51 protein-coding genes (2 of these 51 cut by a window edge) are annotated in these 57,671 nt (G+C 37.6%); 34 read left to right on the plus strand and 17 right to left on the minus strand.

Annotation, left to right across the window (positions count from 1 at the left end; all coding sequences use genetic code 11):
* Window positions 1-324, minus strand: the beginning of a protein-coding gene (locus tag FJA49_RS08495; RefSeq protein WP_140000542.1) for a T9SS type A sorting domain-containing protein. 1,098 nt of this gene lie to the left of the window's left edge; only the first 324 of its 1,422 coding nucleotides appear in the window; its start codon is at window positions 322-324; its stop codon lies off the left edge, out of view.
* Between the two features lie 499 nt (window positions 325-823).
* On the opposite strand from FJA49_RS08495, the gene FJA49_RS08500 reads away from it, so the two are divergent.
* The 8 genes from FJA49_RS08500 (at window position 824) to FJA49_RS08535 (ending at window position 12,124) form a co-directional block, all read left to right on the plus strand.
* Entirely contained in the window at window positions 824-1,234 is a 411-nt protein-coding gene (locus tag FJA49_RS08500; protein ID WP_140000543.1) for a helix-turn-helix domain-containing protein, read from the plus strand.
* 12 nt (window positions 1,235-1,246) lie between these two features.
* Complete coding sequence (locus tag FJA49_RS08505) at window positions 1,247-1,732, plus strand: hypothetical protein (RefSeq protein ID WP_140000544.1); 486 nt, start codon at window positions 1,247-1,249, stop codon at window positions 1,730-1,732.
* A gap of 502 nt (window positions 1,733-2,234) precedes the next feature.
* Window positions 2,235-2,813, plus strand: coding sequence for a phage tail protein (locus FJA49_RS08510; protein ID WP_140000545.1), 579 nt, complete (start codon window positions 2,235-2,237; stop codon window positions 2,811-2,813).
* A 41-nt stretch (window positions 2,814-2,854) separates the two neighbouring features.
* Window positions 2,855-3,982: an ABC transporter substrate-binding protein gene (locus tag FJA49_RS08515; protein ID WP_158629468.1), complete on the plus strand. Its 1,128-nt coding sequence runs from the start codon at window positions 2,855-2,857 to the stop codon at window positions 3,980-3,982.
* A gap of 16 nt (window positions 3,983-3,998) precedes the next feature.
* Window positions 3,999-9,722 carry a T9SS type A sorting domain-containing protein gene (locus FJA49_RS08520; protein ID WP_140000547.1) on the plus strand — a complete coding sequence of 1,908 codons (5,724 nt, stop codon included), beginning with the start codon at window positions 3,999-4,001 and terminating at the stop codon, window positions 9,720-9,722.
* Between the two features lie 166 nt (window positions 9,723-9,888).
* Complete coding sequence (locus FJA49_RS08525; protein ID WP_140000548.1) at window positions 9,889-10,932, plus strand: NAD(P)-dependent alcohol dehydrogenase; 1,044 nt, start codon at window positions 9,889-9,891, stop codon at window positions 10,930-10,932.
* Between the two features lie 116 nt (window positions 10,933-11,048).
* Window positions 11,049-11,615, plus strand: coding sequence for a Crp/Fnr family transcriptional regulator (locus FJA49_RS08530; protein ID WP_140000549.1), 567 nt, complete (start codon window positions 11,049-11,051; stop codon window positions 11,613-11,615).
* A gap of 56 nt (window positions 11,616-11,671) precedes the next feature.
* Window positions 11,672-12,124: a DoxX family protein gene (locus FJA49_RS08535; RefSeq protein WP_140000550.1), complete on the plus strand. Its 453-nt coding sequence runs from the start codon at window positions 11,672-11,674 to the stop codon at window positions 12,122-12,124.
* 16 nt (window positions 12,125-12,140) lie between these two features.
* Here the strand turns inward: FJA49_RS08535 and FJA49_RS08540 are convergent, their stop codons facing one another.
* The 3 genes from FJA49_RS08540 to FJA49_RS08550 all read right to left on the minus strand — a co-directional run bounded on the left by FJA49_RS08540 (window position 12,141) and on the right by FJA49_RS08550 (window position 14,556).
* Complete coding sequence (locus tag FJA49_RS08540) at window positions 12,141-12,848, minus strand: DUF2461 domain-containing protein (RefSeq protein WP_140000551.1); 708 nt, start codon at window positions 12,846-12,848, stop codon at window positions 12,141-12,143.
* Window positions 12,849-13,081: 233 nt separating this feature from the next.
* Entirely contained in the window at window positions 13,082-14,152 is a 1,071-nt protein-coding gene (locus FJA49_RS08545; protein ID WP_140000552.1) for a hypothetical protein, read from the minus strand.
* Window positions 14,149-14,556: a hypothetical protein gene (locus FJA49_RS08550; protein WP_140000553.1), complete on the minus strand. Its 408-nt coding sequence runs from the start codon at window positions 14,554-14,556 to the stop codon at window positions 14,149-14,151. Before FJA49_RS08550 ends, FJA49_RS08545 begins: the two co-directional genes overlap by 4 nt.
* A gap of 322 nt (window positions 14,557-14,878) precedes the next feature.
* Between FJA49_RS08550 and FJA49_RS08555 the strand changes: the two genes are divergently transcribed.
* From FJA49_RS08555 to FJA49_RS08605, 11 genes are all read left to right on the plus strand, one after another.
* Window positions 14,879-15,523 carry a hypothetical protein gene (locus FJA49_RS08555; RefSeq protein WP_140000554.1) on the plus strand — a complete coding sequence of 215 codons (645 nt, stop codon included), beginning with the start codon at window positions 14,879-14,881 and terminating at the stop codon, window positions 15,521-15,523.
* A gap of 660 nt (window positions 15,524-16,183) precedes the next feature.
* The gene (locus tag FJA49_RS08560; RefSeq protein WP_140000555.1) at window positions 16,184-16,960 is read left to right on the plus strand and encodes a sensor histidine kinase; all 777 of its coding nucleotides are present in this window, start codon (window positions 16,184-16,186) and stop codon (window positions 16,958-16,960) included.
* 2 nt (window positions 16,961-16,962) lie between these two features.
* A complete protein-coding gene (locus tag FJA49_RS08565; protein WP_140000556.1) occupies window positions 16,963-17,622 on the plus strand; it encodes a response regulator transcription factor in 660 nt (219 codons plus the stop codon).
* Window positions 17,623-17,765: 143 nt separating this feature from the next.
* Complete coding sequence (locus FJA49_RS08570) at window positions 17,766-18,923, plus strand: 5-(carboxyamino)imidazole ribonucleotide synthase (RefSeq protein WP_140000557.1); 1,158 nt, start codon at window positions 17,766-17,768, stop codon at window positions 18,921-18,923.
* 28 nt (window positions 18,924-18,951) lie between these two features.
* Window positions 18,952-19,434, plus strand: coding sequence for a 5-(carboxyamino)imidazole ribonucleotide mutase (gene purE, locus FJA49_RS08575; RefSeq protein WP_140000558.1), 483 nt, complete (start codon window positions 18,952-18,954; stop codon window positions 19,432-19,434).
* A gap of 187 nt (window positions 19,435-19,621) precedes the next feature.
* Entirely contained in the window at window positions 19,622-21,649 is a 2,028-nt protein-coding gene (locus FJA49_RS08580) for a M3 family metallopeptidase (protein WP_140000559.1), read from the plus strand.
* A 152-nt stretch (window positions 21,650-21,801) separates the two neighbouring features.
* Window positions 21,802-25,566 (plus strand): gliding motility-associated C-terminal domain-containing protein, encoded by a 3,765-nt coding sequence (locus FJA49_RS08585; RefSeq protein ID WP_140000560.1) that lies wholly within the window; start codon window positions 21,802-21,804, stop codon window positions 25,564-25,566.
* Window positions 25,567-25,684: 118 nt separating this feature from the next.
* Window positions 25,685-26,188 (plus strand): GbsR/MarR family transcriptional regulator, encoded by a 504-nt coding sequence (locus FJA49_RS08590; protein WP_140000561.1) that lies wholly within the window; start codon window positions 25,685-25,687, stop codon window positions 26,186-26,188.
* Window positions 26,189-26,241: 53 nt separating this feature from the next.
* Window positions 26,242-26,559, plus strand: coding sequence for a hypothetical protein (locus FJA49_RS08595; protein ID WP_140000562.1), 318 nt, complete (start codon window positions 26,242-26,244; stop codon window positions 26,557-26,559).
* Between the two features lie 330 nt (window positions 26,560-26,889).
* Window positions 26,890-27,711, plus strand: a complete 822-nt coding sequence (locus FJA49_RS08600; RefSeq protein WP_140000563.1) for a DCC1-like thiol-disulfide oxidoreductase family protein — start codon at window positions 26,890-26,892, stop codon at window positions 27,709-27,711.
* 65 nt (window positions 27,712-27,776) lie between these two features.
* Entirely contained in the window at window positions 27,777-28,679 is a 903-nt protein-coding gene (locus tag FJA49_RS08605) for a TIGR01777 family oxidoreductase (protein WP_140000564.1), read from the plus strand.
* 47 nt (window positions 28,680-28,726) lie between these two features.
* Here the strand turns inward: FJA49_RS08605 and FJA49_RS08610 are convergent, their stop codons facing one another.
* On the minus strand, window positions 28,727-29,536 hold the full coding sequence (locus tag FJA49_RS08610; protein ID WP_140000565.1) for a UbiA prenyltransferase family protein: 810 nt from the start codon (window positions 29,534-29,536) through the stop codon (window positions 28,727-28,729).
* 137 nt (window positions 29,537-29,673) lie between these two features.
* On the opposite strand from FJA49_RS08610, the gene gcvP reads away from it, so the two are divergent.
* Window positions 29,674-32,523 (plus strand): aminomethyl-transferring glycine dehydrogenase, encoded by a 2,850-nt coding sequence (gene gcvP / locus FJA49_RS08615; protein ID WP_140000566.1) that lies wholly within the window; start codon window positions 29,674-29,676, stop codon window positions 32,521-32,523.
* 64 nt (window positions 32,524-32,587) lie between these two features.
* On the opposite strand, the gene FJA49_RS08620 is transcribed toward gcvP, so the two are convergent.
* Window positions 32,588-33,112: a hypothetical protein gene (locus FJA49_RS08620; RefSeq protein ID WP_140000567.1), complete on the minus strand. Its 525-nt coding sequence runs from the start codon at window positions 33,110-33,112 to the stop codon at window positions 32,588-32,590.
* A gap of 119 nt (window positions 33,113-33,231) precedes the next feature.
* Here FJA49_RS08620 and FJA49_RS08625 point away from each other — a divergent pair, with 119 nt between their 5' ends.
* The 6 genes from FJA49_RS08625 (at window position 33,232) to FJA49_RS08650 (ending at window position 37,860) form a co-directional block, all read left to right on the plus strand.
* On the plus strand, window positions 33,232-33,606 hold the full coding sequence (locus FJA49_RS08625) for a group III truncated hemoglobin (protein WP_140000568.1): 375 nt from the start codon (window positions 33,232-33,234) through the stop codon (window positions 33,604-33,606).
* A gap of 130 nt (window positions 33,607-33,736) precedes the next feature.
* Complete coding sequence (locus tag FJA49_RS08630; protein WP_140000569.1) at window positions 33,737-34,795, plus strand: 3-oxoacyl-ACP synthase III family protein; 1,059 nt, start codon at window positions 33,737-33,739, stop codon at window positions 34,793-34,795.
* Between the two features lie 51 nt (window positions 34,796-34,846).
* A complete protein-coding gene (locus tag FJA49_RS08635) occupies window positions 34,847-35,371 on the plus strand; it encodes a methyltransferase domain-containing protein (protein WP_140000570.1) in 525 nt (174 codons plus the stop codon).
* 11 nt (window positions 35,372-35,382) lie between these two features.
* Window positions 35,383-36,231, plus strand: a complete 849-nt coding sequence (locus FJA49_RS08640) for a glycosyltransferase (protein WP_140000571.1) — start codon at window positions 35,383-35,385, stop codon at window positions 36,229-36,231.
* A gap of 91 nt (window positions 36,232-36,322) precedes the next feature.
* Window positions 36,323-37,072 carry an MlaE family ABC transporter permease gene (locus tag FJA49_RS08645; protein WP_140000572.1) on the plus strand — a complete coding sequence of 250 codons (750 nt, stop codon included), beginning with the start codon at window positions 36,323-36,325 and terminating at the stop codon, window positions 37,070-37,072.
* Window positions 37,069-37,860 carry an ABC transporter ATP-binding protein gene (locus tag FJA49_RS08650; protein ID WP_140000573.1) on the plus strand — a complete coding sequence of 264 codons (792 nt, stop codon included), beginning with the start codon at window positions 37,069-37,071 and terminating at the stop codon, window positions 37,858-37,860. Before FJA49_RS08645 ends, FJA49_RS08650 begins: the two co-directional genes overlap by 4 nt.
* Before the next feature lie 78 nt (window positions 37,861-37,938).
* Here the strand turns inward: FJA49_RS08650 and FJA49_RS18490 are convergent, their stop codons facing one another.
* The 7 genes from FJA49_RS18490 to FJA49_RS08685 form a co-directional block, all read right to left on the minus strand.
* Window positions 37,939-39,453, minus strand: coding sequence for an alpha/beta fold hydrolase (locus FJA49_RS18490; RefSeq protein ID WP_199758371.1), 1,515 nt, complete (start codon window positions 39,451-39,453; stop codon window positions 37,939-37,941).
* Window positions 39,454-39,532: 79 nt separating this feature from the next.
* Entirely contained in the window at window positions 39,533-40,117 is a 585-nt protein-coding gene (locus FJA49_RS08660; RefSeq protein ID WP_140000574.1) for a Crp/Fnr family transcriptional regulator, read from the minus strand.
* Between the two features lie 171 nt (window positions 40,118-40,288).
* On the minus strand, window positions 40,289-40,756 hold the full coding sequence (locus FJA49_RS08665) for a GyrI-like domain-containing protein (RefSeq protein ID WP_199758372.1): 468 nt from the start codon (window positions 40,754-40,756) through the stop codon (window positions 40,289-40,291).
* 229 nt (window positions 40,757-40,985) lie between these two features.
* Window positions 40,986-41,465, minus strand: a complete 480-nt coding sequence (locus FJA49_RS08670; RefSeq protein ID WP_199758373.1) for an SRPBCC domain-containing protein — start codon at window positions 41,463-41,465, stop codon at window positions 40,986-40,988.
* Window positions 41,466-41,538: 73 nt separating this feature from the next.
* On the minus strand, window positions 41,539-42,111 hold the full coding sequence (locus FJA49_RS08675; RefSeq protein WP_199758374.1) for a Crp/Fnr family transcriptional regulator: 573 nt from the start codon (window positions 42,109-42,111) through the stop codon (window positions 41,539-41,541).
* Between the two features lie 134 nt (window positions 42,112-42,245).
* Window positions 42,246-43,304, minus strand: a complete 1,059-nt coding sequence (locus FJA49_RS08680) for a mannose-1-phosphate guanylyltransferase (RefSeq protein ID WP_140000576.1) — start codon at window positions 43,302-43,304, stop codon at window positions 42,246-42,248.
* 70 nt (window positions 43,305-43,374) lie between these two features.
* The gene (locus FJA49_RS08685) at window positions 43,375-43,986 is read right to left on the minus strand and encodes a SprT-like domain-containing protein (protein ID WP_140000577.1); all 612 of its coding nucleotides are present in this window, start codon (window positions 43,984-43,986) and stop codon (window positions 43,375-43,377) included.
* A 47-nt stretch (window positions 43,987-44,033) separates the two neighbouring features.
* On the opposite strand from FJA49_RS08685, the gene FJA49_RS08690 reads away from it, so the two are divergent.
* Window positions 44,034-44,714 carry a class I SAM-dependent methyltransferase gene (locus tag FJA49_RS08690; RefSeq protein WP_199758375.1) on the plus strand — a complete coding sequence of 227 codons (681 nt, stop codon included), beginning with the start codon at window positions 44,034-44,036 and terminating at the stop codon, window positions 44,712-44,714.
* Window positions 44,711-45,418 carry a VanW family protein gene (locus FJA49_RS08695; RefSeq protein ID WP_158629469.1) on the plus strand — a complete coding sequence of 236 codons (708 nt, stop codon included), beginning with the start codon at window positions 44,711-44,713 and terminating at the stop codon, window positions 45,416-45,418. The genes FJA49_RS08690 and FJA49_RS08695 overlap by 4 nt, the downstream gene beginning before the upstream one ends.
* Here the strand turns inward: FJA49_RS08695 and FJA49_RS08700 are convergent.
* Together FJA49_RS08700 and FJA49_RS08705 are read right to left on the minus strand one after the other, a co-directional pair.
* Complete coding sequence (locus tag FJA49_RS08700) at window positions 45,407-46,084, minus strand: SDR family NAD(P)-dependent oxidoreductase (RefSeq protein WP_140000579.1); 678 nt, start codon at window positions 46,082-46,084, stop codon at window positions 45,407-45,409. The two genes, FJA49_RS08695 and FJA49_RS08700, sit on opposite strands and share 12 nt — an antisense overlap.
* 286 nt (window positions 46,085-46,370) lie before the next feature.
* Complete coding sequence (locus FJA49_RS08705; protein WP_233590102.1) at window positions 46,371-47,330, minus strand: M28 family peptidase; 960 nt, start codon at window positions 47,328-47,330, stop codon at window positions 46,371-46,373.
* A gap of 483 nt (window positions 47,331-47,813) precedes the next feature.
* On the opposite strand from FJA49_RS08705, the gene FJA49_RS08710 reads away from it, so the two are divergent.
* Window positions 47,814-48,107, plus strand: a complete 294-nt coding sequence (locus tag FJA49_RS08710) for a hypothetical protein (protein ID WP_140000581.1) — start codon at window positions 47,814-47,816, stop codon at window positions 48,105-48,107.
* Between the two features lie 152 nt (window positions 48,108-48,259).
* Window positions 48,260-49,600 (plus strand): sigma-54-dependent transcriptional regulator, encoded by a 1,341-nt coding sequence (locus FJA49_RS08715; protein WP_140000582.1) that lies wholly within the window; start codon window positions 48,260-48,262, stop codon window positions 49,598-49,600.
* A 242-nt stretch (window positions 49,601-49,842) separates the two neighbouring features.
* Here the strand turns inward: FJA49_RS08715 and FJA49_RS08720 are convergent, their stop codons facing one another.
* Window positions 49,843-52,257: an ATP-binding protein gene (locus tag FJA49_RS08720; protein WP_140000583.1), complete on the minus strand. Its 2,415-nt coding sequence runs from the start codon at window positions 52,255-52,257 to the stop codon at window positions 49,843-49,845.
* 88 nt (window positions 52,258-52,345) lie between these two features.
* Entirely contained in the window at window positions 52,346-53,485 is a 1,140-nt protein-coding gene (locus FJA49_RS08725; protein ID WP_140000584.1) for an acyl-CoA dehydrogenase, read from the minus strand.
* A 98-nt stretch (window positions 53,486-53,583) separates the two neighbouring features.
* Between FJA49_RS08725 and FJA49_RS08730 the strand changes: the two genes are divergently transcribed.
* From FJA49_RS08730 to FJA49_RS08745, 4 genes are all read left to right on the plus strand, one after another.
* A complete protein-coding gene (locus tag FJA49_RS08730; protein WP_140000585.1) occupies window positions 53,584-54,651 on the plus strand; it encodes an anhydro-N-acetylmuramic acid kinase in 1,068 nt (355 codons plus the stop codon).
* Between the two features lie 86 nt (window positions 54,652-54,737).
* Window positions 54,738-55,964, plus strand: a complete 1,227-nt coding sequence (locus FJA49_RS08735) for a Glu/Leu/Phe/Val dehydrogenase dimerization domain-containing protein (protein WP_140000586.1) — start codon at window positions 54,738-54,740, stop codon at window positions 55,962-55,964.
* A 71-nt stretch (window positions 55,965-56,035) separates the two neighbouring features.
* Complete coding sequence (locus FJA49_RS18425) at window positions 56,036-56,914, plus strand: energy transducer TonB (protein ID WP_158629470.1); 879 nt, start codon at window positions 56,036-56,038, stop codon at window positions 56,912-56,914.
* Window positions 56,915-56,937: 23 nt separating this feature from the next.
* Window positions 56,938-57,671, plus strand: partial view of a bifunctional folylpolyglutamate synthase/dihydrofolate synthase gene (locus FJA49_RS08745; RefSeq protein WP_140000587.1) — the 5' portion only. Its footprint extends 487 nt past the window's final position; the window shows 734 of its 1,221 coding nt (coding positions 1-734); the start codon lies at window positions 56,938-56,940; its stop codon lies off the right edge, out of view.

Consider the following 57,671-nt stretch of genomic DNA (forward strand, 5'->3'; position numbering starts at 1 on the left):
GGAAATAATCAAATCGGGAAAATTATCGCCGTTGACATCGCCAAAAGCTGCCGCTCCTTCTCGGATTTTGAGAAAAGTATTTCCATCTGATAACGTAAAATTACCGCTGCCATCATTTTTGTATAATCTGGAAGTGAGTTCATAACTCGGGTTTGCTCCTGTTGCAAAAAAATCCAAGTCGCCATCGCCGTCAATATCTGCAAAGTCAATCGAGCTATATTGAACACCCATTATATCTGGCGTAGATTTTAATGTAAAATCTTGTGCTTTTACAGCAGCCGAAAGCACTAAAAAGACAAAAAAGCAACGTAAAGTTATCTTCATAAAACACTCATTTTAGGGTTAATACACCGCAATGTAAGAATTTTAATCAAGATAAGAATGACTTTTAAAGTCCACTTATTTAGCGTTATGATTTTAAGCCTGAATCTAAAAAACAACTATGAGAAATTCCCGAAAACAGGACGGTTGTTCATTTTGAAGAGTCTTTATTGGAAAAAATTCTGACCAGTTCTTTTATGACCAATATTCCCGCTATGGTAAACGCAATTAGTTTTACAGTTTCCATATCTGACATGATTTTAGTTTACTTACAGAAAATTTAGGGAGTATTTTTTTACTTTTTGCTCATGTGGTAGGTAAAAAAACAATAACTTTACGATTGTCTTTCGTGCAAAAAATGACATATTTATTAGATATGCCGTGCCATGACGACATATTTTTTTCTATATTCGTTGTTTGTTTTGTTACGTTTTGTTGTATTTCTACAATTTTATAAAACAAAGTAAACATTTTAATTTATAATAAACAAATTTATTTTTGTATGGACGGGAAAATTTTAAAAAAGAAATTGCAATCACTTGACATTCAAATGAATGAAATTGCAAAAAGATTAAACATTTCTCCCCAAAATCTTCAGAACCGATTCAAATCGAAAGAGATTACTTTGGATTTTCTTATTGAAGTCTCAAAAGCTGTAAATGTATCTGTTTACTATTTTATTAAAGACACTGTTTACGAAAATGAGTTTCTACAACCAGATAACGTGATATTGAAAGAACCGGACAGCGAATTTCATCCCAACAAGAATAATCTGGTTGATGCCAAAAACCAAACTATTGAAATTTTACAACGTGAAGTCCAAGACCTTAGAAATGATAAAGATTTTCTAAAAAAGATTATCGATTCGAACCTGGTCATTAAGAATTCCGACTTTGATTCTGAACAGGCATAAACATTTCCTGTTATGTCTACTATTCGTTATATTAAGGAACCTTTTTTAGCTAGAGCAATTTCTATTGTTTTTGTTTTTGCCAGTATTATCCTGTTATCTGAAAAACAAAAAGTATTTGGAGCCATTGCGCTTATAATTGGCCTTGGCCTGCTTTTTAGCAGCGCTATTAATACCGGAATAGAAATCAATACAGAAAAAAAGAGCTTTCGTAAACTATATTCTTTCTTGGGTATTGTATTTGGCGAATGGGAATCTTTCCCAAAAACAGAATATATTTCTGTTTATAAATCCCGGGAAACACTAAATAGTCCCGCTGCCAATTGGCCAACGCTCACAAGCAATTCCTACATTGTCAATTCTTTTTGGGAAGACAGGAGGCCTATTACATTATGTAAGGCCAATTCTAAAAAAGAAGCCCTTGCTATAGCTAGAGATATGGCAGATGTCTTAGGCATTAAAATTCTCGATTCTACAGAAGGAGAACAAAAGTGGGTTTGATTCTGAGGCTCTAAGCAGCTTAGGACCTTAGCACCTCAGAACCTTAGCACCTTACAACCCATAAACTCCCTAACATTTCTTTCATCAAGATGCGATTTTCTTACTTCGCTTCTTGTCACATAACATCCTATTTTTAATTTTTCTGGCATAAAAAGGCTATTACGGTATCACTAAATTTAGTGATAAAAAAATATACCAAAATTATGGTATTGTATGCGTTTTTGAAATATTGCAATTTTGAAAAGTCAAAAAAACATAATGTTTTAGAGACTTGCCCCAAAAACTAACCTGCTAAATATTTCGCTATGTATACAACTACTATTCAGAAAGTTGACAGCTTATTTCAAGCAAAAAAATCCAGCGTTATTCTTGCGGCTCAAACAGAAAATCTTTCGCATAATGCGAAAACGCCTTTTTGCGGCATACTCCTTCAGAAATTACACCTTCCTATAAGAATAAATAAATTCTATAATTCAACTATTAACTTAAACCTTAAAAACGTATGGAACCTTTTATTGGACAAATTCAAACATTTGGATTTAACTTCCCTCCTAGAGGATGGGCATTTTGTGATGGACAAATCATGTCAATTGCTCAAAACACTGCATTATTTTCGCTTTTAGGAACTACCTATGGTGGAAACGGACAAACAACATTCGCTCTTCCTGACTTGAGAGGAAGATCTGTTGTTCATCCTGGAAGCGGACCAGGATTAACCCCTGTTGCATGGGGAGAAGTTGGAGGAACTCAGAACGTGACTTTAACAATAAACAATATGCCTATGCACGCTCACAGTTTGGTTGAGGGTCAGGCACATGTTGCTACAACTATCCTTGCTACTAACAATAATAATGGAAGTAACACTACTGATAGCGGTAATAACGGATTTGGAGATTCAGGTAATATGCCGGAAATCTACAGAGAAAGCCCAACAGGAACGAATGTGGTAGGCGGTGTGAAATCTGTAATTAGCGGTACTACTGCTCTTGCAGGAGGAAGCACTCCTTTTTCAATACGTAATCCATACCTTGGAATCTATACAAGTATTGCTCTTGAAGGAATTTTCCCTTCTAGAAACTAATTAATATGGGGGAGTCACATCCCCCTTTATTTTATCTATTTATGACTTCTGAAATAAAAATCGGAATATTGTTGCCCCAATCGAAACAATACCCATCACTGGATCGGGATTTTATGCGAGGCATAAAATTAAACGACCTTGGTGTCAAGTTTTTTATTGAAAGTATTGGTATTGGCGCAGATGAAAAAGTAATCATCGAAAAAATGCAGAAACTTTCTTTACAGGAAGACATCAGCATTTTTATCGGTTTTTTTGGTCATCGCAATATCGAAAGCGTCTATGATTACGCAACAAACAACAATCTCTTTTTATTAGTTACGGATATAGGCTCAACATTGCCTTACGCCTCACAAAAGAAACAAGGCATATATATCAATTCATTTGGTATTGCTGAAAGCTCCTATCATCTTGGAGCTTATTTTGCTTCACAAAATTACAAAAACATAGCCACTTCATCCTCTTATTATGATTCTGGTTATGGCATTAATCAAGCCATAGAAATGGCACTTTATCAAAATGACAGTCAGTTTTCAGGACACTACATTACACCTTTAAATCCGAGGGAAAACGAAGCAGACTGTATGCAGGAAACTTTAGCTCCTTTAAAACCTGATGCAGTATTTGCTTTCCACAGCGGCATTTATGCAGAAGAACATGCTTCTTATCTTACTAAAAATAAACTCACACAAGACTATCCTTTTTATTTCACTTCTTTTTCTATCAGTGATAAGATAAAAGAAGAACACAAAGAGGCGCTTCAGGACATCATGGTAGTATCCTCCTGGTCAGATAACCTGAGAAACAAAAAAAACATATCCTTCGTAGAAAAACATAAGGCTATATTCCATCAGGCTCCAAGTATTTTCAGCTTATTGGGTTATGAATCAGGAATAATCCTGGAAAACTTATTTAAAGACACCGATGGTGTTCCCAGCCTGGAACAACTAATAGACAAAATGGGAGAAGCTCCTGAAGGCCCGAGAGGAAAGATACAATTTCATCCGGAAACCAACAGAACGAGCTTTGACAACTATATTTTTAAAATTACTGATGATGGAATCCAAATTGAAACCGTCCTAAAAAATGACGGGCAATTCATCCAAAACATCATGTCTGACCAGCAACCGCAATCTACGGGAGGCTGGCATAATGCTTACCTATGTCATTAAACCTTAAATCAATCATATGAAAACAACAATTACTTTTTTTAAAGCCTGTCTGTTTTTCATGATTTGTCTCCTGAGCGGAGTCAAATCGGAAGCACAGACAATGAATAAAGGCGATATTGCCTTTATAGGCTACAACACCGGTGGTCAGGACGGTTTTGCGTTTATTGCGCTCAATGACCTTCCTGCCGGACAGACGCTCTATTTTACGGAGCAAGGATGGTCCGGGACTCAATGGATGAATACCCTATCCGAACCACATCTTGCCTATGTTATTCCAGCCGGAATTACATGTGGTAAGATTATTTCATTTGTAGAAACGGCTCCGGATATAATTACGGTTACCGGAGGCGGAAGTATTACTTTTGCCCTGGGCACAGGTTTTAACCTTTCTGGTGGTGACCAAATTATTGCGTATCAATCTGCTTCTGGAGTTGCACCTGCTACTCCTATTTTTATTTCAGCTATCCATGGAGATTATAACTCGTCAAAGTATGATCCTGTAACAACATGGAATCCGGATACTGGAAGCAATAACACTTTATGGGCAACATCTGACTCTGCCGTGCCAACTGGTTTGGAAAATGGAGTGAATTGTATTTCATTATATCCGGCTCCTGGGCCTGAGTTTGCAAATGCAAAATACAACGGAACTTTAACGGGAACTTCTATTGCGCTACGTGCTGCAATTAATAATCCGGCTAACTGGATGCATGATAATTCTACTTCCACGGCGATTCCTATCCAACCTTCAAATTTCCCAACACCTTCTGTAACATGTATCAACTGTACGGCTCCTGCAGTTCCTACATTGACAGCCGCTACGACTCCGCTTTGTAATGGAGCCAGCAGAACAATCACTATTACAGGAAACTTGAATAGTGCTACAGCCTGGCATGTTTATTCTGGATCATGTGGTGGGACATTAGTAACATCTACTAGTACAGGATCATTTTCAGTGAGCCCGACTACTACAACCACTTATTATGTTCGTGGTGAAGGTGGCTGTGTAACTCCAGGCACGTGTGCAACGATAACGGTAAACGTAAATCCGGCTCTTGTATTAACAACCGGAGGAGGAGTAACAAATACAAGCTGTAATGGTGGTTCTAACGGAACAGCAACGGTAGCTCCAACAGGAGGAACACCTCCATATACTTATTCATGGGCTCCATCTGGAGGATCAGCTGCTACAGCTACAGGATTAAGTGCAGGAGCTTATACTGTAACCGTAACCGACAATGTTGGATGTACAGCTACAAGAAATTTTAGTGTTTTCCAGCCATCTGCTTTGGGAGGTACTGCTTCAAAAACTGATGTAAGCTGTAATGGCGGTAATAATGGTACAGCTAGTGTGGCTCCAACAGGAGGAACACCTCCTTATACGTATTCATGGGCTCCATCGGGAGGTGTAGCGGCTACAGCTACAGGACTGGCTCAAGGAACCTATACTGTAACTGTGACAGACAACAATGGCTGCCAAATGACAAGAACTGTTACTGTTAACCAACCAGCTAACGCTTTATCTGCCGCAACAGGTGGAAACAAGACAGATGTGAGCTGTAATGGAGGCAATAACGGAACTGCAACAGTAGCGCCAACTGGCGGTACAACTCCATATAGCTATTCTTGGGCTCCTTCAGGAGGAACAAATGCTACAGCTATAGGATTGGGTGTAGGAACTTATACGGTTACTGTAACTGATTTTAATGGTTGCCAAGCTACAAGAACATATACTATCAATCAGCCTGCAGCTGCATTGGGTGGAATAATCACAAAAACTGATGTAAGCTGTAATGGAGGTAATAACGGAACAGCTACTATATCCGCTAGTGGAGGAACAACACCTTATAGTTATTCATGGTCTCCTTCTGGAGGAACTAATGCTACGGCTACAGGACTTGGAACAGGAACCTATACCGTAACTATAACGGACTTTAATGGTTGTCAGATTACAAGAACTACTACAGTGAACCAGCCAGCAGCTGCATTGGGAGGAACAATTTCAAAAACCGACATAAACTGTAATGGAGGTGCTAACGGAACAGCTACGGTATCAATTACTGGAGGGACAACACCTTATAGCTATTCATGGGCTCCATCGGGAGGAACAAATGCCACTGCAACAGGACTGGCAACAGGAACCTATACTGTAACGGTAACCGATTTCAATGGTTGCCAGATTACAAGAACTACTACTGTTAATCAACCGGCTACAGCTATATCTGCTGCAACAGGTGGTGGAAAAACCGATGTAAGCTGTAATGGTGGTTCTAACGGAACTGCAACTGTAGCTCCAACAGGCGGTACACCACCGTATACCTACTCTTGGGCTCCATCAGGAGGAACAGCAGCTACTGCTACAGGACTGGCTGCAGGAACATATACGGTTACTGTGACAGATAACAATTCCTGTCAGGCAACAAGAACATTTACAATCAACCAACCGGCGACTGCATTGGGAGGAACAATCTCAAAAACAGATGTGAGCTGTAATGGTGGCTCTAACGGTACTGCTACGGTATCTGCTACCGGAGGAACTCCAAGCTATACCTATTCTTGGGCTCCATCTGGAGGAACGGCAGCAACTGCTACAGGACTGGCTGCAGGAACCTATACGGTTACTGTTACCGATGCCAATGCTTGTCAGATTACAAGAACGGTTACTGTAAACCAGCCAGCTAGCGCTTTATCTGCTGCAACAGGCGGTGGAAAAACCGATGTAAGCTGTAATGGAGGTGCTAACGGAACAGCAACGGTAGCTCCAACAGGAGGTACAACTCCATATAGCTATTCTTGGGCTCCAGTAGGAGGAACGAATGCTACTGCCACAGGATTGACAGCAGGAACATATACTGTTACTGTAACAGATTTCAACGGTTGTCAGGCTACAAGAACATATACTATCAATCAGCCAACCGCATTGGGAGGTACAGCATCTAAAACGGACGTAAGTTGCAATGGTGGCTCAAACGGTACTGCATCCGTATCTGTTACCGGAGGAACTCCAAGCTATACTTATTCTTGGGCTCCATCTGGAGGATCGGCTGCTACTGCTACAGGACTCGCAGCAGGAACCTATACGGTAACTGTTACCGATGCCAATGCTTGCCAGATTACAAGAACGGTTACTGTAAACCAGCCAGCTAGTGCTTTATCTGCTGCAACAGGCGGAGGTAAGACAGATGTGAGCTGTAATGGTGGTACTAACGGAACTGCAACGGTAGCGCCAACAGGAGGTACAACTCCATATAGCTATTCTTGGGCTCCATCAGGAGGAACAGCTGCTTCAGCTACAGGATTGGCTGCAGGAACCTATACAGTTACTGTAACTGATTTCAATGGTTGCCAGACTACAAGATCATTTACCATCAACCAGCCAACAGTTTTATCTGCTGCAACAGGCGGTGGCAAAACAGACGTGAGCTGTAATGGTGGTACTAACGGAACTGCAACGGTAGCGCCAACAGGCGGTACGCCTCCATACACCTATTCTTGGGCTCCATCCGGAGGAACAGCTGCTTCAGCTACAGGATTGGCTATTGGAACTTATACTGTAACCGTGACTGACAATAACAATTGCCAGACTACACGTAGCTTTACTATCACCCAGCCAACTGCCTTATCTGCTGCAACAGGCGGTGGTAAGACAGACGTAAGCTGCAATGGAGGTGCTAATGGAGCTGCAACGGTAGCACCAACCGGCGGTACTCCACCTTATACCTACTCTTGGTCTCCTTCTGGAGGAACAGCTGCTTCAGCTACAGGATTGGCTGCAGGAACATATACTGTGACTGTTACCGATGCGAATACTTGCCAGACCACAAGAAGTTTTACGATAAATCAACCTACTGCATTAACAGCAACCACATCACAAACTGATGTTAGCTGTAATGGAGGAGCTAACGGAACCGCTTCTGTTGTTGTTTCAGGAGGAACACCAAGTTATACTTATTCATGGGCTCCTTCAGGAGGAACGGCTGCTACTGCTTCAGGATTGACTGCCGGAACTTACACAGTAACAATCACTGATGCCAATGCATGTCAGATTACAAGAAGCTTCACAATTGCTGAGCCTACTGCATTGACAGCTACAACATCACAAACTAACGTGAGCTGCAACGGAGGTAGTAACGGAACCGCTTCTGTTACGGCTTCAGGAGGAACTCCTGCGTATACTTATTCATGGGCTCCTTCAGGAGGTACTGCAGCTACGGCTACAGGATTGGCTGCCGGAACTTATACTGTTACTATCACTGATGCCAATGCATGCCAGATTACAAGAACTGTTTCGGTAAGTGAGCCTAATGCATTATCAGCTACAACATCACAAACTGATATTCTTTGCAATGGAGGTTCTACCGGAAGCGCTAGTGTTACAGTTTCAGGAGGAACAGGTGCTTATACTTATTCATGGGCTCCTTCAGGAGGAACGGCTGCTACCGCTTCAGGATTGGCTGCAGGAACATATACTGTGACTGTAACTGATGCTAACCTATGCCAACTTACAAGAAGTTTTACAATAGCTGAGCCTACTGCATTATCAGCTACAACATCGCAAACTGATATTATTTGCAATGGAAGTTCTACCGGAAGCGCTAGTGTTACGGTTTCAGGAGGAACAGGTGCTTATACTTATTCATGGGCTCCTTCAGGAGGAACAGCAGCTACTGCTACTGGATTGGCTGCAGGAACATATACTGTAACTGTAACTGATGCTAACCTATGCCAACTTACAAGAAGCTTTACAATAGCTGAGCCTGCTGCATTATCAGCAACACCATCTCAAACTAGCGTGAGCTGTAATGGTGGAGCTAACGGTTCTGCTTCTGTTGTAGTAACTGGAGGAACAGGTGCTTATACTTACTCATGGGCTCCTTCAGGAGGTACTGCGGCTACTGCTACAGGATTGGCTGCTGGAAACTATACTGTGACAATAACTGACGCTAATTTGTGCCAGATTACAAGAACGATTCAAGTAACACAACCTTCTCCAATTGTTATCGTTCCATCACAATCTAACGTAAGCTGTACAGGTGGTTCTAATGGATCAGCTACAGTAGGCGTAACAGGTGGAGCTGGTAATTACACATTCTCATGGGCACCTTCAGGAGGTACTGGAGCTACGGCTACAGGGTTAGTTGCCGGAACGTATACTGTGACTGTTACCGATGCAAATTCATGTCAAGCTACACATAGCTTTACGATTACTACAACTGTGGATACAACTCCACCAGTTGTTATTACAACAAATATTACCGTACCGCTTACAGCTGGTGCTGCTACAATTACTGCAGCACAAGTTAACAACGGAAGTACAGACAATTGTGGTATTGCGAGCCTATCTGTTTCGCCAAGCACTTTCAACTGTACTAATGTTGGAGCGAATACCGTTACATTGACGGTAACTGACAACAATGGTAATATCGCAACAGGTACTGCTACTGTAACTATTACTGACCCTAGCAATTTCTGCGGTCTTTCTGTTCCTGAGTTTGGAGATCTTAAAACGAGATTGTATCCAAACCCTACAAACGGAATGGTGACTGTTGAATTCTCTAGAGACATAACTGCAGAAAAAATAGAAGTCTACTCAATCACTGGACAACTTATTCTTTCTGACACAAACAAAACGACTCATTCAAGCCGTCAATTTAACATGGAAAGATTCCCTTCAGGAGTTTATCTGGTTAAGATTACAACTGCTCAAGGAACACAAGTAAAACGTTTGATGAGAGAATAATTAAGTTAGGTTAAAGTGAATATAATTCCCCGAAACCGCCAATGCGTATTGCATTGGCGGTTTTTTTTCAACCCTACCTAAAAGCTAAGAATGCCTTAACAAATCGGATTGCTTTTTTTCCTAATTTAGTAGATAAGAATTTTTAATCCCTTAAAAACAAAAAAAGATGATAGCAACTAAAGGATACGCTGCCCAAGACAATAAAAGTCCCTTAGCACCCTGGAACTTTGAAAGGCGTGAAGTAGGACCTCACGATGTGCAGTTCGACATACAATATTGTGGTGTTTGTCACTCTGACCTCCACCAGATTAAAGACGATTGGTTTCCGGGAATTTTCCCTATGGTACCGGGTCACGAAATTGTTGGGCGTGTTGTCAAAGTTGGAGAACATGTCAAAAGATTTAAAGTTGGCGATATTGCCGGAACAGGATGTATGGTCGATTCGTGTCGCGAATGTGAAAATTGCCAAAAAGATCTGGAACAGTATTGTCTTAAAGGAAGTTCACAAACCTACAATGGCACAGAACAAGATGGAAAAACACCTACTTATGGTGGTTATTCCAATACTATTGTAGTCAATGAAGATTTCGTTCTTCATGTTTCAGACAAACTGAATCTTGCGGCTGTCGCTCCATTATTATGTGCCGGAATAACTACTTATTCTCCTTTGCGTCACTGGAAAGTAGGCAAAGGACATAAACTGGCTGTTCTGGGCTTAGGAGGCTTAGGACATATGGCTGTAAAATTTGGAGTATCGTTTGGTGCAGAAGTTACCGTTTTAAGTACTTCACCAAGCAAAGAACAGGATGCTCGAAAACTAGGTGCCCATAACTTTGTAGTGACTACAGACGAAGCGCAACTGGCAGCAGCCAGAAATTCTTTTGATTTCATACTGGATACGGTTTCTGCAGAACATGATCTGAATCTGTATCTTTCTTTATTGAAAACTGACGGCACACATATCTGTGTAGGCGTTCCATCCAAACCGTCTCCTGTAGCGGCATTTAGTCTTTTAGGAGGCAGAAAAAGTTTAGCAGGATCTGGAATTGGAGGTATTGCCGAAACTCAGGAAATGCTTGATTATTGTGCAGAACATGGTATCGTTTCAGAAATCGAAATGATAGACATCAAAAACATCCAGAATGCCTATGACAGGATGCTGAAAGGTGATGTCCGTTACCGATTCGTTATTGATATGGCAACACTTTAAAAAAGCAAACAACAGCAATTATTGGCTTTATGCAGAAAACATTTCTTCTGCATAAAGCCAATTTTATTAATGCTTCTTCCCTAACCTTTCTGTATTTTTAGACAAACAAATCCCATATGGAATTCATCCGCAACCATCTTGAGCTAAGTGCTAAATTGTCTGACCAGGACTGGGCTTTCTTTTCTTCCAGACTCATCCGGGAAGAGTTTCCTAAAAAATCACTGCTTGTCAAAACCGGACAGGTAGAAAATTACCTTTCTTTTGTAGAAAAAGGCATTATCCGGTTTTATATTCCAAAAGAAGAAAAAAACGACATCACCTTTTCTTTTACTTTTGATGGTAATTTTACCAGTGCCTATGAATCGTTTATTACAAAAACACCTTCAACCTATCAGGTAGAAACCCTTACGCCTACAATATTGTGGCGATTATCCCATGCTGATTTACAGGAAATTTATGCCAATACAGACATTGGAAACACCATAGGTCGTCTGGCCGCAGAACGAATTTATCTTGAAACTTCAAAACGTGAACTTTCCTTATTGAATCAAACGGCAGAACAACGTTACCTCAACCTATTTACCGAACAGCCACAGCTAATTCAAAAAATACCGCTGAAATATCTGGCATCCTATATTGGAATCACACCTCAGGCTCTAAGCAGAATCCGAAAGCGAATTTAGTAACCCAGGTTCATTGTTTGGCAAGATTGGGCAACAGAACTTTGTAGAAAAAAAGTATGGAAACTTTAATAACGCTGCTGGGAACATTTTCAATTTCCTTGATTATTCAAAAAATCTACCTGAAAGAATACAAATTTGCCTTAGCCGGAAGGATTGCCATGGCCGCCATGCTGGTTCTTACAACAATTGGACATTTCCTCTTTACCAAAGGCATGGCAATGATGATTTCTTTTCTACCTTTTCCAATAGAAATCGTATATGCAACTGGTTTTATAGAACTAATTGCCGCTATAGCGCTTTTGCTTCCAAAATACAAGACTCCAACCGGCTGGTTGCTAATCTTGTTTTTTGTACTATTGTTACCTGCGAATATCTATGCCGCTGCAAACCATATCAATATAGAAACAGCTGCTTATGACGGAGAAGGCTTGGATTATTTATGGTTCCGAATTCCTTTGCAGCTGCTCTTCATTGTTTGGGTGTATTGGAGTACACTTCGAAAATCATGATTATTTCTATTGCCTTTTAATACAGTCCCGGAAGTCGTTCTCCATTTCCATCAGTGGTTAGTACTTCGCTCATGTAATCCAGAAAAGGACGCATGTTCTTAAAAGTCTGATCCACCTCTTTCAAAAAAGAAGGACTAAGAACCTCAGCATCTGTAAACTTTCTAATGAGTAGGAATTGCTTATAGCGTAATAAATCGATTGCTTCATCAGTAGCGTCAAAACCTTTTGGTGCTTTCTTTAGCTGTTCGCCTTGCAATGAACCGAAAGTTTTTATAAACGTTTTGCTATTTATAATTTTTCGTAAAGTTTCCGGGTCAAAACTAATGTCTTCACGAATACGCTTAATATCTTCTGCATTAGGTGCCCAAAAGCCTCCCGCTATAAAACTATTGCCTGGTTCAATATCAAAATAATAACCTCCTCTTCTGAGTGCAGTTGCTCTTTTAAAGCCACCACTCCAGCTTGTTTTATAAGGTGTTTTGTCTTTCGAGAATCGGGTGTCTCTGTAAATTCGATGCAAGCCCTTTTTACCCGAAACCGTTTCAATGACATCATGGCTCCTAAGTTCCTGCAATAATGCCTCAGCAAAATTTTCAATCCCTGTGTATTCTTTCAAGTACAGTTCTTTGTTTTCATTGAACCATTCCCTGTTATTATTTTCTTTGAGCATTTTTAGATAGTCAAGGCTTGAAGCAGATATATGTGCTGATGTCTTTGAATCCATGTCTTTTGATTTTGGTTTTTAGCTTTTGTCAAAGTTAGTTTCTTTTTGGATTGTATTCAATGTAAAAAACAGCAGCAAGGAATTTAGAATAAAGCATTTTATTTGAAATGCGATTTAGCGAATAAGTATAAATTCAAAACTCAATGAGTTATTGTTTTACGGTTGCTTATTCCTTAAACCCTACAAAAAACGCTAACAAAAGTTAGCGTTTTTCTCAATAATAAGCATCTAGGCTACCATTCCAACTTATCCTTTTTATCAAATCCCCACCGGATGCCAAACAGTGTCATCAAATCATCACCGCTTTCACTTTCAAAGTTTTTACCAAAGCCGCCTCTTAAATACAAATTATCATTGATTTTATATTGCACCAGACCTACCGAACGATAATCGTCTCCATCGCCTGTTCTTTTAATGTATTCATAACCTACGGATAGTTTTTTAAAATCAAGTTGTGTTTTGCCTCCATAATCAAAATAGTTGAAGGTATTTGAATAATCTGCCAATGATTTTTGATAGACGGCATCGTCTTGAAGGTATCTTCCAAAAGCATAAAAATTAATATAATTTTCTTTGCCCATCTTTAAGCTAAAAGTCGCCGTTGACCAGAATCCCAGCCTATCCGACTGGTTGTTGCTAAATTTATTATCCGGATACAGCAGACTATAGGCAGCTGCAACATCGAGAGTAAACATCGGTTTACGAAGTATTTCTGCAAATTCATCTGGAGACTCAATTTTCATAGTATCGAGAATCTTATCTCGTATATCTCTAAATTCCTGCGAGCTTCTCTGCAAATTTGGATGTTGTTTTATCGTTGCATCGTCAGCGAGAGCTATCATTTCCTCATAGGTTCCTCTAAATTTATTATAGCTATCTGTCAGACCCTTTTTATTTTTAGAAAAAACCGTAAGCAGATTCACATTCAATCCGATTGCAACCGTTGTTGTAGAATCATTTTGGCTGATCGCACCTGAAAGATTAGGCCGTTTGATTCGGGCAAAACTCACTTGTTTAAATTTATCTACAGATCCTTCGAGCCCATAAAAACCTAATCCCTTGAGTTGTTTTCTATCGAAGATGACCGAATAATCAAAGGAAATTTTCGACAAATTCTCCGTATTGATATTAAACTCCTTAACTGCCGGATTGGAGGTTATTATCGCAGCAGTATTGTCCAGTAAGGTCAAAGCACTGGAACTGGCTATTTCAATTTGCTTCAAATCGGTTGAAGTGGAATCATTTTGTGCATTTGAGAGATGAGAACACAAAATTAAAATGGACAACAATATCGTATTTCTCATAATATGTCGATTATTTTAGTGAAATAGAGCAGCTTTTTGCTTTCAATTTTCTTGAAGTTGTCATATTCTTTAATTTCAATAGCCTTGTCTTTGCAATCATAAACTTTATAAGAGAAGTCTAATCTTTCAATGAGGGCATCAAGTTCAGAACTGTCAACATTTTTATAGTTCAAAAATGTTTCATAATACAACAATCCATGATAGTGAGAAAAAGGACTTGTTTTTATTATTGATGCATTAGTATTTAGCGGCGGGGTTACTGCCACTGGCTTTTCCGTTGATTTACCGTTTGGTGTTTCCAAATATACTCTGGTAAAAAGCGGAATAAATCCCTGAACATTGCTTAGTTCAAATGAGGTTGCGATTTTTTCGCAATTCTTGATTTCAATTGTTGAAGTTGCCATAGTCATAAGTTTTAAGTTGTTTACTCCTTTTAAAACATTTCGATTTCTCGTTTTTATTGATTCACGATCGATATGTATTCCAAAACTACCTGAACTCAAAACTTGCTACAATAGGGAAAACCCTAACTCGATTAAGGCTTTTCCATAACCCATTGAAATTCCAATAAATACAGTAAATTATTAAGAAAAAAGTGATATTTTAGCTAGGCTTGCCGAAGGATAGGTGAAAACCCAAAAGAAATAGGGAAAACCCTATTGAGCTGGAAGTATAGAAATGTAAACTTTGTAACAAACTTAATTATCAACCTCCAATAGTTACATTATGAAAAAAACAGTTTTATTCTTATTCTTATCATTGGTGATGATAGGATGCAAAGACGAGAAAAACGAGAAACCTTCTGAAAAAGCGGCCGAAGAAACCCAGATGTTAAGGCCTAATGACCACGAATGTCTTACTCTGGAACAGTATGATCTTTTACCTACAACTGAAGAAAAAGAAGACTGGCTCCGTAAATATGGCAAAGCAGTTTGCGATAATATTCTATTTGAAGCTACCTTAAAAACCCATACTATTAAAACGGGTGAGTTTACGCCTAATCCAAGTGGAAGTTTAAAGAAGGATTGGAGTGACATAGAAAGCATGACAAAGCAGTATTCTGTATATGACCGTTACCTAAGTTTTGATGTAGATGCTGTAAAAAAGAAAATTAACAGTATCAAAATTGTCCCAACTTTTGACAAAAAGATATCGTGTTATTCTCTTGCTCTACTTAGAGCCATTGCTAAAGAAAATAATGGCAGCAATATTTCTTTTGAATTTATCTATGCAACAATAAAAGCCGGAAAAGAGACAATTATAATGAAAGTAACCGATTTGAATGGGAAAAGTTCTTATTATGACTATTCTGACGAGCCTATGAAAAAGAACGATCCTATAATAATGCGTAGTGTAAAATCTCCTCTATAAATTTTAATCCGCAAGCAGTAATGATTAATTTTGTTTATCACTTTCTTTCGCCATTAAAGATTATTGTCCTTCTGACATTACTTTCTGGCCTGCTATTCCTGGACAAAAAAAGACAAATTCACAGGCATTTGCTTGCAATTCTTTGGGTTTGTTTTCTCACAGAAGTTATAAATTCAATTTTAATCGTTAACAAAAAATCCATTGTGCTTTGTGTAAGTATAAGCATAATTATACACCATGGATTATGGCTTTGGATGCTCGCAAAAAATGCAGCGAAAAAAAACGCTGCATTTCTTTTGTTAGGCTGCTTTTTACTTTTTGGGCTCATTAACCTGGGCTTTTTAGACGGAACAAAAAAATTCAATTATTACACCTTTGTTGTGGGTGCCTTTTTATACATAATCATCTTTATTTATGAAAGCTTTTGCAGGCTCAGACAGGAAAATTTTGATTTCTTCCTGTCCAATACTTTTATACTGCTAACGGCTCCTGTCCTATTTTTTTTCGGCCTAAGCTTTATGTTTGGGTTTAACAGTAAAAATGTCACCTCTTATCTTCTATTTGGGCAACTAAAGTTATATACCTTCATTTCTTATTTTGTAAACATTATTTACTATTCCCTTATAAACCTTTATATTTATCGTGAAAAAAAGCTGAGACATGTTGAATAATGTAGCCTTCGGAATCATCATCGGGTTGCTTTTTATCAGCCTGCTAATCCTCTTTTGTGTGGTATTGGTAAAACTATATATCCGTAAGATCAAAAACTACACGGAAGTCATTTACCAAAAAGACATCGATTTTCAGAAAACAGTAAACCAGACGATTCTTGAAACCCAGGAGCAGGTATTGCAGAACATTTCTCAAGACCTTCATGATGATGCCGGACAACAGCTTACTTATATTAATTTCCAGATTGAAAACCTGAAACTCGATTCGCCGGAACTGAACCAGACTTTGCAACCTTTGTCGCAATCAGTTAGCAATCTTTCGCAATCCATCCGAAACATTAGCCATTCCCTAAACAACCAGATGCTTCTGCAACAAGACCTGGTAAAAGCCATAGAATCCGAAATCATACGCCTACAAAAAAGTTCAATTCCTATCCATTTTGAACTCAAAGGAAAAGATAAACGGATATTCTCAACAAACGAAAAGATTGTCATCTATAGAATTTTTCAGGAAATCATGAACAACTGTTTCAAACATTCCAAAGCCAGCCAGATTGAAATACGATTGAGAGCCAGTCCTAACTTTGAAATGGCTATTTCTGATAATGGAAAAGGATTTGACTATGAAAAAATCAAAAATAGCCCTACCACAATGGGATTACAGAACATAATCAGCCGTGCTGCTATTATTGATTATTCTGTAAACATCTGGTCAGAAAATGAAAAAGGAACAAAAATCAGGCTTTCAGAAAACAAACTCCCCTAAACATGGAAAAAATTACGATTGGCATTATAGACGACCACAAAATTGTAAGACAGGGATTAAAAGAGCTCTTGCAAAAAATAAGCAATTTTGCCGTAACTGTAGAATTTGATAATGGTACCGATTTCCTGGCATCACTGCCGTTGGAAAATCAGCCGAACCTATTTATTTTAGATTATTCCATGCCGGGAATGAACGGAATTGAAGTATTGAAAGCATTAGAAGAAATAGAAGGCGAATATAAGGTACTGCTACTAACACAACATTTCGACGAGCAGATTATCGATGCAGCCTACCATCATGGAGCAAGAGGATTTTTGCATAAAAATTGTACGGCCCATGACCTGAAATTTGCCATTGATAATATCGTAAAAATAGGATACAACAACATTTCTGAGATACTAAAACGTATGAGGAACTATGAAACATCGTCTGACAAGGATGCTAAAAGCCAAATTGTATTGTCTGAAAGAGAATTGGAATTTCTGAAACTGGTTTGTGATGAAAGAGAACTAACCTATGACCAGATGGCCGACAGTATGGGGTTATCCGTAAAATCTATCGAATCCTACCGTACGGCTCTCTTTGAAAGGTTTGGTATTAAATCAAAAGTGGGACTCGTTTTGTTTTCTTATAAATACCAGATAACACCACCTTTTATCTGATTGTTAGGAAGAAATTGCTCGCACTTGCATTCCTGAATATTTTGTTTCAACAACTCTCTTCTCCAAGAAAGCATTTAAATCTAAAACAGAATAATTCATCATTCTAAAGAATGCTTATCTTTGCAGCAAACAACAACACAACAATGAATTACTTCTCATCCGATTTCAAGCTCGGAATACTAGGCGGAGGACAGCTTGGCAAAATGCTTCTGGCCGACACCCGAAAATTTGATATACAGACTTATGTCTTAGACCCAAGTGAAGAAGCTCCAAGCCGAATGGGTTGCAACAAATTCTACCAAGGCGATCTTATGGATTATGATACGGTGTATGAATTTGGCAAAAAAACCGATGTTCTGACTTTTGAAATAGAGTTGGTGAATCTTGAAGCTTTGGAACAACTGGAACAAGAAGGTACAAAAGTATATCCTTCTCCAAAAACGCTCAGAAACATCCAGAACAAAGGAAGGCAGAAAGATTTTTATAAAACCCATAATATCCCGACAGCTCCTTTTCAACGATTTCAGACTCTGGAAGATTTAAAAACCAATCTTGAAAACAACAGCCTTTCTTTACCTTTCGTATGGAAAAGTGCCGAGTTTGGTTATGACGGGAATGGTGTCAAAATAGTACGTTCTGTATCGGATCTAGCAAACCTGCCAAATGTAGAATGTATTGCGGAAGAAATGATTCCTTTTAAAAATGAATTGGCCGTAATTGTCGTTCGAAATCCAAAAGGCGAAATCAAGACCTATCCGGTAGTAGAAATGGAATTCCATCCCGAAGCCAATCAGGTAGAATATGTTATTTGTCCAGCGCGTATTGATGACAAAGTCGCTGCAAAAGCACGAGAAATAGCATTGAAAGTTTCTGAAGCTTTTGAGCATGTCGGATTACTGGCTGTTGAAATGTTCCAGACAGAAAATGACGAAATTCTGGTTAATGAAGTAGCACCAAGACCGCATAATTCAGGTCATTACAGCATTGAAGCCAGTTATACTTCTCAGTTTGAAAATCACTTGCGGGCCATCCTTGACCTGCCTTTGGGCAATACAGAAAGCAAAGTAGCTGGTATCATGGTCAACCTTGTTGGCGAAGAAGGCCACTCAGGTCAGGTAGTTTATAAAAACATCGAAGAAATATTAGCTATTGACGGTGTGACTCCTCATATTTACGGAAAACGTGAAACAAGACCATTTAGAAAAATGGGCCATGTTACCATCGTAAATGAAGATATTGCCAAAGCCAGAAAAACAGCAGAAGAAGTAAAAAAACTAATACGAGTGATCAGCAATTCATAAGCTGCCACCTTAATTATACCTTATACCTATGAAAATTGCAATCATAATGGGCTCCATTTCTGACATGCCGGTCATGCAGGAAGCCATCGACATACTAAAAGAATTTGGAATTGAAACTGAAGTAGACATCGTTTCGGCTCACCGCACACCGGAAAAACTATTCGACTTTAGCAAAAATGCACATACCCGTGGCATTGCTGCGATTGTTGCCGGAGCCGGAGGCGCAGCACACCTACCTGGAATGGTAGCCTCAATGTCTCCACTTCCCGTAATTGGCGTTCCTGTAAAATCAAGTAACTCTATTGATGGTTGGGACAGCGTGCTTTCCATTCTTCAAATGCCTGGCGGTGTTCCTGTTGCAACAGTTGCTCTGAATGGTGCTAAAAATGCAGGAATCCTGGCAGCACAAATCATTGGAAGTAGCGACAAGGCTGTTTTAGACAAAATCATAGCTTATAAAGAAAGCTTAAAACAAGCCGTGCTCAAGGCATCTGAAAATCTGAAAAAATAATTTCCTATAAAAATAATTAGAGACCAAGCCCATACAGGCTTGGTTTTTTATTTTAAACCTCAACGTTTTCATAACGCCATAGGTATTTACTTTCCAATTTTATACTTTTGGAAACAGCATGCCGGAATAACATTTCCCATGCCTGAAACTTATCTTCTATTTACAGAATATTTAAAAAGACCCTGATATGTCAGTTCTTACTAAAAAATTTACAACAAAATACGATACTGCTCCTTTTTCTCAAATCAAGAATGAGGATTTCCTACCGGCTTTTAAAGAAGCTATTGCGAGCGCAAAACAAGAAGTAGACGGAATAGTCAATAATCCTGAAGCACCAACATTTGAAAATACCATAGAAGCCATGGCTTTTAGTGGCGCTGCTTTGGACAGAATCTCTAGTATTTTCTTCAACCTGCATTCTGCTGAGACAAACGACGAAATACAAAAAATCGCACAGGAAGTTTCTCCATTATTATCCGAATTCGGAAATGACATTCGCCTGAATGCCGATTTGTTTAAAAAGGTAAAAGCGGTTTATGACAACAAAGACAGCCTTTCGCTTACGGCAGAACAGGCAACTTTGCTAGACAAACAATACAAAAGCTTTTCAAGAAACGGAGCTAATTTAGCTGAAGACAAAAAAAATGAACTGCGTGAAATTGACAAAGAGCTTTCGAAACTAAGCCTAGAGTTTGGCGAAAACGTACTGTCAGAAACACACGCTTTCGAACTTCATATCACAGATGAAAAAGATCTTTCCGGATTGCCGGAAGGAACCATTGAAGCTGCAAAAGAACTGGCTCAAAGCCACGAAAAAGAAGGCTGGATTTTTTCACTCGACTATCCGAGTTATGTTCCTTTTATGACCTATGCCGATAACAGGGAACTCCGCAAAAAAATGGCAATTGCTTTTGGCTCAAAAGGTTTTCAGAAAAACGAACATGACAATCAGGAAATAGTACTTCAAATTGCCAGACTCCGATTTGAAAGAGCCAAGCTTTTAGGCTATGCTTCACATGCCCATTTCGTGTTGGAAGAAAGAATGGCTGAAAGTCCTGAAAAAGTCAACTCTTTTCTTAATGACCTATTGGCAAAAGCACGTCCGGCAGCTGAAAAAGAATTCATTCAGTTAACAGCCTTTGCCAAAAAACTAGATGCCATTGATCAGCTTGAAAAATGGGATGGAGCTTATTATTCCGAAAAACTAAAACAGCAACTGTTCAATTTAGATGATGAAAAGCTAAAACCATATTTCAAACTGGAAAACGTATTGGAAGGTGCTTTTACCGTAGCCGGAAAATTATACGGACTGACTTTCATAGAAATAAATGATATTGAAAAATACCATCCGGAAGTAAAAACTTATGAGGTAAAAGACATCGCAGGCAATCTTGTTTCCGTTTTCTATGCTGACTTTTTCCCAAGAAAAGGAAAAAGAAACGGCGCATGGATGACTTCATTCAAATCGCAATATGTTTTGGGAGGTAGCAATGAAAGACCACATGTTTCTATTGTCTGCAACTTTACAAAACCGACAGAAACCAAACCTTCACTGCTTACGTTTAATGAAGTAACCACATTATTCCACGAATTCGGACATGCCTTGCACGGAATGTTGGCAGACACCATATACCCGAGCCTTTCAGGAACCAGCGTATATTGGGATTTTGTCGAGTTGCCAAGCCAGATATTTGAAAACTGGTGTTATGAACCCGAAGCCTTGGCCCTGTTTGCACGCCATTATCAAACGGGAGAAATCATCCCTACGGAATTTATCCAGAAAATAAAAGAAAGTGCCAGCTTCCAGGAAGGCATGGCTACTTTAAGACAGTTAAGCTTTGGCTTACTGGATATGGGATGGCATGGTCAGGATCCAACACCTATCAAAGATGTAAAAGAATTTGAAAACATTCAGTTTGTCTCAACCAAACTTTATCCTGACGTGAAGGAAAATGCCATGAGCACTTCTTTTTCACACATCTTCCAAGGTGGTTATTCCTCCGGATATTATAGCTATAAGTGGGCCGAGGTTTTGGATGCCGATGCTTTCGAATACTTTAAAGAACAAGGGATATTTGATTCTGAAGTTGCTACAAAATTCAAAGAAAACATCCTGTCAAAAGGCGGTACAGAACATCCGATGGTCTTATATAAAAGATTTAGGGGAAGTGAACCAAAGCCCGATGCCTTGCTAAAAAGAGCCGGACTACTTTAACACACAATTATTTGATTTCAAAATACTTGGGATTGCCTGCAAAATAAGGCAATCCCTTTTTTTATTTGTGTTTTTTGGTTTTACTTGTATGGATAACCGTAATTTTTCTTACAGTTTTTCATATATTTGAAATCTCCCTTAAGGATTTGCTTATGAAAAAACTTTACCTGAATTTTATATTTGCATTAATTTTTTCCTTAAACGCAATCAGCTCTTACGGGCAATTGCCGGATTTCACTCTTACCGTTACCGGAACCGATGAAACTTGTAACAGGAATGGAACTTTATCTTTTACGGTATCTGGCACGCATCCAAACGCCAGTATCATCTATACAATTTATAAACTTCCGGTTACGACTCCTTATGCTACAGTTTCTACCAATTCCATATCAGGACTTACCGGAGGGACTTACAGGGTTATCGCTACACAGACTTTAGGAACTGAAAACAATCAGAAACAAAAAGACTTCACAATTCATAGTACAGCTTCTTTTTTAGAATTTAATATGACTTTTACTGATATTGCCTGCAGTCTCAATAGAAACATAGTAGTAAATGTCACCAGCGGGAATCCTATAGGATATGAAATTATTTCAGGCCCTATAATAAAGCCTCGGCAGACTTCCAACATTTTCACTGATCTTGTAGCGGGAAACTACCTGATTAAAGTTTATGATTCCTGTGGCAATGCAGTATCCAGATCCTATACTTTAGTAACTCTCGAAGAAATCCCTAACAATCTTGAAATTTCCGTTGCCACAAAACCTAATACAGAATTGGTTAATTGTAATACGATTGGGGCTTCTTATAGTGTAGATGTACTAGCGGGAGCAACGATAAGCTATCCGCTTACTTTTGTATTTACTATTTTCCCTCCAGGAGGCGGCGCTCCTATTACACAAACCTACATAGCAAATGGCCCTCAAGAGATCTATACCATAGAGCTCCCATTTTACAATGCGCCCTACAACTATAGTCTCGCCGTTACCGATGGTTGTGGCAATGTATTCCAACAAGATGTCACGCCAATGAATCCAAGATTTTTTATATTACTGGAACGGCAAACCTTGAGATGTGGCATACAATCCTTTTCGGTTATAACATCAAACTTTACCTACCCACTAACTATAGAGTTTCTTTCTGCGCCAGCAGGATTCAATCCTTCGGATTATTACCCTTCACACCCTAATTATAATTCTAATCCAACTTACGGGGACACGACCAATATACTTCCTGAAGGTTCCTATGTGGTAAAAGTTACTGATGCCTGCGGAAGAACGGCTACAGAGAGTATAACCATTGACCATGAAACTGATGCTAAATTTGTAGCTACAGGATCCTGTGGTGCATCTGGCGTTATTTTTGGTGAAATTTTAGGCTCTAATATCGTTTCCGCAACCATAAACACAGCTCCTTCTGGCTTTACTTTCCCTACTCCCCATAATGTCAATGCCTACATACAAAGCGACGGAGGTATAATTATAACCAATATTCTTGTTCCTGGACTATACTCTATAACTCTAGTAGACGAATGCGGAAATACTTATACAAAATTTGTCACTGTACCAGTTGGCGGTTCTGGTGCACCAAGAGTGAATTATCTGGGCGGATGTGAACCCGGATTTGGTTCTGTCTATATAGGAGGAGCACCTGATATACAAATACTGAGTGCTGAATTTGTATCTGTGCCTAGTACTTATACCGGACCGATGAATGTTTCTGCTAATATCAGAGGAGCCTTTTTCATGATGAGTTCACTGCCAGTCGGAACCTATCGTATCAAAATAAAAGACTCTTGTAATGCAGAATATACCCTAACCTTACAAATTAAAGAATATATCGGCAACACGACTTTTGAAGTTGTAGAAGCATGTTCTACTTTTAATATCCGATTTAACCATACAAATAATAACGGTTCCGTTGTAAACCTCGGATACTGGCTACAAAAGTTCAATCCGGCAACTGGTCAATGGGGTCATCCTAATACAGGTGTTGTCTATACTGAAAATTCCCTTCCTAACATTACCAATTCAATCGCAGTTACCAATAATAATGTGTGGAACTTGAATTTCCCAATAGGTGGAAAATTTAGGGTCGTAACTGCCTCATCCATATACAACAGCGTAGGCGCCAACAATTTATGCGTATTTACGATAAAAGAATTTGATACAGGAGTACTTCCAGAAATAAAAGGAGCACTCAATTTTTCATGTTCAGGCACCCTATCTGATGTCTTGTTAAATGTAGTTGGTCAAGGAAACTTCACTTTTAGAATAATCGAAAAAAACGGACAGCCATTTATTTTTTCAAACGGCAGCAGTCCATTATTCACAGATTTGGAATCCGCCGTTTATATTTTTGAAATAAAAGATCAATGCCAGAATACGAGTACCTATACTCATGATGTTACGGCTCCATTTGTGTTTTCTATAGCTGCGTCTTTATGTGACGGACAAAACAGTACACTTTCAGTTCCTAATTTTTCTTATCTGCAATACAGATGGTATAAACAAGGAGCCGAAGGCGTTACATTGAGCACAAGTTCTACTTTAAGTTTTACTCCTCTAAATGTCAATACGCAATCTGGTATGTATCGCGTAGCCATTTCTTATCCTGCAGAACCTGATTCTTGTCTGAATCAAACTCTAAATTATGAAATCAACGCAGGAACCCCACCGAATGCAGGAAATGACAACGATGCAAATCTTTGCTCCATTCCTCCTTCAATCAATTTATTTGACTACCTATTAGGCAATGCAGATCAAAACGGGACTTGGGAACAAATCTCATCTGCAGGCACTCTTTCTGCAAATGTTTGGAATACTACCGGCGCTCAGCAAGGGGCAACCTATTATTTCAGATATTTTGTAAGAGGATTTTGCGGCGTAGAAGACGAAGCCATAGTTTCTATCCATTTTTACAATGCTGTAGCACCACCTATCATTAACCCTATTGGCCCTCTTTGTGAAGGTTCGCCAATAAACATCAGTGTCCAAAATCCAAATCTTATATACAATTATACATGGACCGGGCCAAACGGATTTATGGCTACAGGTGTCCGTCCTGTATTTCCAAATGCGACCGTTGGAATGTCCGGAACTTATACCGTTACAACCAATCTGGTCAATTGTCCTTCAGAACCTCTATCATTTGAGCTTGTCGTAACACCACAACCGGAATTCCATTTTGCGCAGCAAGACACCAAAATCTGTTTTGGGCAGGAAAGCATAGTAAAGATAGTTCCTGACAATTTTCAAGAATCAGAAGCTAGTTATATTTGGCATAATGAAAATGGACAAGTAATTGGCGGTAATTCTGCCGAAATTGAAATCAATGAGCCTGGATTGTACAGCGTTTTGGTAAACCTAAACAATTGTTCTTTCTCAAAAAACATACAGATTGATGAAAATACAGACACTTTTTCTGTAGGAGCCCGAGCTAAGTGTGAAAATGACCATTATATACTTACCGCTTATGCAATTGACAACTCTTTTAATGAGTCAAATGCTACTTATGTCTGGACTGGACCAAATGGTTTTAATGCGACAACACAGTCTACAGACATTACCGGCCTTGAATCAGGAGTATATACGGTTGTAGTAACCAATGAAGAAGGATGTACTACCACAACATCAATTCCTGTCGAAAAAAGCTATTGCGTAATCCCTAAAGGAGTTTCGCCAAACGGTGATAATAAAAACGACACCTGGAATTTGGCAGGACTCGACATCTTGAGAGTCAAAATCTTCAACCGTTACGGAACAGAAGTTTACGAAATGAACAATTACGTAAACCAATGGCACGGACAATGCTCTGATGGCAAGCTGCTTCCTACAGCAACCTATTATTATTATATAGCATTTAGAGATGGAAAAGAAAAAACAGGCTGGGTTTATTTAAATCGTGAAGTAAATTAGTCCTGACTTTTATATCAGATTAAGGCCGTTAGCAAAAAACTGATGGCCTTTTTTATTTTACCGATTTTTATTTTCAATTATTTTTGAAAGTTCAAAAATAAATTTATACATTTGGGGTATGGAATTCAAAGACGCAAAAAACAAATTCATCCAAACATGGGGCGCTTTAGGCTCACAATGGGGCATCAATAAAACGATGGCACAGATTCATGCGTTGCTTATGGTTTCTCCTGAACCGCTTTCTATGGAAGACATTATGGAAGAATTATTGATTTCCAGAGGAAATGCCAGCATGAACCTACGTGCCTTGATGGATTGGGGAATTGTATACAAAGAATACAAGTCGGGCGAAAGAAAAGAATTCTTTACAGCCGAAAAAGATTTAGACGAATTGGCCGTTAAAATAGCACAGGAAAGAAGCAAAAGAGAAATTAAACCGGCATTAAGAGTCTTAAAAGATGTTTCTTCCATCAAAGGCAATGAAACTAAAGAGACAAAACATTTTGTTGAACAGACTTCCAAACTATATGATTTCGTATTAAAAGCAGATAATATGATTGATAAAGTAACCGAATTTAAAGACAACTGGATTGGCCGTTTGGTCATGAAAATCATGAAGTAAAAAAATTTAAATAAAAGTTTCAGTTTTTTCTGAAAGTTTAAAAATTATTAGTTATGACTACAAGACAAGTAATCAATTTAATCGGTATTGGCTCACCTTTTCTGATAGCTGCATTTACAGTATTTGATCCCGGAATGTTCATTGTTGCTTTATTATCAACAATGGTTACTGGTTTTATACAAGTTTCTATTGGATTAAACCTTCTTATTGATCATTACAAAAACAGACATCTCCAAGCCTATTTTTTGTTTTGTATTCTATTCTTTTCATTATGGCATATTACAGATTGGGGATGGATTTGGGCTATGCCACCGGCCCTGGCAATTTATATGACAATTATTCTACATTTTATAATCTTAGAAGAAGAGTGATGAAACCAGTAGCAATAAATAAGCTCGCAATACTAATTTGTATTTTATGCTATATGACCTGTTATCTGAGATTTATAGGCCAACTATTTTTATGTTCAGTACAAATTATAACAGCACTATTTATAACATTCGAAATTTTCTCAAAGCACCAACAAAAATTCAAAAGGGATATAAAAGTTTATTGGATGGTAATCATTACAAACGCACTACTCCTTTTCTCATTCTTTCACGATATAATGCAAAATGATTTTTCACAAATACTCTTTGTAACGCTCGTTCCGAATGTTACGGCATTTTATTTTTTCAAATTATTAATCAAAACACTTGATTATGAAAACTCTCGAAAACCAAACCTTACTTTATGATGAAGATTGTCCGCTCTGCCAAACCTACACGACCGGTTTTATAAAAACAGGAATGTTGGACAAAAATGGAAAAAAGCCTTTCGCTAATCTGACAGATGAAGAACACAGCTTTGTCGATTTCAAGAGAGCTTCCAATGAAATTGCTTTAGTCGACAACAAAAACAAAACCGTCCTATATGGAATTGATAGCCTGCTGAAAGTAATTGGAAATTCTTTTCCATGGATAGAAAAAGTCGGAAACGTTCCTCCAGTGAAATACTTCCTGAAGAAGCTTTATTCTTTTATCTCATACAATCGAAAAGTAATTATTCCAAACAAAAAAGCCAATGACACTGTTCTGCAATGCGTTCCGAGTTTTAATTACAAGTATCGGATTATTTATATCATCTTCGCCCTATTGCTTACAGCTTTAACTTTATACAATTATTCAAAACTGATACCCAATCTGCCCATTGGAAATTTCAGTAGAGAATTGATAATAGCCTTCGGACAGATTGTTTTCCAAAGCATGTTTTTACTAAAACTTGGAAGCAGAACACTATTAAATTATACAGGAAACCTGATGACTGTTTCTTTAGCGGGCTCCATACTCTTAACACCAGTCTTACTCCTAAATCAGTTTATAAATATTCCTGAAATCATTATTCTCGCTTGGTTTGCTATTACCGCTTTACTCATGTTTATAGAACATTTCAGAAGAATCAAAATCCTAGAACTTTCAACAGCTCTTTCTTTCACTTGGGTAATTTATAGAGTAATTGTCTTACTAGTTATCTTAAACTTTTAATCCAATTAACTAACCTTTCTAGCCTGCCAGGGTTTTAAACCCTGGCAGGGTTAAACCAAAAAACCATGAAAAAACTAATAATTGCAGCAGGAACAGGATTCTTAGGCCAGGTTCTAGTGAATCATTTTAAAGATAAATTCGAAGAAATTGTTATTCTTACAAGAGGGAAATCAGAAATTAAAAACAATATCAAATATGTAAAATGGAATGCCAAAACATTTTCTGGTTGGGAAAAAGAATTAGAAAATGCGGATGTACTCATCAATCTTGCGGGTAAGTCTGTCGATTGCCGATATACTCCTGAAAACAAAAAAGAAATTCTGGATTCCAGACTTGAAAGCACCCGCATTCTGAATCTTGCCGTTCTGCAATGCCAGAACCCGCCAAAACATTGGTTAAACTCATCTACTTCTACTATTTACAGACATTCTTTAGACAAACAAATGGATGAGGAAAATGGAGAAATTGGAAATGATTTTTCAATGAACGTTGCCAAATCATGGGAAAAAGTCTTTTTTGAAACCAACACTCCACAAACCAGAAAAACGGCACTAAGAACCTCAATTGTATTAGGAAAAAATGGAGGAGCATTCTTACCTCTAAAAAATTTAGCAAAAGTTGGTTTTGGTGGCAAACAGGGAAAAGGAAACCAATTTATCAGTTGGATACATGAAAAAGATTTTGCGAGAGCTGTCGCATTTATTATTGAAAGAGAATTGACAGGAGTCATAAATATTGTTTCTCCGGAACCTGTTCGAAATGCTTCTTTTATGAAAACACTTCGTAAAAGTCTAGGCATTCCAACCGGAATTCCAATTAGCGAAAAGCTTTTGAAATTTGGCGCAAGAATAATCGGCACAGAAACGGAACTCGTATTAAAAAGCAGGAATGTAATTCCAAAACGACTAACAGAAAATGGTTTTACATTTGAATTTGGAGTGTTGCAAGATGCATTGGATAGTTTATAACCCTTACAACCCTGGCAGGGTTTCAAGCCCTGCCAGGGTTAACGCCGTCAAAACAAATAAACCAATCCTAGCCAAAAAACTGGAATACTCTCTACCCAAAAAGAAGTATAGTATTTCGACCTGTTTTCATTGGCAAAAACCATAAAAAGTGAAGTAACCACAACCAATAGGGCATTGACAAAAAGCTGATTGGTATCAATCGTACTTTTCAAGAATTCTAAAAAATAAAGCGGCACTAGCAAAAGTATGCCTACAATTTTAGTCTTCCTCACTCCTATTCTCTGAGGCACAGTACCCAAAGCAGGACTATCTGTCCTTAAATCAATAATTTCAAAAATCAAGATCAAACTGATAACCAGTAAAAAACGCTGGCAAAATTTAAGAATCACATCTGAGAAAACTTCGACGCCTGCATCCATCAACGGTAAGAGCGTAGTAACTCCGGCCCAACATAGCGCCACAATATAAATCTTGACACCACTCCAATTCCTGATATTTTTCTTGCTTGACAGTATCGGAACCGTATACAAAAAAGTCAATCCAAAGAAAACAAAAGCCGTAATTTGGGTAATTAGTTTTAGATGAAAAAAGAAATAGGTTGCCGCTGCAAAAGCAATCAGGCTTAAAACAGCAATGCCTTTGAGTTCAAATCGTAAAGGCTTTTTATTTCTAAAAAAGTCTTCATATTTGATAAAATTATACCCGAAAATTGTTCCAAAAAAAGCAAAACCTGCCATTGGCAAATCAAAAGGATTTTGGAACATATGGTTGGTCATTAAAACCAGCGACAAAACAGCTACAGCAACGTGTATGCTGCCGTTGATATAAAAATCAAATAGTCGTCTGATAACCTGCATCCTGCAAAAATAGCGAAACTGTTAACAACACCGAGTTTTCGTTGAAAATTTCCTAAAAAAACCATGTTAAAAAAGGATTTATTTCTGAGATTAATAAGTATTTTTGTGCCACAAAAAACAACCCACGACAATATTATATGAAAACAGATGCTTTTGCTTTAAGACACATCGGTCCGAGAGAAAACGATTTGCAGCATATGCTGAAAACTATTGGTGTTGAATCAATTGACCAATTGATCTATGAAACGCTTCCTGATGACATCCGTCTAAAAGCGCCGCTGAACTTAGAACCAGCCATGACTGAATATGAATATTTAGATCATATTCAAAAACTAGGAAATAAAAACAAAGTATTCAAGTCATACATTGGTTTGGGTTATCATCCTGCAATTGTTCCTGCAGTTATCCAAAGAAATATTTTTGAAAATCCGGGATGGTATACGGCATATACGCCTTACCAGGCTGAAATTGCACAAGGCCGTTTAGAGGCTCTTTTGAATTTCCAGACAACGGTTATCGAACTAACAGGAATGGAAATTGCAAATGCTTCTCTTCTTGACGAAGGAACTGCCGCTGCAGAGGCTATGGCATTGCTTTTTGACGTAAGAACCCGCGACCAGAAAAAGAACAACGCAAACAAATTCTTCGTTTCTGAAGAAATTTTACCGCAAACATTATCGGTTTTACAAACTCGTTCTACTCCAATCGGTGTAGAATTAGTAATAGGAAACCATGAAGAATTCACATTTGGAACTGATTTCTTTGGAGCAATTCTTCAATATCCGGGCAAATACGGTCAGGTTTATGATTATGCTGCATTCATTGCACAAGCAAAATCAAATGAAATAAAAGTAGCCGTTGCTGCTGATATCATGAGTTTGGTAAAACTAACTTCTCCTGGAGAAATGGGAGCAGATGTAGTAGTAGGTACAACACAACGTTTCGGAATCCCGATGGGTTATGGCGGACCTCACGCTGCTTTTTTTGCAACCAAAGAAGAATACAAAAGAAGTATGCCGGGAAGAATTATTGGTGTAACTATTGACACCAATGGCAATCGTGCACTTCGTATGGCACTTCAAACTCGTGAACAGCATATCAAACGTGAAAAAGCGACTTCTAACATCTGTACAGCTCAAGTTCTTTTGGCGGTTATGGCTGGAATGTATGCTGTATATCACGGTCCAAAAGGCTTAGATTATATTGCCGGAAAAATACATGCTTCTGCTGTAACTGTAGCTGATGCATTAGGCAAATTAGGAATCCAGCAAACAAACGCTTCTTTCTTCGATACTATTGTTGTAAAAGCAGATGCTCAAAAAGTAAAAACGATTGCTGAGAAAAACGAATTCAACTTCTATTATGTAGACAAGGATACGGTTTCAATTTCGTTTAACGAAACAACCAGCTTGACCGACATCAATACTATGATTTCTATTTTTGCTGAAGCTGCAGGGAAAGAAACCATAAAAGTAACTGAATTGGCTGCTCAGGTTCAATATCAGGGAAGCTTGAACAGAACAAGTACTTTCCTAACACATGAAGTATTCAACAAGCACCATTCAGAAACAGCTTTAATGCGTTACATCAAAATGCTGGAAAGAAAAGACTTGGCCCTAAATCACTCAATGATTTCTTTGGGTTCATGTACGATGAAATTGAATGCTGCTGCTGAAATGTTGCCTTTAAGCATGGCAAACTGGAATAACATACACCCTTTTGCCCCTATTGAACAAGCTGAAGGTTACCAAACGATGTTGAAAAAACTAGAACAGCAGCTAAATGTTGTTACTGGTTTTGCAGGAACAACTTTACAGCCAAACTCAGGTGCACAAGGAGAATATGCCGGTTTGATGGTTATTCGCGCTTACCACCAGTCAAGAGGCGAATCACATAGAAACATTGCCTTGATCCCGGCTTCTGCTCACGGAACAAATCCGGCAACAGCAACTATGGCAGGAATGCAGGTTGTAGTTACAAAAACATCTGAAAACGGAAATATTGATGTTGAAGATTTAAGAGCTAAAGCTATCCAATACAAAGATAACCTTGCGTGTTTGATGGTAACTTATCCATCGACTCACGGAGTTTATGAAGCTTCTATTATTGAAGTAACAAAAATCATTCATGAAAACGGCGGACAAGTTTATATGGACGGCGCTAACATGAATGCTCAGGTAGGACTAACAAATCCAGCTACAATTGGAGCTGATGTTTGTCACTTGAACTTGCATAAAACTTTCGCTATTCCTCACGGAGGCGGAGGACCTGGTGTTGGACCAATCTGTGTTGCACCACATTTAGTAGAATTCTTGCCTACAAACCCTGTAATCGCTACAGGCGGAGAGCATGCAATTACAGCAATTTCTGCGGCTCCATGGGGTTCTGCTTTGGTTTGCTTGATTTCATACGGTTACATCACTATGCTTGGTGCTGAAGGCTTGACAAGCTCAACACAGCACGCTATCTTGAATGCTAACTATATCAAAGAAAGATTGAACGGCCATTATGCGACTTTATATTCTGGAGAAATGGGACGCGCGGCTCACGAAATGATTATCGAATGTCGTCCGTTTAAAGAAAAAGGAATTGAAGTTACGGATATCGCCAAGCGTTTGATGGATTATGGTTTCCATGCACCTACAGTTTCTTTCCCGGTAGCAGGAACTTTGATGATCGAGCCTACAGAAAGTGAAAACCTGGAAGAATTAGACCGTTTCTGTGATGCGATGATTTCCATCCGAAAAGAAATCGAAAAAGCTTCTGCTGATGACAAAAACAATGTCTTGAAAAATTCTCCTCATACATTGGCTATGCTTACAGCTGATACTTGGGATTTCCCATACACGAGAGAAGAAGCTGCTTTCCCATTGGAATATATTGCTGAAAATAAATTCTGGCCATCTGTTCGCAGAGTTGACGACGCATATGGTGACAGAAACTTAGTTTGTTCCTGTGCTCCAATTGAAGCCTACATGGAAAGCTAACAGACATCTTATACAACAAAAAAGCCGATAGTTGACTATCGGCTTTTTTTATTTTGGATACTTATTAGTATTTGTAAGCAACACCTTTTTTAATAGCTTGCGTACCACCCATAGCATTTGAGCTATCTCCTACAGTAGTCTTATCAGAAGTAAGCAGGATAAAAGGACATCCTAATTTAGCGGCTTCCATTTTTAGCTTTTTCTCCGCTTTTTTATCGCCTGTATTCCCAGTCTGGAAATTGATAAGGGCAGTCTTACCTCTTACCTCTCCTCCTTTTTTCAATCCGGCGATATACGATTTTTCCTCAAGGATAACTACTTTTTCCCAATCATTCTCTGAGTTAACATCAATCTTTTCGGAAACTTCTTCAACCCTTCCGCTTTTGCCGTAAACTATTTTTTCAATAGCATATTTTCCTATTGAGTTTTCAGCATCTTCGCCATCATATTTGAATACTATTACATATTCGTCCAAACGCACAACTTTTCCATTAACGGTTTCTCCATTGTGTTTAAAAATTTTGTCTGATTGCGCAAAAATTAATGATGAAGTCATTAATAATAGTAACAATAAAATACTTTTTTTCATTTTTTTTGATATTGATTGTTGATTTTGGAACAAATATAAGGTTTTTGCTTACAAAAAAAACTCCTGCTATTTTTTCTTAATCAATTATTAAGCTAATTTTAAAACTCACTAAGAAAGCCATGAAAGACCTTGAAAATCGTGAAGATTTAACCCTACTGATGGACAATTTTTATCAAAAATTGCTTCAAAATAAAGCCATCAACTATCTGTTTACCGAAGTTGCCAAAATAGATATGGAGCATCATTTACCTATTATTGTTGATTTCTGGAATCTCAGTCTGTTTGGCAGGGGCAATTACAAAAACAACGTGCTGAAACTCCATTTGGATCTTAATGAGAAATCAAAATTGACTGCAGAGCATTTCAAAATCTGGCTTGATACATTTTATCTGACTGTAGATGAAAACTTTTCAGGAGAAAATTCAGAAAAAATCAAAACCAAGGCACTTTCCATTGCAACCGTAATACAAGTTAAACTGCATAAATCTGCTTAAAATAAAATCATATTCTTAATTATCAAGACCCAAAAATGACTATTTCATAATTGTATGCATGCATAATACTTTTTTACCATGAAGAGCGTTAATTTTTAATACATTAGCAAAAAACAATAATCTTTCGGTAATGAACATAAAAATTATAGGTTCTGGCAGCTACATCCCAGAAATCAAAGTCGCCAATCACGATTTTGATAATCATATTTTTCTGGACGATAATAGTGAGCCTTTATCGCATCCAACAGAACTCATTATTGAAAAATTTAAAGACATCACGGGAATAGAAGAACGTCGTTATGCAGAAAAAAATCTGCTGGCTTCAGACATTGGCTTTCTAGCCTCACAAAGAGCTATAGCAGATGCAAACATTGATGCAGAAACGATTGACTATATTATAGTAGCCCATAACTTTGGTGATGTACAATATGGAAAAATCCAATCCGATATTCTGCCAAGCCTTGCTTCGAGAATCAAACATAAACTTCAGATAAAGAACCCAAAATGTGTAGCCTATGATATTCTTTTCGGATGTCCGGGCTGGATTGAAGGCATACTTCAGGCTAATGCCTTTATCAAATCAGGAATGGGAAAACGCTGCTTGGTAATTGGCGCTGAAACACTTTCAAGAGTTTTAGACCCTCACGACCGCGATTCCATGATTTATGCTGACGGTGCTGGAGCTACTATCGTTGAAGGCACAGAAGAAAATGAAGGTCTGTTATCCTACGAAAGTGCCACATTTGCATACGAAGAAGCAAATTATCTGTTTTTTGGAAAGTCCTATAATAAGGAACTGGATCCGGATGTACGTTATATTAAAATGTTTGGACGAAAAATTTATGAATTTGCCTTAAGTCAGGTTCCAATGGCGATGAAAAGTTGTCTTGAAAAAAGCGGGATAGACATTTCGGAAGTCAAAAAAGTCCTGATCCACCAAGCCAATGAAAAAATGGATGAGGCAATCATTAACCGATTTTATAAACTCTTCAAGGCAGTTCCGCCAAAAGATGTTATGCCAATGAGCATCCACAAATTAGGAAACAGCAGCGTGGCTACCGTTCCAACATTATATGATTTGTTGATTAAAGGAAAAATCGAAAATCAGGAACTTCATAAAGGAGATGTTATTATCTTTGCATCCGTTGGTGCGGGCATGAATGTTAATGCATTTACGTATCGACTATAACAAAAGTTCGGTTTCTGGCTTCATTGCTCGAAGCCTTAAACTTGATACCAGATGTACGAAAAAACTTTTCCACAAAAAAGATTCAAGCACACGCTTGATTTTTTAAACAAGCATATCAATTCATCAGAAACAATCCTGGATTTAGGAGTTGAAAATCCGTTCTCTAAAATCATGAAAGAAAACGGGTTCCAGGTCATAAACACTACCGGAGAGGATCTTGACAATAATCAGACAGCACTAAAGTCACAGCAATATACTGTTACAACGGCATTTGAAATTTTTGAGCATTTGCTGAACCCGTATACCGTACTGCAAAATATAAAGTCCGATAAATTATTTATTTCAATCCCGCTACGTCTTTGGTTTTCTCCTGCTTACCGAAGCAAAACCGATATGTGGGATCGCCATTATCATGAATTTGAAGACTGGCAGTTGGATTGGCTATTGGAAAAAACCGGATGGAAAATACTGGATCGCCAAAAATGGGCAAATCCGGTAAAAAAGTTTGGTATCAGGCCTTTATTGCGAAGATTCACTAACCGATACTATATAGTTTACGCAGAGAAAGTAAAATAATTCCTGATATTATGAACTATTATATCGTCATTCCGGCTCATAACGAAGAAGCATTTATTACGCTGACATTGCAGTCATTGGTTGAACAAACCCTTCCTCCTGCAAAAGTGGTTGTGGTAGACGACAATTCAACCGATAGTACCTCAACAATTGTCAGGGAATTTGCAGCTCAATATCCGTTTATAGATCTTGTACAAAAAACATCCGAAGCCATTCATCTTCCCGGAAGCAAAGTCATTCAGGCTTTTCATAAAGGATATGAAACTCTGGATGCTGATTATGACATTATTGTAAAACTGGATGCCGATCTAATTCTACCGGAAAACTATTTTGAAACGATTCTCAATATTTTCAAATCGGATCCTAAAATAGGAATGGCGGGCGGTTTTGCCTATATCGAAAAAAATGGCGATTGGATTCTTGAAAACCTGACCGACAAAGATCATATCCGGGGCGCTTTCAAAGCCTATCGCAAAGAATGTTTTCTTCAAATCGGTACACTTAAACCTGCCATGGGTTGGGATACCGTCGACGAATTGTTATGTAAATTTTATGGATGGAAAGTCGTAACAGACAAATCTTTAAAAGTAAAACACCTAAAGCCAACCGGTGCTAATTACAATAAAACGGCACGCTATAAACAAGGCGAAGCTTTCTATACTTTGGGTTATGGCTTTTTTATTACGTCCATAGCATCTGCTAAACTGGCTATGCTAAAAAAGAAACCCTTTTTGTTTTTTGATTATATCAAAGGCTTTCTAAAAGCCAAATCTGAGAAGAAGCCTCTACTGGTAACCAAAGAGCAGGCCAAATTCATCAGAGACTACCGCTTGAAAAAAATGAAAGAAAAATTACTGTGATTTGCTGCAACTATTTATTAGTTAAAAAACTCGCAAAGCAAAACCAGCTACTCTTGACAAATTTCGTATTTTAGCCATTATTTAGAAACTCATAATGATAATTCGATACTTAACCCAGATAGGACGCTATTTTATTATGTTGAAGGAAATCTTCAACAAACCTACAAAATGGTCCTATATGAAACAGCTCATTCTGAAGGAAATTGACGATTTGATTATCGGATCTTTAGGAATTGTTTCTTTTATTTCATTCTTTATTGGAGGTGTTGTTGCAATCCAGACTGCATTGAACCTGACAAACCCTTTGATTCCGAAAACCCTGATCGCTTTTGCCACCAGGCAATCCGTTATCCTGGAGTTTGCTCCTACATTTATTTCCATAATCATGGCTGGAAAAGTTGGATCGTTTATTACTTCCAGCATCGGAACAATGAGAGTAACAGAGCAAATCGACGCTCTGGAAGTAATGGGAGTTAATTCACTCAACTATCTTGTATTTCCAAAAATCGTTGCCTTGATGCTTTATCCTTTTGTTATTGCCTTGAGTATGTTTTTGGGAATTTTAGGCGGTTATATGGCCTCCGTATATGGAAACCTGACCTCAAGTGATGAGTTTATCACAGGTCTGCAGACAGAATTTATCCCATTCCATATTGTGTATGCCTTTATAAAAACAATTGTTTATGCTATTATTTTGGCAACTATCCCTTCGTTTCATGGTTATTATATGAAAGGTGGAGCTTTGGAAGTTGGTAAAGCCAGTACCGTTTCCTTCGTATGGACGAGTGTCGTGGTGATTCTCATGAACTATATTCTAACACAATTACTTTTAAGCTCATGATCGAAGTAAAAGATATAAAAAAGTCATTTGGCGATTCACAGATATTAAAAGGAATTTCAACCACTTTTGAGGCTGGAAAAACCAATCTTATTATTGGGCGAAGCGGCTCAGGAAAGACTGTGTTGCTTAAAACATTGCTTGGAATCCACACTCCTGACGAAGGCACAATTTCTTTCAATGGGAGAGTTTATTCCGAACTGTCTAAAGATGAAAAAAGAGAGCTGAGAACTGAAATCGGAATGGTATTTCAAGGAAGTGCCCTATTCGATTCCATGACGGTTGAGGAAAATGTTGGTTTCCCTCTAAAGATGTTTACCAACAAGAAGAAAAATGAAATACGTGACCGTGTAAACGAGGTACTTGAAAGAGTAAATCTTGTCGATGCCAACAATAAATATCCTTCAGAAATTTCAGGGGGAATGCAGAAGCGTGTTGCAATTGCAAGAGCTATCGTAAACAACCCTAAATATCTTTTTTGTGATGAACCTAACTCTGGATTGGATCCGGAAACTTCAATATTGATTGATGTACTGATTCAGGAAATCACGAAAGAATACAATATGACAACTGTCATCAACACACACGATATGAACTCCGTTTTACAGATTGGAGAAAAAATCGTGTTCCTGAAAAACGGAATAAAAGAATGGGAAGGAACTAATGAAGAAATTTTAGAAACAAAAAACAAGTCAATTGTTGAGTTCGTGTATTCATCTGACCTATTCAAAAAAGTACGTGAAAGTCTTCTTGCAGACGCAGAAGATGAAGAGAAAGAAAATAAAGCTTAGTCTTGAAATATAAAATACAGACCAGGATAATTCCTTGGTCTGTATTTAGTCTGTACAAAACGGCTACACAATCTTCTATTACTGATAATGATTGGCAATAATATCTTTATAAGCCTCCGGGTTGTGCAACCAGGGAATATGGCCTGAATTTAAAACCGTAAATACCTTTGCGGTAGGATAACGATCAATCACAAAGTTTTTACTAGTTTTATAGATATCCTGGTCTCCATATAGAATGGTTATTCTAAAATCCGGATCCGACAATCCTGTTAACAGCGGATATTTTACAATTTCAGGTCTTGTTTTATTGACGGGAACTGCTTTCAACAAATCAAAATCTTCGCTGATATCAGAACTGCCTGTTGGTATAAATCCATCATTGTAGTTTTTCATTACCTGTTTGAAAAGACGTTGATAGGCCTTATCACTTCCCAACATTCCAAAGAAGCTATTCATGCCCATTTTTGTCCATTGCCAGCCGGTAGTTTTCGATTTATTCAGCTGCATTACTTCTTTTTCGGTTTGCTTCCACTGAATATTGGTTCCGGAACCGGGACTGCATAAAAAAAGGCTCAGCAAATTATCAGCATATTTTTCAGCATAAATTTGAGCATAAAGTCCACCCCAAGAATGTCCCCATAAATGGAACTTATCAATCTGATAAAATTTCCGAATTGCTTCCACATCGCTCAAATACGCTTCCATTGAATAATCTTTGCTTGCACAAGGCGATTTTTTTGTTCCTCTTTGATGAAACGCAATGACTTGAAAACTGTCTTTTAAAGAATTGACAACCTCTGTCAGGTCACTTGGAAAACCTGGCCCGCCATGCAATAAGATGATGGTTTCTTTATCAGGATTCGGATAAATTATAGTGTATAATTTATCTCTATTATTGTTGACTATAGAAGTATTCATGTTCGTATTTTTTTGCAGTAATTGAACGTTTGTATGTTTGGTTTCTGCTGGCATTTCTTTCTTTTTTATGTCGATAACTCCACCAAGCTTAATCTGAATAAAAAATGAATTTGTATTATCCTTGAATACTGATGCGTTTTTATCAATTCCATTTTTCCACGGATTCCCACCATTCATTGTTATAGTAGAGCCTACCCTTGCCCCATAAAACACCCCTGTGGAATTGATGTATGAAAAATCAAGAGCAGGAACAAATCCAAAATTATTTTTATCAAAATACTCTGATTTGTTATTTTTCATATCATCTCTGATTACCTTATTAGCGAAGTTGGCAAGTCCTATACTCGGTGCCAATTTTAATTTATTATGATGGAGTAGATTATACCCCATAGAAAAAGTAGAATTCATTCCTGAAAGGGAGAGCTTATACTCCAAGTTTTTCTGTGAACCATTAAAGAATTGGAATGTTGTTCCTAAAAAAAAGTTACCCGTATAAAAATGACTTCCCGCTCCTAAACCAAAAGAATTTATATTGGCACTAACATTCGTATTAAATCCGGAATCAAAAGTGTTCGTTTGCAAACCTCCTACCGCAAATAATTCTAATTGTTTTTTACTCTGACTATAGACATTAGTTGTCAGCATAATCAATAATGCTGTTTTATACCATTTCATCTTTTGTGTTTTTTATAGATTAATGGTACAAATATGAGTCCGGCAAAATAGTAAACCGTTATCATTTGATAAAAGTGTATTATTCTCTGGTCAACTCATTTCTCAACCTGCTAAATGAGACTTTTGTAATACCTACATAAGAAGCAATAATAGTATGGGGAACCAGGTTTTCAAGATTAGGAAATTGTTTCCGCAAAGCAAGAAGTCGCTCTTTGGCATTATAGGAACGAAAGACAACTTCATTGAAAAAATTATTAGCGAGTTCAGTCTCTATGATTCGTTGTCCGAATGCTTGAAACTCATCGTTGCTATACCGTAGGTAATCCAATTCTTTAACTGGGATTTCTGCAATGACAGCTTCGGTCAAAGTCTGTAAACTGAAAATATTTTTTCCTTTATGGGTTCTCGCAAAATGAGGTGTGATTACGGAATCTGACATATAGAATCCTGTCGTAACAATATCTCCTTTATCCGAAATATTGTAGCGGTGCGCTACTCCTGAAAGCAGTAAATATTCTGATTGATTTTTCTTGCCTTCGATAAAAATAATTTTATTTTTCGGCAATTCAGTGATTTGTGCCCGCTGTATAAACAACTCCTTTGAGAATGAAGAAACAATCTGAAATTTATCTAATGTTGTATGTATTGGTTCTTTTTTCTCCAACAGGCTTATATCTTAATAGGTTAAAAGTACAGTTTTACCAATCAACAAGAATTAGGCTTTAGCTAAAAATACAAAAATTAATTGAAAATATAAAGCTGAAGCCAACTCCCCTGCTGCCCCATTTGTCTGAAGCTTATATTCTTCTCCAATTCAAGAGTTCACTCAAACAAATTATTCTTTTACAGATATAAAAGTTTCTACTTCTGCATTATTTCCGTCATAGTATTTCTTTCCGTGAACGGTAAAATCGGCCTTGTAAGCACGCTTTAAATTAAGTTCTTTATTTGCCCATATTTCCAGCCAGGTGTTAATGACTGCTTCAGGCATTTTACCTTTTGAAACAAACTTCTTGTAAGACATAGTTTCGATAGTCAGACCTACAAATCCATCTGGAATATTTTCTAAAGAGCTAACTGGCAAACCTATGATTGTAGTATAAGCACCGGTAAAATCGGTTTCATAATCCGTATAAACAGCATAAATTTCATCACTGACTTTGTTCGGAATTTGTTTTTGAATTTCTTCATTCCAAAATTTACCCCACAGTGCTTCGATATCTTTGCCGGCTTGTCCGTTTTGATTAGTTGTTCTAGTCGAAATTCCGATTACGTGAAATCGTTGGATTGTTTGATCGTCCATAGTTTTAGGAGTTTTTGTTTGAATTTGAGCAGTTGCGGATACGAACATCAATGATAAAAACAGTAAACTATAAAATCTTTTCATTGCTCTATTATTTTGATTACAGAACAAATGTAAAATGTAGCAGTGACAACCCTATGTCAGGAGCATACAATATTATTTGTAAATAATCATAATAGCTTCTCAATTCGGTATGATTAGATAACATTGCGCAACTTCCTAATCCATATTACTCCTTTTCTGCAAGCTCCTTTAATTTCTCATTCATTCGATTAAAGCCATCTTCCGTTTTCTTCGGATTGAACATCCATACAAACAGACCTTTAAACTTTTCGCTCTGGATGAATGTTACAGTTCCGTCTTTATTGTCTCTAAGCTCGAATTTATGTTCTCCGTCAAACAGCCCTCTAACTAGCAACTTGCCGCGCCAGCTGAATTCCTTTTCGTCTATTTTAGTAATTACGATGGGTCTGAAAGTCATTTTCTTCCCACCAGGTGGATGAATACTAACCTTGATTTTATTACCTATAGCAGCATTGCCTTCTATGGTATTTATAAAAGGATTCCAATTCGGGTAGTTTTCAAAATCGCTAAGGATTGACCAAATTTTTTCGGGTGTTGCCTGAATAACGATTTCTGTTTTGATTTCTTTTGCCATAACTGTTATACTCATCAAAAGGGTTGCTGATACTAAAAATAGATTTTTCATTGGTGTGGCGTTTAATTGAACATCACAAAGGTCTGTTTTGTATAACGATATCGGCTTGACAAAAATCAAGAATTTAAGAAAATTGCTTTTTCCTTATCCGGCTAAAAGTTTCAGGTGTCATTCCAAGCATTGAGGCAATGTACTGTAGAGGAACCTGATTGAATAATTCTTTATTGTTTTCGAAGAAAAAGTAATAGCGTTCTTCTGCGGTCATAGAAAGATGACTAAAAATTCTGTCTTCGAGTGTTGTAAAGCAATGCACGATAAACAGTTTCTCCAACTCAGGCCATTTCGGAAGAACCGTTTTTATCTTATCATATTTGCTTTTCCTTATAGTATAAATTTCTACATCGGTTAATGCCTGAATGGTCCAACGGGCCGGCTGCTCAAAAATAAAACTGGATAAATCGGTAACGAAGTACCCTTTTGTAGAAATCCATTGCGTAATTTCTTTGGTTTCAGTTTCAAGAAAAATTCTCAAAAAACCGGATTGGATAAAACTTAATCGGTCACATTTTTTGCCCGTTTCCAAAAAAAGATCTCCTTTCTTTAATAACTCAGGCTCAAATAAAGATGTCATGGCTTTTAATTCTTCTGTGTCAACAATTCCGAAGTGTTGTTTCAGGCTGATTTCAAATTCTGTCATTCTGTTTCTTTTTTGGGAATATACTGAATTTCGCCATAAAGTCTTTATCAATTGAATATCTGCAGACCTTTCTTTCGAGGCGAAACGAAAAATTGGATAAAAAAAGAGGCTGTTCTATTCAGACAGCCTCTTTTTTATTTATTCATAATTTCTCTAATTCTTTTTATTTCCTGTTCTTTTCCCTTAGGATAAATCAACAGCACATCTTCTTTATCAACAATAATATAATCGTTTAATCCATCAATAACGATTAATTTTTTGGCATCGGTACGGATAATATTATTAGAAGCATTTTCCAGAAAAACGGAAGCATTTACGACTGCATTCAGCTGATTATCTTTTGGAAGTTTTTCATACAATGAACCCCAGGTTCCCAAATCATTCCAATCAAAAGTTGCCGGAAGTACAAATACGTTTGATGCCTTTTCCATGACAGCATAATCAATCGAAATGTTTTCTGATTCGGCATAATTCTCTTCAATAAAAACTTTTTCAAGGCTTGAATTATAAGTGTCGTAGCCAAGCATAAACAGATTATACATCTGTGGCTGGAATGTTTCAAAAGCCTGTATAATTGATTTTGCACTCCAGATAAATATTCCAGCATTCCAAACAAAATTACCGCTCTTTAAAAACTCTTTTGCTGTTTCATAATCCGGTTTTTCACGAAACTGGCTTACTTTTTTTATATTATTCTCATCCGATTTGTCATATTCGATGTAGCCAAAACCCGTATTTGGAAAAGTAGGCTGAATCCCCAAAGTCATCAAGGCATTATCTTTTTCACAGAAGTCAAAAGCGGTTTGCAAATTACTTATGAATGCGGTTTCGTCTTCAATCCAATGATCGCTTGGAGCCACAACCATAACAGCATCAGGATTTATTTTTTTTATCTTTAGTGAAGCATATAAGATACAAGGCGCCGTATTTCTCATAGCCGGCTCCAACAAAACCTGTTCCTGGCTTACCTGTGGAAGCTGATTTAAAACCAAGTCATTGTATCTTTCATTGGTCAGAATAAAAATATTTTCTTCCGGTATCAATTTGGACAGTCTCCCGAATGTTTTTTGAATCAGGGTTTCACCTGTTCCCAACATATCATGGAACTGTTTTGGAAATTCGCTGGTACTAACCGGCCAAAATCGTGAGCCGACACCTCCAGCCATTAATATGGCATAATAGTTTTTATTCATCTTGGATTAAGAGTTTATACAATCTCTATGTAAATATTCTTATTTCTAAATTTAAATCAAAATCGTTTAATCAACATTTAACACCAGTTGGCAAAAGCTCAACTTCAGCATTGGGACTAAACAGATAGGTTCTTCCCGTGCTTACTTCCTGACATTCAAACCTTTTGATTCTCTGAGCTCCTTTTTTAAATATTTTTCCGTTATGAATTCTGAAAAGACTTCCGTAAGGTATCTCAAAAATATAACTTTTGTCATTTTCTTTGTCAAATTGCTTTAAAGCCAAAGACAAAGTTGCGTCAGTATCGCTACTTGCCGCAGGATTTCTGAAATGTCTCGCCATTAGCGGCAAGATATGACTCGGAAAAATTTCAGGCCGGATAAAAGGCACCATTAACTGCTGGAAGGTATATTTCCATTCGTTACCGTGAGGCTTAATATTCCTGCCAAATTTTTGAAAGGCTACAAGATGTGCAATTTCATGAATCAGCGTCATCAAAAACTTGTACTTATTCAGACTGGAATTTACAGTAATTTCATGTTTCCCGCCCGGACCTTTTCTATAATCACCATGACGTGTTACGCGTTCATTGACAATTTTAAGATGGACTTCATTGGCCTTAATCAACTCGAAACAAGGTTCCACAGCATGCTCAGGCAGATATTTTGACAGGACTTCACTCATTATTACAAATTTATTTATTTTTGGTAGAAAAGCTATACATTTAGAATATGATTGAAGAAATAAAAACATATTATGATGAATTAGCATCAACCTACGACCAAAATAGGTTTGGAAACTCCTACGGCACCTATATTGACATACAGGAAAGAGCCTATCTCAAAAAGAACTTGCCTCCAATTAACTCTAATAACATTCTGGATTTGGGTTGCGGAACAGGAAGATTTCTAGATTATGCAAGTCATGGTGTAGACATCAGTCCAAAAATGATCGAAATAGCTAAGGGAAAATTCCCAGATAAAAACATCAATCTGGGTAGTGTTTCCGAAATTCCACATCCGAATGCTTTTTTTGATATTCTATTTTCTTTTCATGTTCTGATGCATTTAGACAAGCCCGCTGTAACGGATTTTCTTAGTGAATCACATCAAAAATTAAAAGAGAACGGCAGATTGATTTTCGATTTTCCTTCTCAAAAAAGAAGACGGCTTTTCAATTACAAAAACAAAGGCTGGCATGGTGCTAATGCTCTTTCGATAAAAGACATCGAAAACCTTATAAAATCGGACTGGAAAATAAAACAGTATCAAGGAATACTTTTTTTCCCTATTCATAGGTTTCCTTCTACAATGCGACCTTTATTGCAAAAAATCGATACTCTTTTTTGTAAAACCTTTCTCAAAGAGTATTCTTCCTATCTCGTCATTGAATTAGAAAAAGCACAAAGGTGAAAAAATTTATCCCAACTGTCGTAAAGCTGAAATTCAGGGTAATAAAAAGACAAATTACCGATCTGAAATTTATTTCTAAAAATCGTTTTGCTAAAAAAAGGCCACAAGAAAACGTGTCGGGTTTCTCTATTACAATTGAGCAAGAAATAAAAAAGGGAACTTTTTTAGAGAACAAAATCCATAATCTGAAACTTGCTTTCAAAACAATTAATGAAATTTGTATCTATCCGGACGAACTGTTTTCCTTTTGGAAGACAGTGGGATATCCTTCTGAAAAAAACGGTTTTAAAAAAGGAAGAAACATCGTAAATCAAAAAATTTCTGAAGAAGTTGGCGGCGGACTTTGTCAGCTTTCTGGAATCATTTACCATACGGCACTGACTGCCAATCTCCAGATATTGGAAAGACACAACCATTCTGTCGACATTTATTCCGAAGAGGATCGTTTTACTCCTTTAGGTGCCGATGCTACTGTTGTTTACGGATACAAAGACCTTCGGATTAAAAACAACACTGACTTTCCGATTCAATTCAAAATCGAAATTGAAGGTTCCCATATTAGCTGTTCATTGAACAGTCATAAAGAAATTGAAGAGCACCACGTGACTTTCAATACTATTGACAAAGGCAAAAAAACAGAAGTGGTTACTTTTATAGAGAATAAAAAAGTCGCTATTTCTTTCTATAACAAATTAAGGAGTTGATGAAGATACCTGCAGCACTTTTCCGTTATAAAACTTATTCCCTTTTAAGGTAAAATCATAAATATAATCTGCCATTTCTTTTGCCGAAAGCGGAGCCTGATAGCCTGGAAAAGCTTCGGCAAGCATTTCAGTCTGCACAGATCCTAAAGCCAATACGTTAAACGAAATTCCTCTTTCTTTATATTCTTCAGAAAGCAATTCAGAAAGTGTTATTACGGCTCCTTTACTGGAACTGTAAGCCGAAAGCCCGGCAAATTTCATACTGCCTTGTATCCCTCCCATACTGCTGATAGTCACCACATGGCTTCCCGGTTTCAAATAAGGCAATGAGATTCGGGTCAGAGAAGCAACTCCAAAAACATTTACCTTATAAATTTTCTCAAAATCTTGTGTTGATGTTTCGGAAAACGGCTTTAATAATAAAGCTCCTGCATTATGGACAATTGCATCTACCTGTTTCCATGTGGAAGAAAGAAAGTTTTCAATTTTAGCCAGATCATCTTCTTTAGACAGGTCGACAGAAAGACAGGTGATATTTGGATTTTCTATTAATGCCTGAGGTGTTTTTCTGGAAATAGCCAAAACCTGATGGCCAGCATTGGCAAATAATAAAGCCAATTCGTAACCAATTCCTCTACTCGTTCCTGTTATGATAATGTTTTTCATTTTAATTTTTATAGCGCAAAGCTTTCTTTGCATTATTAAGTTCTATTTTTTGTTTTGTGGCTCTGCGCCTTTGCGAGCTATTTTTTTCATGCAAAGGCGCAGAGCCGCAAAGTTCATAAAGAAAAATCAATGAAACCTAACATTTCATACTTTCTTTCATTTTGATATAGATTTCTAAAATCTGCGTAATTATTTTAATCTGTGGCTAAAATAAAATTCCGCAACTCAAACAAACAGGCAAAATCAATTTATCTTTATTAGACGTAAACTCCTTGTTAGCCTTTAACTATTTCTTCAAAGCAATTTCTTTAGTTGGAGAATTTGCCATTTTTTCAATTACTGGTAGCATATCCTGAATAAAAGATGTCATGTGTGCCGTATCCATCAACTTGAATTCGTCTTGTACCTGATGATAATAGTTGAAATTTTCAAAATCAAAAGTACAGACTGTTTGTGCCGGCACTTTAAATTCTTTATAAAACGGGTAGTTATCCGATGCCATAAATAATCTGTAGGTCAATTCCTGTTGTATAAAACCAACTACACTCTTTCCAGCATACTCATTAAATTTAGCAGCCATGTTTGACTTTGCATATCCGGTAATATAGGCTGTAAAATCACGTTTCATCGGAACTCCAATCATCTCAAAATTTAGCATGGTATAGATATTAAAATCCTGTGCCTTTAATTTTTTGGCAAGATGTTCTGAGCCTAACAACCCTGCTTCTTCAGCAGAAAAAAATACAAAAAGCAGGCTTCTCTTATTTGACTTAAACTTGCCGAAATATCTTGCTATTTCTGTAACTGCCGTTGTCCCGGAAGCATTGTCATTTGCTCCATTATTAATACTATCTCCGTTTATTGCTTCTTTCGCCAGGCCAATGTGATCATAATGTGCTCCTACAACAACAAACTCATTTTTTAGTTTTGGGTCAGTGCCTTCCAAATATCCTACAATATTGTAAGCCGGTTCTGGATAGTTCGAAAGTGTGTCCTTATAGGTGCGAAAATAAGGCTTGATATGATTTTGTGAAAAAATCGTTTCCAGATATTGAGCTGCCTTTTCAATTCCCGCCGATCCTGCCTTCCTGCCTTGCAATTCATCAGAAGCAAGAAACTCTAATGTCTTTGCAACCGATTCCTGATTTACCTTATACGATTTGGCAGAACTGCCTGATTTGCTACCATAAAGATTTGATTTACAACTTAATGCAATCAAAAAAAACAGACAAGCTATTCTCTTAATCATAGGTTTACAGTTGACGGATTGGTTTTGGCTAAAATAAAAAAAATACTGCAATTAGTCTCTCTAAATATCCCGATATGCTTATCCGTTGATTTTTTTGCGACTCTGCGGCTTTGCGTGAAAAAATAACTCGCAGAGTCGCAAAGTTTAAAAAGAGATTTTTTTGAAAATTGTTATTTTTCACACCTTCTTTTATAGTATAAGCTTTTCTATAACTTTTAAGCTTTTTTATAACCAAATCACGAGAATCAGCATTTTCTTACATTCTCAAAATGTCACTAAAATTGTTGAATTCCACACTTTTTTAGAGCCAATTCCACACTTTTACACAGATTCCTCATATTCCACAACAATTCAAAATGTGAAAAAAGTATTGATTTACAGGTATTTACAAGTAATTCGCATTACTTTCTCAAAATGGCACATTTCTTTCTATTAACTAATCGAAAAAGAAACACAGCTATTACCCCAAAAAAAATTGTTATGAAAAAGATTTTAGTATTAGCCGGATTAATATTAAGCATTGGGGTAAACGCTGCGACATCTGATAAAACGATAAATCAAATTTCCGTAATTCAGGAAAAACAATATAAACCAATTGAACCATCTGCTATTCCAGCTGATGTGCTAAAAAACATCAGTTCAAAATATGGCGGATATACAATAAAGGAAGCGCACGTTGCTAGCGACGGAGAATACAAGCTGGTACTTTCAAAAGATGATAAGACCGTTACAGCTTATTTCACGGCTACAGGTGAGCTAATAAAAGAAGCATAGTTTAAGTTAAGTTTGTTGAAGGAAGAATTTATATTCTTCGCAATATAAAGGAGATGTGGGGGCATCTCCTTTATTGTTTTTATATTATAACATATATTAACATTTAAAATTGGTTTAAAATTTTAAATTTGTGAAAAACATTGTACCCCAATATGAGCTCGAAAATCTTGGTGATTGATGATGACACGTCTTTTTGCGTAATGCTGAAAACCTTCTTGCAAAAAAAAGGTTATGATGTTACCAATGCTTTCAATGCTAAAGAAGCTGAAGAAGCGATACGAAATCAAATTTTTGATGTTGTCCTTACAGATATCCGACTGCCAGACAGTGACGGTATCCAGATATTAAAATATATAAAAGAAACTTCTTTTAAAACCCAGGTTGTTCTAATGACCGGGTATACTGATATTAAAACAGCCGTCAGCGCCATGAAATTGGGAGCCTATGATTATGTGGGCAAACCTATCAATCCTGACGAAATTCTACACACTATCGAACAGGCTCTAAAAAAGAGACTTGAAAAACCAGAACCTGTTGCCGAGAAAAAAGAAAAAAAAGAAACTTCCGATTTTGCTTTTGTAAAAGGCGCCAGCTCGACATCCAATCAGCTACATGAATACATTGGCCTTGTTTCACCTACCAATATGTCTGTATTAATCATAGGCGATAGCGGTACAGGAAAAGAATACATTGCGCATACCATACACATGCAAAGCAAACGAAAAGACAAGCCTTTTATTCCTGTTGATTGCGGTGCTATTCCCAAAGAACTTGCTTCAAGCGAATTTTTTGGGCATATAAAAGGTTCCTTTACTGGAGCCATAAATGACAAAACCGGGCATTTTGAAGCTGCAAATGGCGGAACATTGTTTTTGGACGAAGTTGGAAATCTTTCTTATGAAGTACAAATCCAACTACTTCGTGCTTTGCAGGAACGAAAAGTAAAACCAGTAGGAAGCAATCATGAAATCAAGGTAGACATTCGTGTCATTGCCGCTACTAATGAAGACCTTTCTGAAGCTGTCAAACGTGGAGATTTCCGTGAAGACCTTTATCACAGGTTGAATGAATTCTGCATCCAGGCTCCAAGATTGAGCGAAAGAAAACAGGACATTATGGTTTTTGCACATCATTTCCTTGCTTTGGCTAATGATGATCTCGAAAAAAACATTGAAGGTTTTGATGACGAAGTCATTGAATTATTCATGAATTATGACTGGCCTGGAAACCTTCGTGAGATGAAAAATACCATTAAAAGATCTGTATTGCTTACAAAGACCAATACCGTTCCTATTGATGTGTTGCCACAAGAAATGCGTTCTGCTATAGAGCAGGAAAATGCAATTCCGTATTATTCAAAAGAAAATGAAGAATCAGCAATCCGTTCTGCTTTAGAAAAAGCCGGCTTTAATAAAACCAAAGCTGCCAAATTGCTGAATATTGACCGTAAGACACTTTATAACAAATTGAAATTATACAGTATAGATCTGTAGTTTTTTTTAGCGGCTCAGCTACTTAGTTTCTTAGTAACTAAGCACCTTAGTACCTCTTTCAATAAGTTAACTCTAGTCAAATTAAGAATTTTATTAAAATGCGGATTAGAATAATTACACGGATTTTAGGAAATCTGTGCCTATAAAAGAAAAGGTAAAAAGGCTCTCTTTCAATAGCCTTCACTTTTACACACAAAACACACAACCTTAGCACCTCAGAACCTTAGCAACTTAGCACCTTTTTAACCAATCTCCTTCTCCAATTCTGAAATTAAAATCGATAGCTTTTGGAAAATTGTTTCTACATACTTTTCCATTTCTTCCTTGTTATGCTCTAAGCTTTGGTCTTCTATTGGCTCTAGCAAATCAGAAATCGTATATACCTCCATTTGTTTGAGCATCGGAATCATCTTATGGGCTATTTCCGACATTCTTTTCTGGTTCATTTCACAAGTGGCCTGTCGTAGCGCTTCTGTATTCTCTGAAACGCTCGTGATAAACGTATCCACGATTAATTTTAAAGAAACCGGATCGTTTTGGGTAAATTTATTCAGGCTTGTCAGATCAAATAGCTTTTCATCTTTTCTGGCGTCCGCAACCTGAACAGCAACATCTACAGGCTTCCCATCAAATATGGATTTCATAAGAAGCAGAAGTTCTTCCAATCGTAGCGGTTTTGGATGAAAGGCCGTAAAGCCTTTGCTTGTAAAATCTTCCGGGTTAAGATTTCTCTTTCCGGATAAAGCAATTACTGGAATAGAAGCTATTTGATTATTGTTGTTATTTCGGATAATCCTCACCAGTTCAAATCCATCGATATTAGGCATTTGGATATCGCTCAAAACAAGATCAAATTGTTCATGTTCTAATAAATCCCTCACTTTGGCAGCATCGACCAGTGTAGTTATTTTTACAGGATAATTGGAGAAAATCTCCTTCATCAATGAAAGTTGCATCACATCGTCATCAACAATAAGAATCCTTTTGTCTTTTAAAAATTCTGCTTCTGAATCCAAACTTGGAACGACAGTCTCAACAGCTTCGGCTCCCGATTTTATAGCCGGAATCGTAATCGTAAAGATCGACCCTTTGTTTTCTTCACTATCCAATACGATATCGCCGTCTAAAAGCTGTAACATTCTTTTGGCAATTGTCAACCCTAAACCTGTTCCTCCAAATTTCTTTTCTATCCCGGCATGTGCCTGGGTGAATTCTTTAAAAACCGCTTTTTGCTTGTTTTTTGCAATCCCGATTCCGGTATCGATTACAGAAACAACAATAGTCTCTGATTCTATCTTGGCATGAACCTCAACAGAACCTTCCTGCGTAAATTTTATAGCGTTTGAAATCAGGTTGGTCAAAATTTGCTTGAGTCTGTAAGGATCTGACACAAAATTATCATCCAATACTTCTTCAACATCCCAATTAAGCTCAATACCTTTATTTTCTGCATTGGGCTCTAATGGCTTGCAGGTACTTTCAATCAAGTCTTTAAAATTAAAACTGACTTTTTCAACATTGATACGGTTGTTTTCCAATTTTGAGAAATCTACCAGATCATTGACCAATTTTAATATGTAATTTGAAGAATGTTTTATATTGTCGAGATATTGTTCCTGTTTTGGATTGACATTGGTATTTTTTAGCAGGTCAGAAAAACCGATAACACTTCCTAACGGCGTCTGTATATCATGCGTCACGGTAGCCAAAAGCATCATCTTACTGCGCAACAGGTCTTCTTTCTCAGCGTTCAGGCTTTCGAGCTGATTTCTGTAATTTTGATTTATAGTAAGGTCCCTTATGATAATATAGCCAAAAATAATCAGCAGGAAGAACGTTATGGCTCCAACCCATGCAATCGTCTGGATTGTATTATCGATGGCGCGTTTGGATTCATTAATTTTTGCATACGATTTTTCCAACATCTGTTTTTCTAAAGAAGACAGAACCGTTCGGAGTTGATCTGAAATATACCGGTTTTCATCAAGCATTTTCTGCTCCTTACCAAATAACTCATATTGCGTCTCTATATTTATTGCTGCCTCTTTTCTTATAGCTCCCTGAAAGGCCATCATAAGTGAGTCGTTAGAAAGCGGCAGCTTGCTCAAAGAATCCATCTGTTTTTTTGTAAGCACTTCATTTAAAAAGGATCGGTACTGCTGCCTTCCTGAAAACTTTACCGGCTTTATTTTTTTGACCAATGAATCTTTTGTGGTATACACCTTTCTTTCGGCCCGCTTGAAAGTAGCCTTTGTATCGACATAATTCCTAAACTCTATAATCTCATTGATACTTTTTTTCTTTTTCTGAAGCAGATATTGGATTGTATCCAGCTTGGAAAGCTGTGTTTTATCGGCTTCCGATTTTATAGCCTCAATTTCTAATTTTATACTATCGAGAAGCTTGTTATACTCATTAACATCAGCTTTAGAACCTGTTAATATCGAATTCCTCCCTACAGTTTCAGAGGCATACAAACTGGCAATAGCATTACTGACACGGATTACTTTTTGGCTGTCTGCATTGGCATCATCGCCGGGAGTGGCAATTTTTAGGATTTCAGAATAGATAAACCAAACCGACAAAGCGGCTATTACAAAAAGCAATAAATACCCTACAATAACTTTTGCTTTTAAAGATTTCGGTTTCTGACTCATGAGGATAAAGATAGTACTTTAAAATAATTTGTTAAAAAAAAATCCGGCAGAAACTGCCGGATTTTTTAAACGTCAAAGTTTGACAAACTTATGCTAATATGCTTCTGGAAATTACGATTCTTTGAATTTCAGAAGTTCCTTCATATATCTGAGTGATTTTTGCATCACGCATCATTCTTTCTACATGATATTCTCTTACATATCCGTTACCACCATGAATCTGTACAGCTTCAATAGTAGTATCCATTGCAGTTTGAGAAGCAAACAATTTCGCCATCGCACCTGATTGTGAAATGTCTTGTCCGGCATCTTTTTCAGAAGCTGCTTTCAAACATAGCAATTCTGCTGCGCTGATCTGAGTTGCCATATCTGCCAATTTAAAAGCAATAGCCTGGTGCTTGGAGATTTCTTTTCCAAACGCTTTTCTTTCTTTAGAATATTTCAATGCCAGTTCATAAGCTCCTGTTGCAATTCCAAGGGCTTGAGAAGCGATTCCAATTCTTCCGCCATTCAATACTGCCATTGCAAAATTAAATCCAAAACCTTCATCTCCGATTCTGTTTTCTTTAGGAACTTTTACATCTGTAAACATTAAAGAATGCGTATCAGATCCGCGGATTCCCATTTTTTGTTCTTTCGGGCCAATTTCAAATCCAGCCCATCCTTTTTCAACAAGAAATGCGTTGATTCCTTTGTGTCCTTTTTCAATATCGGTTTGAGCAATTACAATATAAGTAGAGGCTGTTGCTCCGTTTGTAATCCAGTTTTTTGTACCATTTAAAAGATAATGGTCACCTTTATCTATTGCTGTTGTTTTTTGTGAAGTCGCATCACTACCTGCTTCTGGCTCAGAAAGACAGAAAGCTCCAATAACCTCACCTTTAGCCAAAGGCACAAGGTATTTTTGTTTTTGTTCCTCGTTACAGTATTTTTCTATACCTGCGCAAACGAGTGAATTGTTTACAGACATTACTACTGCTGCCGAAGCATCTACTTTTGCAATTTCTTTCATTGCTAAAACGTAAGAAACGCTATCCAATCCAGCTCCTCCGTATTTCGGGTCAACCATCATCCCAAGAAAACCTAAATCAGCCATCATTTTGACTTGTTCTGTTGGGAATTTTGAATGTTCGTCTCTTTCAATTACACCTGGAAGCAGCTCTGCCTGAGCAAAATCTCTAGCTGCTTGCTGAATCATCAGGTGTTCTTCGGTTAGTTTAAAATCCATAATTTGTAAAGGTATTATTTGCCGTTTTATTGTTTTTTTGCGTCCAAATGTAAATATTAAATATCAAATTTTCAATAAGATTGCCTAATTTTGGCGCTATGGCTATAGAAAACTATAACGTTATCGGAGTTATGTCAGGCACATCCTTGGATGGCATCGACCTGGCCCTTATAATTTTTCATAGGCTGGAAAACCACTGGCAGTATCAAATTAAAGAAACCAAAGCAGTTCCCTATACAGAAGATTGGATTTCCAGACTCAAAAAAGCTGTGGATTTTTCTCAGGAAGAACTCGAAAAACTAAATAAGGAGTATACCTTATTATTAGGTAATGTAATTTCCGATTTTATTGCTGTAAATCAGTTGGAAAATCTGGATGGCATATGTTCCCATGGACATACAATCTTACACCAACCTCAAAACGGTTTTACCTTACAGATTGGAAATCTTCCGGAAATTGCAAAACTCACCAACCAGAAAGTGATTTGTGATTTCCGTGTTCAGGATGTGGAATATGGCGGACAAGGCGCTCCACTGGTTCCTATTGGCGACCGCTTTTTGTTTCCAGAATATGATTTCTGCCTGAATCTTGGTGGTTTTTCTAATATCTCTTTTGAACAAGATGGCAACAGAATCGCTTTTGATATTTCTCCTGTCAATACAGTGCTTAATTTTTACGCAAGCTTGTTAGGTCTTGAATATGACGACAAAGGAACAATTGCCCGAAGTGGAACTGTTTCTGAATCTTTATTACAAGAACTTAACACCATTGATTTTTACGCTCAAACCTATCCTAAATCCTTAGGCTATGAATTTGTAAAGACGATTGTATTGCCTATGATGGAAAAGCATACTATTTCCACAGCAGATAAATTACGAACTTTTGTAGAGCATATTGCCATACAGACTTCATTGGCAGTTCCTAAAAAAACAGGAACCATTCTAGCCACCGGAGGCGGGGCCTATAATGTTTTTTTACTGGAACGAATGGCCTTCCATTTACCAGAAATGACATTCAAAGTGCCAGACGATAAAACAGTAGAATATAAAGAAGCCTTGATTTTTGCTTTACTTGGCGTTTTAAAGCTGCGAAATGAAGTAAATGTATTGGCTAGCGTAACCGGAGCCAAACACGATCACAGTTCCGGAAAAATATTCCTTCCCTAAACGGAATTCCTAAAACTTTGTGCATTCATGCTTTAAAAACTATATTTGCAAACCAATAAAAAACAACAGACAAATAATACAATATAATGAAAGATTTACTTAAGAAATTTGAGAATAAAGAACCTGAAATAATATTCAACTGGAAAGACTCCGAAACTGAAGCAGAAGGATGGACAGTAATCAACTCTCTACGCGGAGGTGCTGCCGGTGGCGGAACAAGAATGAGAAAAGGGCTTGATGTGAATGAGGTTCTCTCTTTGGCAAAAACCATGGAGGTAAAATTTTCAGTTTCAGGGCCGGCAATTGGCGGAGCTAAATCCGGTATCAATTTCGACCCGAACGACCCAAGAAAAAAAGGTGTTTTACAAAGATGGTACAAGGCTGTTTCTCCATTATTGAAAAGCTATTATGGAACCGGAGGCGATTTGAACGTTGATGAAATCCATGAGGTAATTCCAATGACAGAAGAATGTGGTGTATGGCACCCACAAGAAGGTGTCTTCAACGGACATTTCAAACCAAGTGAAGCTGATAAAATCAACAGAATTGGACAATTGCGTCAAGGTGTTGTGAAAGTTATTGAAAACCCAATCTATTCTCCTGATGTAAACCAAAAATATACAGTAGCTGATATGATTACTGGTTATGGTGTTGCAGAAGCAGTGCGTCATTTCTATGACATCTACGGCGGAAGCATCAAAGGAAAGAGAGCTATTGTTCAGGGATTTGGAAACGTAGGTTCTGCTGCGGCTTATTATTTGGCTAATTCAGGAGCAAAAATCGTTGGTATCATCGACAGAGATGGCGGAGTTATCAATGAAAATGGTTTTACTTTTGAAGAAATCAGAACTTTATTCGTTAACAAAAACGGAAACCAGCTTGTAGCTGACAACATGATTCCTTTTGAAGAAATCAACAAAAAGATATGGGCTATTGGTGCTGAAATCTTTACTCCTTGTGCTGCTTCAAGATTAGTCACTCAAGAGCAATTAGACAATATGGCTGCCGCAGGATTGGAAGTAATTTCATGTGGCGCTAACGTTCCATTTGCTGATAAAGAAATTTTCTTTGGCCCAATTATGGAAGCTGCCGACAAAAAGATAAGCCTGGTTCCTGACTTTATTTCAAACTGTGGAATGGCAAGAGTATTTGCTTATTTCATGGAGAAAAAAGTACAAATGACAGACGAAGCTATCTTCAATGATACTTCTGTAACCATCAAAAATGCAATACAAAAAGCACACGACCTAAACGCTGACAAGAAAAATATCAGTGCGACTGCTTTTGAGATTGCCCTGAAACAGTTGGTCTAATTATTGATAGTATTTAGATAACATTTTTTCGATAATTACGTTATCTTTATCGAGCATAATTCGCAAAAACTATGAATGTCACCCTTTCTGACGAACAAAAAAAGTCTTTAGCCATCACAACAGTTTTGTTTACGTTGCTGTTATTGCTTTTGTTTCTGATCAAATTTGCCACCGAGGAAAGAATCCAAGAACTTGCCGGAGGCGGAGGCGGAGGTGTGACCGTAAATTTTGGCGATAGTGAGTTTGGTTCTGGTGCTGATTATACAAGCGAGGTTTTAAAAGTAACCCAAACGACAAAATCAGCACCACAGCCAACTGCTAGTTCACAGGAAGATATTTTGACTCAAAACTCTGACGAGGATGCTGTTTCTGTAACAGAAACAAAAAAACCTGTCAAGTCAGAAGTCAAAAAACCTACCACAACTCCCGTTGAAGTCAAAAAACAACCATCAAAATCTACAAATGATGCAATCTCTAGTATTTTGGGCGGTGCCAACAAAGGCGGTGATGGCGACGATGGAGTATCCGGAAACAAAGGAAAGCTGAATGGCGATAAAAATTCCAACAATTACTATGGCGATGGCGGATCAGGTGGTGGAACCGGAGGCGGAAATGGTCCGGGTAACGGACCTGGTAATGGTCCGGGAAGTGGACCTGGTTCTGGAGGCGGAAGCGGAGGCGGTTATTCGTTAGGAAATCGAAAAGCTTTATCAAAACCATCTCCTAACAGCGATTGTAGTAATGAAACAGGGATTGTTGTCGTTGAAGTATCTGTAGATAAAAACGGTAATACTATTAGTGCTACTGCTGGAATTAAAGGAACTACTATCACTGCCAAATGTTTAAGAGATCAGGCAAAACAAGCCGCCATGAGAACCAAATGGCAGGCAAGCAGCGATGCTCCTGAACGCCAGGTTGGCAAAATTATTTATAACTTCGGTTTAAATTAAACTACACTGAAAATCATCTCCCGATGACTTATTCTGAAACTTTAGACTGGATGTTCAGCCAGTTGCCAATGTATCAAAAACAAGGCGCTTCGGCTTATAAAGAAGACCTGACCAATACTATTTTATTAGCAGATCATCTTCAGAATCCGGAAAAAAACATTAAAACAATCCATGTAGCGGGAACTAATGGAAAAGGATCTACATCCCATTTCCTGGCCTCTATTTTACAAGAAGCCGGATATAAGACCGGACTCTATACTTCTCCACATTTAAAAGACTTCCGGGAAAGAATAAAAATTGACAGCCAGGAAATCTCAGAAGATTTTGTGGTGCAGTTTATTACTTCAAATAAATCCTTTTTTGAGCAGAACCAGTTGAGTTTTTTTGAAATGACCGTTGGGTTAGCATTTGATTATTTCCGCCAGGAAAAGGTAGATATTGCCATTATTGAAGTGGGTATGGGAGGTCGATTGGACTCTACCAATATCATTTCACCTTTGGTTTCTGTCATTACCAATATCGGGATGGATCATGTGCAGTTTTTAGGTAATACGATGGAAAAGATAGCTTTTGAAAAAGCAGGAATTATCAAACCGAAAACTCCTGTGGTTATTGGAGAATATACTTCAGAAACAAGACCTGTGTTTGAGAAGAAAGCAACAGAAATGAAATCTGAAATATATTTTGCTTCTGATTTGGTAAGTAGCACCTACCCTTCTACCCTTATAGGAGATTATCAGGAACAAAACAAGAAAAC

It is taken from the genome of Flavobacterium microcysteis, from assembly GCF_006385255.1.
In the GTDB taxonomy this organism is placed as follows: domain Bacteria; phylum Bacteroidota; class Bacteroidia; order Flavobacteriales; family Flavobacteriaceae; genus Flavobacterium; species Flavobacterium microcysteis.

Coding starts and splice junctions, on each gene's coding strand:
- FJA49_RS08500 (WP_140000543.1), top strand. CDS start 824: ATGGACGGGAAAATTTTAAAAAAGAAATTGCAATCACTTGACATTCAA.
- FJA49_RS08505 (WP_140000544.1), top strand. CDS start 1,247: ATGTCTACTATTCGTTATATTAAGGAACCTTTTTTAGCTAGAGCAATT.
- FJA49_RS08510 (WP_140000545.1), top strand. CDS start 2,235: ATGGAACCTTTTATTGGACAAATTCAAACATTTGGATTTAACTTCCCT.
- FJA49_RS08515 (WP_158629468.1), top strand. CDS start 2,855: ATGACTTCTGAAATAAAAATCGGAATATTGTTGCCCCAATCGAAACAA.
- FJA49_RS08520 (WP_140000547.1), top strand. CDS start 3,999: ATGAAAACAACAATTACTTTTTTTAAAGCCTGTCTGTTTTTCATGATT.
- FJA49_RS08525 (WP_140000548.1), top strand. CDS start 9,889: ATGATAGCAACTAAAGGATACGCTGCCCAAGACAATAAAAGTCCCTTA.
- FJA49_RS08530 (WP_140000549.1), top strand. CDS start 11,049: ATGGAATTCATCCGCAACCATCTTGAGCTAAGTGCTAAATTGTCTGAC.
- FJA49_RS08535 (WP_140000550.1), top strand. CDS start 11,672: ATGGAAACTTTAATAACGCTGCTGGGAACATTTTCAATTTCCTTGATT.
- FJA49_RS08540 (WP_140000551.1), bottom strand. CDS start 12,848: ATGGATTCAAAGACATCAGCACATATATCTGCTTCAAGCCTTGACTAT.
- FJA49_RS08545 (WP_140000552.1), bottom strand. CDS start 14,152: ATGAGAAATACGATATTGTTGTCCATTTTAATTTTGTGTTCTCATCTC.
- FJA49_RS08550 (WP_140000553.1), bottom strand. CDS start 14,556: ATGGCAACTTCAACAATTGAAATCAAGAATTGCGAAAAAATCGCAACC.
- FJA49_RS08555 (WP_140000554.1), top strand. CDS start 14,879: ATGAAAAAAACAGTTTTATTCTTATTCTTATCATTGGTGATGATAGGA.
- FJA49_RS08560 (WP_140000555.1), top strand. CDS start 16,184: ATGTTGAATAATGTAGCCTTCGGAATCATCATCGGGTTGCTTTTTATC.
- FJA49_RS08565 (WP_140000556.1), top strand. CDS start 16,963: ATGGAAAAAATTACGATTGGCATTATAGACGACCACAAAATTGTAAGA.
- FJA49_RS08570 (WP_140000557.1), top strand. CDS start 17,766: ATGAATTACTTCTCATCCGATTTCAAGCTCGGAATACTAGGCGGAGGA.
- purE (WP_140000558.1), top strand. CDS start 18,952: ATGAAAATTGCAATCATAATGGGCTCCATTTCTGACATGCCGGTCATG.
- FJA49_RS08580 (WP_140000559.1), top strand. CDS start 19,622: ATGTCAGTTCTTACTAAAAAATTTACAACAAAATACGATACTGCTCCT.
- FJA49_RS08585 (WP_140000560.1), top strand. CDS start 21,802: ATGAAAAAACTTTACCTGAATTTTATATTTGCATTAATTTTTTCCTTA.
- FJA49_RS08590 (WP_140000561.1), top strand. CDS start 25,685: ATGGAATTCAAAGACGCAAAAAACAAATTCATCCAAACATGGGGCGCT.
- FJA49_RS08595 (WP_140000562.1), top strand. CDS start 26,242: ATGACTACAAGACAAGTAATCAATTTAATCGGTATTGGCTCACCTTTT.
- FJA49_RS08600 (WP_140000563.1), top strand. CDS start 26,890: ATGAAAACTCTCGAAAACCAAACCTTACTTTATGATGAAGATTGTCCG.
- FJA49_RS08605 (WP_140000564.1), top strand. CDS start 27,777: ATGAAAAAACTAATAATTGCAGCAGGAACAGGATTCTTAGGCCAGGTT.
- FJA49_RS08610 (WP_140000565.1), bottom strand. CDS start 29,536: ATGCAGGTTATCAGACGACTATTTGATTTTTATATCAACGGCAGCATA.
- gcvP (WP_140000566.1), top strand. CDS start 29,674: ATGAAAACAGATGCTTTTGCTTTAAGACACATCGGTCCGAGAGAAAAC.
- FJA49_RS08620 (WP_140000567.1), bottom strand. CDS start 33,112: ATGAAAAAAAGTATTTTATTGTTACTATTATTAATGACTTCATCATTA.
- FJA49_RS08625 (WP_140000568.1), top strand. CDS start 33,232: ATGAAAGACCTTGAAAATCGTGAAGATTTAACCCTACTGATGGACAAT.
- FJA49_RS08630 (WP_140000569.1), top strand. CDS start 33,737: ATGAACATAAAAATTATAGGTTCTGGCAGCTACATCCCAGAAATCAAA.
- FJA49_RS08635 (WP_140000570.1), top strand. CDS start 34,847: ATGTACGAAAAAACTTTTCCACAAAAAAGATTCAAGCACACGCTTGAT.
- FJA49_RS08640 (WP_140000571.1), top strand. CDS start 35,383: ATGAACTATTATATCGTCATTCCGGCTCATAACGAAGAAGCATTTATT.
- FJA49_RS08650 (WP_140000573.1), top strand. CDS start 37,069: ATGATCGAAGTAAAAGATATAAAAAAGTCATTTGGCGATTCACAGATA.
- FJA49_RS18490 (WP_199758371.1), bottom strand. CDS start 39,453: ATGAAATGGTATAAAACAGCATTATTGATTATGCTGACAACTAATGTC.
- FJA49_RS08665 (WP_199758372.1), bottom strand. CDS start 40,756: ATGGACGATCAAACAATCCAACGATTTCACGTAATCGGAATTTCGACT.
- FJA49_RS08670 (WP_199758373.1), bottom strand. CDS start 41,465: ATGAAAAATCTATTTTTAGTATCAGCAACCCTTTTGATGAGTATAACA.
- FJA49_RS08675 (WP_199758374.1), bottom strand. CDS start 42,111: ATGACAGAATTTGAAATCAGCCTGAAACAACACTTCGGAATTGTTGAC.
- FJA49_RS08680 (WP_140000576.1), bottom strand. CDS start 43,304: ATGAATAAAAACTATTATGCCATATTAATGGCTGGAGGTGTCGGCTCA.
- FJA49_RS08685 (WP_140000577.1), bottom strand. CDS start 43,986: ATGAGTGAAGTCCTGTCAAAATATCTGCCTGAGCATGCTGTGGAACCT.
- FJA49_RS08690 (WP_199758375.1), top strand. CDS start 44,034: ATGATTGAAGAAATAAAAACATATTATGATGAATTAGCATCAACCTAC.
- FJA49_RS08700 (WP_140000579.1), bottom strand. CDS start 46,084: ATGAAAAACATTATCATAACAGGAACGAGTAGAGGAATTGGTTACGAA.
- FJA49_RS08710 (WP_140000581.1), top strand. CDS start 47,814: ATGAAAAAGATTTTAGTATTAGCCGGATTAATATTAAGCATTGGGGTA.
- FJA49_RS08715 (WP_140000582.1), top strand. CDS start 48,260: ATGAGCTCGAAAATCTTGGTGATTGATGATGACACGTCTTTTTGCGTA.
- FJA49_RS08720 (WP_140000583.1), bottom strand. CDS start 52,257: ATGAGTCAGAAACCGAAATCTTTAAAAGCAAAAGTTATTGTAGGGTAT.
- FJA49_RS08725 (WP_140000584.1), bottom strand. CDS start 53,485: ATGGATTTTAAACTAACCGAAGAACACCTGATGATTCAGCAAGCAGCT.
- FJA49_RS08730 (WP_140000585.1), top strand. CDS start 53,584: ATGGCTATAGAAAACTATAACGTTATCGGAGTTATGTCAGGCACATCC.
- FJA49_RS08735 (WP_140000586.1), top strand. CDS start 54,738: ATGAAAGATTTACTTAAGAAATTTGAGAATAAAGAACCTGAAATAATA.
- FJA49_RS18425 (WP_158629470.1), top strand. CDS start 56,036: ATGAATGTCACCCTTTCTGACGAACAAAAAAAGTCTTTAGCCATCACA.